Consider the following 55443-nt stretch of genomic DNA (forward strand, 5'->3'; position numbering starts at 1 on the left):
AGCACGACGAGCAGCAGCCACCGCCGCTCGGGCAGATCGCGCCGCGCGAGCCCGGCGAGACCCAGCGCGGCGGCGAGCCCGGAGCCGAGGACGGCGACGACGGAGGCGGCCACGGTCCAGCCGCCGGGCAGCCACGCCTCGCCGAAGTGCAGATACGCCACCCAGTTGCCCGCGCCGCGCAGCGTCTCGGTGGCGGCCATGGTGGCGGTGGTGGTGTCGGCCTGCTCGATGTACGGCAGGAAGTTCTCGCCGTACACCCCGAGCAGCAGCAGCGGTACGACCCACCACAGCGTGGCCAGCAGCACCCCCGGGATCCACCACCCCAGCAGCGCCCACCGCCGCCGCCCGGCGGGGCGGCTGAGCAGATACAGCGCGACCGGCAGCAGCGAAGCGAGCGTGGAGGCGGCGTTGACGCCGCCCATGCAGGGCACGAGCAGCGCGGAGCGGGCGGCGGCGATACGGGGGAGGCTCGCCGGGTTGGTGAGCGGCAGCACGACCCACGGCAGCAGCGCGCCGGGCAGCGCGGCCGCGGAGGTGGAGCCGACGACGATGGTGAACACCGGCCACAGCGCATATCCGGCCGCGCCCAGCAGCCGGGTTGCCGGACTACCGATGTGCAGCCGCTCCGCCAGCCGCAGCGCACCCCAGAACGCCACCGTGACGATGAGGGACATCCACAGCCGCTCGGCGAACCACACCGGGATGTGGAGGAGGTGGGTGAGGGCGTAGTACGGCAGCATCGGGAACGCGTAGCCGACGTACTGGTCCGCGATCCCGCCGAACCCCGCCCGGTCGTGCCACAGCGAGCCGAGGTCGGCGAGGAAGCCGAACGGGTCGAGGACGACCGGGAGTTTGGTGTCGAAGGACATCTTGCCGGGCGAGGGCGCGAGGAACGCCACCAGGACGGCGGCCCAGAACCCGAACAGCCAGCGCCGTCCGCGCGGTCGTTCACCGGGGGCGGGCGGCGGCGGGGCGGCCGGGGTGCGCACCTGGGGCGGGGACGGGACGACCTGGGTCATGGCGACCGCCTAAGGATCAGGAGGAGGTTCCACGTCGCGACCTCCCGCAGCCCCGGCACCCGTGTGACCGCCTCGGTGAGGAACGGCCAGTAGCGGGAACGCGCCGAGACCACGGTCACGTCCGCGCGGCTGCGGACGTGGCGCAGGACGGGGCCGATGTGGAGGGGGAAGAGGTTGTCGCCGAGCGTGTGCTTGGCGGCCCGGCCGGTGCGGCGCCGGTAGCGGGCGCGGGCCCGCTCGGCGCCCAGATAGTGCCAGGGCGCCCACTCGTGGCCGCCCCAGGGGGAGAGCCAGTTGGTGTACGAGACGTAGATCAGCCCGCCGGGGCGGGTGACCCGCGCCAGCTCGCTGAGGAAGGTGTACGGATCGGCCACGTGCTCCAGCACATTGGAGGAGAACGCGATGTCGGCCACGCCGTCCGCGAGCGGCAGCAGATATCCGTCGGCGAGGACGGCCCCGGCGGGTGGATGCCCCCGGGAGTGCAGCTCAGCGGTGTCCGGCTCGAAGAGATGGGCCTGGGCGCCGTGGCGGCGGAACTCCTCGAGTGAAAGTGGTCGCTGCCGCCGCCCACGTCGACCACCACCCGCCCGCGCAGCGGCCCGGCGTACCGTGCCACTTGCTGTGCGGCGTCCCGGGCGAGGAGCCGGTAGCAGTGTTCGGGGTCGGTCTGTTCGCGCAGGAAGGCGCGGAAGAGGGCGACGGAGCGACGGATCGAGGGGTCCCGCACGGCGCTCACCCCCAGGGTCTGAAGGACGACGACAGGGGGGTCAACGGAGCGGGCGGGACGGAGGGGAGGGGTGGTGGCGCCGACAGATACGCCTCGGCGGCGACGGCCCGGAAGCCCCGTACGGTCGCGCTCCACCGGAACCGCTCCGCACGCAGCCGCGCCGCCCGGCCCAGCGCCTCGCGCCGCTCCGTACCGAGCGCGAGCGCACACCAGGCGGCGGCGAACGAGCTCTCGCCACGCTCCAGTACGCCCGTCACCCCGTCGTCGACGGAGTCGCGCAGCCCGGGGATGTCGAAGCCGAGCGTGGGGGTCCCGCGGGTGGCCGCCTCCATCACCACCAGGCCCCATCCTTCGATCAGGGAGGGGTGCAGCAGCAGCCACGCCTGGCACAGCAGCCGGTGCTTCTCCTCCTCGGTGACATGGCCGGTGAAGGTGACACCGGGACCGGCCATCGCCTCCAGCCGGGCCCGTTCGGGGCCGTCGCCGACGATGACGAGCCGCCCGCCGGTGACCGGCCGCACCCGCTCCCACAGCCGTAGCAGCAGGTCGACGCGCTTGTACTCGACCAGCCGTCCCATCGCGAGGAACAGCGGCTCACGGGAGGCGGGCAGCAGAGGGCCCGGTTCCTCGACGCCGTTGTGCACCACCCGGATCCGGGTCCGGTCGACGCCGAGGGAACGCAGCGCGGCGGCGGTGGAGTCGGAGACGGCCATCATGAGGTTGCCGCGGTGGGTGCCGGCGAGCGCCCAGTGTTCGAGGCGCCTGCCGAGCCGGGCGGCCGGGCCCCGGAAACGCATCTTCCACAGATCTGTGTGGACGTGGTTGACCAGGCACAGGGTGGGGCCGCGATGCCAGAGCGGGGCCAGATAGGGCAGTCCGTTGCACACCTCGACCAGCAGATCGCAGGGGCCGACCCGGTGGGCCAGGGTGTGCGGGGTGCGCAGGAAGTGGCCCAGCTCGCCGAGGGTGCGCCCGTGGCCGCCCGCGGACACCACCTGGTAGCCGCGGGCGTCGGCGGGACCGCCGCACACCAGGGTGACCTGGTGGCCGTGGGCGGTCAGCCCCTCGGCGATCCGGTCCACCAGCAGCTCGGAGCCGCCGGCCGCCGGATTGCCGAGGTCGCGGCGTGCGAGGAAGACGATCCGGCGCGGGTCCGGCGTCGTGGCTTCGGGCACGGCGGTGGTGTTCGGGGCCGTGGGGAACGTTCGTACGTGCTGGGGCATGGCAAGGTGCTCCAACTCGTCTCAGGGTGCGGAGACTTCGTGGGAAGACTGCGGCTTCGTAGGAAGACTGCGAGGGGGGAGACGTGCCGAACCGGGGGTGTGCGATGGGGTGATGCTCGTGGGGTGGTCAGTTTTCGCTTCCTTGTTCGCCCCGGCTACTCACAGGCGTGACAAATTGACCGCCTCCGGCAGCTGACGCTTCATCACATCGCGCAGTATCACTCACGCGCGTCCGCCTCCCCCGCACCACCAGCACCGCTCCCGCCACCGTCAGCACCGCCCCGGCGATCCCCGCGGCCAGCGGTGCGGTCTCGCCGACCAGCTCCAGCCTGCGGTTGTCGTCCCTGGCCAGCTTCACCTGGCCGCGCTGGGTGGCCTCGGTGAACGCCAGCCCCTCACCGCGCAGCAGCGTCACCCGGTCCCGGTCGCCACCGGGGGCGCGCAGGGTGACCTTGGGCGATATCCCGGCGAAGAGGATCCGGCCGGTGCGGCGGTCGGCCACGAGCTCGATGCCGGTGTTGGCGTACCACTCCTCGGCCTGCACCTGGCCCTGCTTGCCCCGCCCGACCAGCCGCCCGGGCACCTGGCGGGTGCCGGTGCGGGTGGGCTTCACGGTGCCGGTGAAGCGGTAGCCCTCGTACCCCTGGATCTTGGAGGTGCCGGAGAAGCGGAGCGGGACGGTGTCCCCCAGCGTGCTGTCCCACCAGCGGTACGTCTGCTTCTTCACATCGAACGGGAACTTCAGGTAGGCGTCCCCCTGGAAGGGCCCCGGCGACTCGCCGCAGCAGTGCACCGGCTCGTTGGTGCGGCGGTCGGTGACCCAGCGCTCGGTCTTCCACTGGAAGGCCCGGCGCGGATCCCGCAGCCGCAGGGTGCGCGGGGTGTCGACCGTCGTCGACACGTCCCAGACGGCGCGCCCGGTGCGGTCGCTGTCGTGGACGTCGCCGAGCACCCGGCGGGTGATGGTCAGCCGCTGGTCCCGCACCTCCTTGACGTCGCCTGTGTCGAAGTAGCTGCCCGGGCCGGTGAACACCGTGGTCACGTCGGTGTCGATCGGTGTGCGTTTCGCCCGCGGTTCGACGTACCAGGCCAGCAGGGGCGCGAGGACGAGGAGGAAGACGCCGAGTCCGAGCGGGACCAGCGACAGCGGCCAGAAAGCGGATGAAGTGGGTGATACCGAGCGGCGCATGGCAGGCACTCCGTCTCGATGCGGCCGGATATTACCGGCGAGTCTTAGGCCCGGGACCGTAAGCGCAGGGTTGACGGAGTGTCAATCCTCCTTCCATGCTGGGGAGTTGCCGGGCCGGGCCGGTGCGCACGCCATACGGAAGGGGCTCACCGCGCCATGCCCAGACTGCTCGCCGCCGCCGTGACCTGCGTCCTCTCCGCCGCCCTCGCGGTCGGCGCGGCGCTCGGCATCGTCGCCCTGCTGGGCGTCACACCCGACCAGCCGAACGTCCCCCTCGTCACCTTCCCGACCTCCTCGGATCCTGGTCCCACCGCGACCCCGGCGGTGAAGCGATAAGGGCTCCGGAGATGGCCTCGCCGTTACGTTCGGCCTGGCGGGAGGTGCCCCGGTCGCGGGTGCGCCACTTCGCCCGGCTCGCCCTGGACGAGGTGCCGGTCCTCGCCGAGGACATCTTCCGCGAGATCCGCCGCGAGTACCCCAACCTGGTCATCGTCCCGGACGAAAGTGGCGAGCCGGTGGCGCTGGTGGGCATCCGGCGCGCCCTCGAACACTTCGTCCGTGACGTGTCCGACGGCTCCGGCGGACCCCGTGAACACCCCGAGGTCTTCCAGGAGTTCGGCCGCGGCCAGGTCCAGCACGGCCGCAGCCTCGACTCCCTCCAGGCCATGTACCGGCTGGGCGTACGGCTCGCCTGGCGCCGCCTCGCCGAGATCGGCCAGCAGGTCGAGATCCCCGCGCCCGCCATGTACGAACTCGCCGAGTCCGGCTTCGAGTACCTGGACGGACTGGTCGCCGAGTCCATGCGCGGCTACGCCGAGGCCGCCGCGCGCCAGGCGGGGGAGCGGCTGCGGCTCCAGCGCCGGCTGCTCGACCTCCTCCTCACCGAACGCCCCCGCAAGAGCCCCGCCGACGCCGACGCCCTCGCCGAACGGGCGGCCCGCATCGGCTGGCCGCTGCCCGAGCGGGTCGCCGTCGCCGTACTGCTGCGCCCCGCGCGCGAGGCGCTGGCCCCCGCCGTCGGCCGGGACGTCCTCCTCGACATGGAGTGCGAACAGCCCCGCATGGTGCTCCCCGACCCCGAGGAGGCGGGCCGCCCCGAGCTGCTGCGCCGCGCCACCGCCGGGTGGTCGGGCGCGGTCGGCCCGCCCGTACCGCTCGCCGAGGCCGCCAAGTCGCTGCGCTGGGCGGAGGCCGCGGTCCGGCTCATGGAGCGGCGGCTGCTGCCCGCCGGGGAGGTGCTGCACTGCACCGAGCACACCGAGGCGCTGGTGCTGCTGCCCCCGGAGGAGCTGATCGACGCCCTGGCCCGCCGCCGCCTCGCCCCGCTCGCCGGATGCGGCCCCGCTCAGGGGCGCCGCCTCGCCGAGACGCTGCTGGCGTGGCTGGAGACGCGGGGCGGGGCGCCGGAGATCGCGGACCGGCTGGGGGTGCATCCGCAGACCGTGCGCTATCGGCTCCGGCAGATCAGGGAGCTGTGGGGCGACGAGGTCGAGGACCCGGACCGCCGCTTCGAGCTGGAGCTGGTGCTGCGCGCGCAGCGGCTCCGCGGCGATCTGCTGCCGCCCGCGCCGTAGGGATTCTCGCGGCACCTCCGTATCGTCGATGACCTCAGGGTCTTTGCCCGGCCATTGCCGGGAGAAGTGGCCTGCGCGTAACCTGTGTTCGCGATACCGGCCACCGGCCGGAATCTCGAACACTTGTTATCTGGACCAGAAGGGGTGGGCGAACCACATGGGACGCCTCGTGCCCGCGGTGACCCGGGCTCTGGACATTCTCGAACTGTTCCTCGACGGCGACGGCACGCTCTCCGCCCCCGAGATCACCCGCCGCCTCGGACTGCCCCGGACCACCGTCCATGAGCTGGTGACCACTCTGGCCGCCCGCTCGTATCTGGTCCACGTACCCGACCAGCCCGGTCGCTACCGGCTCGGCGTGCGCCCGTACCAGCTCGGCAGCCGGTACGCGGAACAGCTCGACCTGGCCGCCGAGGGTCAGCAGGTGGCGCGGAGCGTCGCCGAGACCTGTGACGAGACCGTCCATGTAGCCATTCTGGAGGGCACGGACGTCATCTACATCGCCAAGGTCGACTCCACCCATGCCGTGCGCATGGTCTCCGCCGCGGGCCGCAGGCTGCCCGCCCACTGCACCTCGGTCGGCAAGATGCTGCTCGCCTCCCTCCCGGAGGACGAGCTGACCGCCCGGTTCCCCGCTGACCGGCCGCTCGTCGCCATGACGGACAACAGCATCACCTCCGCCGCCGAGCTGCACCGCCACCTGGCCGCCGTACGGGAGCGCGGCGTCGCCGTCGAGCGGCAGGAGTCCAACCCCGATGTGAGCTGCGTGGCCGCGCCGGTGCGGGATTCGGCGGGCAAGGTGGTGGCGGCGCTGTCCATCTCGGTGCCGACGATCCGCTGGAGCGAGGAGCGCCAGGCGGAGCTGGAGGAGCTGGCGGCCAAGGGCGCGGGCGAGCTGTCCGTCCGCCTGGGACACCGGAGGCGTGGAGTATGAGCCCGCGGGGATGGGACGTGGCGGTCCGGGCGACCGCCGAGCTGGGCGAGGGGCCCACCTGGGACGCGACGGCCGGGCGGCTGATCTGGGTGGACATCCTGTCCGCCCGCGTCCACACCTACGACCCGGCCACCGGCCGGAGCACCACCCTGGCCACCGAGCAGCACGTCGGCGCGGCGAAGCCGCGGGCGGGCGGCGGGCTGGTGGTCAACCTGCGCGACGGGGTGGGGCTGTACGACCCCGTAGAGGGCTTCCGCTGGCTGGTCCGCGACCCCGTCCCCGGCCGCCGCGGCAACGACGCGGCCGTCGCCCCGGACGGTTCGCTGTGGGCGGGCACCATGCGCTACGACGAGGCGGCGGGCGGCGGCACCCTGTCCCGCATCGGCTCCGACGGCTCCGCGGCGGAGATCCTTCCGGACGTGGCGGTCAGCAACGGCACCGGCTGGAGCCCGGACGGCCGCCTCATGTACTACGTCGACTCCCCGACCCGCCGCGTCGACGTCTTCGACGTGACGGAGGAGGGCGGCGTGGCCGGCCGCCGTCCCCTCGCCCATATCGAGGACGGCGCGGGCTTCCCGGACGGGCTGTGCGTGGACGCCGACGGATGCGTATGGGTCGCCCTCTGGGACGGCGCCGCGATCCGCCGCTATACGCCTGACGGCACACTCGATCGGGTGATCCGGCTGCCGTTCCCCCGGCCCACCGCGTGTGCCTTCGGCGGGGCTGGGTTGAGCGATCTGTACGTCTCCTCGGCCCGGGTCGGCCTGGGCGCCGCGGCCCCGCCGCTGGCGGGGTCGGTGCTGGTCATCCCGGATGCGGGGCGGGGGCTGGCGCAGCCGGCGTTCGCGGGCTGAGCGCGGGCGGGGGCGACGGCTCTCCCCACAGGATCCTCACCCTTCCCGCTCCCATGCTGTGTGCAGGTCACATAACCTGCCGGGCGAATGAACGACGCGCACACGTCTCGTAGAAGGCCGAAGCGCCGCGGCCGCCGCGCCCGCCGTGGGCGCGGCCGCCGGGTGCTGATCATGGCCGCGGTGCTGGGTCCCGTCCTGGCCGCGGTGTTCGTGGCGGAGCTGGCCACGGAGGGGTACTGGCGGGCGCCGGTGCCGAAGCCGTCTCCGGAGCGGACGGAGGGGTCGGAGCGTCCGGTGGCGGACCGTACGCACTCCGCCGAACCGGGCGCCACGAGGACGCCCACCCCGTCCAAGCGGCCTGGTGACCACGACCCCAGTCCGTCGGACCGGGACGAAGCACCCCCGTCCGAAGCCCCGGCCGAGCGGCCCCCACCCCAGGGAACAACCCGGGCCCCAGCCCCCACGACCCACGCACCCCCGCCATCCCAGGTGGCCCCAACCCCCACACCCACCACCCCGTCGCCGACATGCACCCGTTTCCTGTGGTGGTGCGCCTGACCGCGGCTGTCCAGCGAAACCGGCTAGCGGCGGACCCGATAGCGCAGGTGGAGCACCCGATCGCCCTGGATCACGACGTGCGGGTCCTCGAGCAGATGCTGGGCATCGACTGATCCGAAGTACCGCTTGCCCGAGCCGAAGACCACAGGCACGACGTCCATGGCCACCTCGTCCACCAGGCCGAGGGCCAACGCCTGCCCGCCGACGTCGCCCGCCGCCACAGCGACGGTGCGCCGGCCTGCGAGGTCCTTGGCCTTCGCGATCGCCTGTGCCACATCGTCGACGAAGTGGTACGGCGCCTCGGGGTGCCATCCGTCGGGCTCGGGCCGGTGCGACACCACGACGATATGTTCCCCCGCCGGCGGCGACCCCTCCCAGCCGTTGGTGATGTCGAAGACGTGACGCCCGACCACAAGCGACCCGATGTTCGCCAACATGGGTTTGACGTACTCCGCCGAAACCTGCGAGACCTTGGCGTATTCGCTGAGCTCGGTGTCGCCGTTGGAGTACCAGTCGAAGAGAGGGCCGACTTGATCGTCCGCATCGGCGATGAAGCCGTCGACGGAAACGACGTTCGAAGGCCGCCGTGGCGACCCACACGCCGTGGTCGGCGGCGACCCGGCGGGCGCGCTCGCCATGGACCTCGGCCTCGTGATCGGCGTGGACAACCCCGGCCACGTAGCCGTCCATGCCCAGCGCGGCCGTCGTCGCGGCGTGCTCGGGGCAGCCTGTGTCGCGGCAGACGGCGAGCCCCAGCGCCCATCCGTCCACGTCGATCACGGCGGGCTCGCCGGGCGTGAAGTGGGCGGCCTCGCTGCCGTGCAGGCAGACCTTCCCGTAGGCCACGCGCGGGCCGTCTCCGGCTACTGCCAGGATGCCGATGTGCGGACCCGGCACAGGTGCGCCGACCAGGGCGAGCGTCCCGGTCTCGGCGCACGCGGCGACGATCGGAGCCAGCCGTACGTCGTCCGGGGAGCCCTGTCGAATCGCACGATCACCCTGAACAGCGGGCCGCGCAGCTTGCGGCGAGATGGGTTCAGCGCGGTTTCAGTGCCCTGGAGCCGAGGACTCCGGCTGCGGCGTGACGCCCAGCATGCGTTGCAGCAGGTCCCGCAGCACCGTCCGCTCATCCGCCGACAACCCGGCCAACGGCTCCCGCGCGAAGTCCAGCGAGCCCCGCAGCCGCTCGGCGGTCTCGCGGCCCGTCTCCGTCGCGGCGGCGAGCTTGACGCGCCGGTCGGCGGGGTCGAGGCGGCGCTCGGCGAGCCCGCGGGACTCCAGCCGGTCCACGATCCCGGTGACGTTCGACGGCTCGCACTTGAGCTGCTGCGCTATGCGCCGCATCGGCGTCGGCCCCCGGGAGAGCAGGCCCAGGACGCGGGCCTGGGCGCCGGTGAGGGCGTGCTTGGCGGCGGCTTCCTCGTACTCCTCGTGATAGCGGGCCACGATGGTGCCGATGAGCTCGACGACCTCGAGGGTCAGCGGGTCGGTGCGGGACGTCATGCCCCTCAGGTTACCCATTTACTTGACAGCATGAAATATCGAGTCCCATGATTGTTTCAGATAGTGAAGTAAGTATGAGGAGGCTCCCCCCCATGTCCGCGATCCCCGCCACCGGCCGTGAATGGCACCTCGTCGCCCGCCCCCAGGGCTGGCCGAAGCCGGAGGACTTCGCGCTGCGCGAGGTCCCGGTGGCCGAGCCGGGCCCGGGCCAGGTGCTGGTCCGCAACCTGTACATGTCGGTGGACCCGTACATGCGCGGGCGGATGAACGACGTGAAGTCGTACGTACCGCCGTTCCAGCTGGACCAGCCGATGGAGGGCGGCGCGGTCGGCACGGTGATCGCCTCGAACGCGGAGGGCATCGCGGTCGGCGCGCACGTCCTGCACTTCGGCGGCTGGCGCGAGTACGCGGTGGTGGACGGCAAGCGCGCGGTGACGGTGGACCCGGAGGTCGCCCCGCTCACCACGTACCTCGGCGTGCTCGGGATGACGGGCCTCACCGCCTACGCGGGGCTGCTGGAGGTCGCGTCGTTCAAGGAGGGCGACGCGGTGTTCGTGTCCGGTGCGGCGGGCGCGGTCGGCAGTGAGGTCGGCCAGATCGCCAAGCTCAAGGGCGCCTCGCGGGTCATCGGCAGCGCGGGCTCGGACGAGAAGGTGCGGCTGCTGATCGAGGAGTACGGCTTCGACGCGGCGTTCAACTACAAGAACGGCCCGGTCGCCGAGCAGCTGAAGGAGGCCGCCCCCGACGGCATCGACGTCTACTTCGACAACGTCGGCGGCGAGCACCTCGAGGCGGCCCTCAGCAGCCTCAAGGTGCACGGCCGCATCGCCACCTGCGGGATGATCTCGATCTACAACGAGACCGAGCCGCCCGCCGCCCCGCGCAACATGGCGCTGTTCATCGGCAAGCGGCTGCGCATGCAGGGCATGTTGGTCAACGACCACAACCACCTCCAGCCGCAGTTCTTCGAGGAGGTCGGCGCCTGGGTGCGGGACGGCAAGCTGCGCTACCGCGAGACCGTCGTCAAGGGCGTGGACAACGCGGTGGAGGCCTTCCTCGGCATGCTCCGCGGCGAGAACATCGGCAAGATGATCGTCTCCCTCGACAGCTGAGACGACTGACGCTCACGGAGTCCGCTCGGGGTCGGTGAACGCGGCGACCAGGCCATGGGGCGCGTCGTCGCCGAAGAGGTACTCATGCAGTTGGGTGCCGTCGGCGGCGGCTTCGGCGCCGCGGGGGAACATGGCCTGCTCGTACGAGGCCAGGGCGGTTTCGACGTCGTCCGGGTGGGCGGCGAGGGCCGCGCCGAGTTCGGCGCCGTCGTACATGGCCAGGTTGGCGCCCTCGCCGTTCGGGGCCGCGAGGTGGGCGGCGTCGCCGAGCAGGGTCACCCCCGGCACCCGGGCCCACCGGTGCCCGATCGGCAGGGCGTAGAGGGGGCGCGGGACCGGCCCGGCGTCGCTGTCGGTGATCAGCGCGGTCAGCTCCGGCGCCCAGCCGTCGAACTCCCCGGCGATCCGCGCGGCGGCCGCGGCGGCGTCGGTGAAATCGACGGCGTCGAACCACTCCTGCGGCGCGGTGAGCGCCACGTAGGTGTGCAGGGTGTCGCCCTTCTCCCGGTGGGCCTGGATCCCCTTGCCCGGCGCGAGCGCGAGCATCGACCCGCCACCGACCGCTTTCGCGGCGGCCGGGTGGCGGGTGTCGCTGTCGAACAGGTAGGTCTCGACGAACGATCTGCCGGTGTACGCGGGTGTGGCGGTCGAGAGCAGCGGGCGGACCCGTGACCACGCGCCGTCCGCGCCGACCAGCAGGTTCGTGACGACGGTGGTGCCGTCGGCGAAGGCCACCTCGTGGCGGCCCTCACCGAGGGCACGGGTACGGCTGACCTTGTGGCCCCACCGGACGGTGCCGGCCGGGAGCGAGTCGAGCAGGATCTGCCGCAGCTCGCCGCGCTGCACCTCGGGGCGGCCCCCGGTGCCGTCGTCGGGTCCGTCGAACAGGACGGCCCCGTCCCGGTCGAGGATCCGCATCGCCTGACGGCCGTCCAGGATGAGGCTGCGGAACTCGTCCATCAAGTCCGCTGCTCGCAGGGCCAGTTGGCCGTTGTAGTCGTGGATGTCGAGCATCCCGCCCTGCGCGCGCTCCGTCGGTGAGGCCTCCGCCTCGTAGACCGTGGCCGGGATGCCGTGGACGTGCAGGACGCGGGCGAGGGTCAGGCCGCCGAGCCCGGCGCCGATGATCGTGACGTGAGGGGTCATGGTGATTCCTTGCGTATCGCACGGGTGCCGGGCGGGCGCCCGGCGGGGTCACCGGAAACCTCCCAAGCCCCGCCGACAGGCCGCCGACACCGGTCACCGGCCGCCGATATCTGCCCGACACACCCCTACGGCAGGACCACCGTCGTCAGCGCGCGCGGCGGAAGTTCCACATCCAGCGCACCGCCCCGCACCACCGCCCGGCCGACCCGGCTCAGCGAGTGGGTCTCGTCGGTGCGGTACACGTCGCCGACACCCTTTCCGCCGCCGACGCGGAAGTCCGTACGGACCGCCTTCCGGCCCGTGTTCAGGATCTCCAGCACCCGGCCCCCGTCCCGGTTCCGGAAGGCCGTCACCTTCACGCCGTCCGCCGCGGCCGCCCCGGCAGACGCCGCCACCCGCACCGCACCCGGGCGTACGAAACGGCTGTACGCGGCGAGCGCCCACAGCCGCTTCGAGACGTGGTAGTCAGCGCCGTCGAGCTGGATCAGCCCCCGCGTCGCGCCCACCGAGGCGCCGAACCAGTACACATACGCGCTCGCCCGCGCGTCCGCGAGCGTCGTGTGGATCGCCTCGGCGACGGCGAGACCGTCGTAGCCAGTGCCGTCGTCCCACGCCTCGTTCCACGTCGTGCCGTTGGGGCTCCACTCCGACATCCAGGTGCGCCGGTCCGTCGGCAGCGGCTGGTCCGAGGGCGTGACGTACGGATGGCCGGTGTGCGTGTCCACGTACCGTGACGCCGCCGGGTCCGCCTCGATGGCCGCGCTGTACTCGGCCTGCTGCTTCCATCCGGCGGCGTCGCAGCACACCAGGTCGATCCCGGCGCGCCGGACCGCCGGGCCGATGGCCTTCACGGTGTCGGCCGCCTCCTTCGGCGTGAACTGCATGGAGGCGTAGGACGTGGCGAGATCCGGCTCGTTGGTGAAGCCCAGGTCGGTGATCCGGATGCCCTCCTGGCGGTAGAACTTCGCGTATTGCACGAGGTAGTCGGCGTAGGCGCGCCGCCACTCCGGCTTCAGGGTGCCGCCGTTCGCGTCCGTCCCGTTGGTCTTCATGTAGCCGGGGGCGCTCCAGGCGTCGGCGTAGAAGCGCTGCACGCCGTACCGTTTCGCCTCCTTGGCCAGCCACACCTGGCCGCCGTCCTTGCCGTCCCACTCATAACGCGGCGGGGCGTCCGGGCCGCCCGGGTCGGTGGGCTGGATGGACTTCATGTGGTCGTAGACCTCGTCCGAGGACGAGCCGATGCCGAGCCGCAGGATGCTGAGCCCCGCGCCGGTGCGCCGGTTCAGCAGCAGATCCAGCACCTCCCGCCGGTGTTCGGGGGTGAGCCCGCCCGCGCCGCGCATCAGATCGGCGCGCTGGAAGGCTTCCGAGAAACCGAAGCCATCGATCGGCTGGAGAGGTCTTCCGAAATCCGCGCCGGGGGTGGAAGGTTGCTCAGCGGCGGCGGACGGCATGGCCAGAGGGATCAGGGCGGCGGCGACTGCGCCGACGAGAGCGGTACGGACCGTCTTGATCACGAAAACTTCCCTTCCCAGGCTCCGAAAACTTCCGGAACGTTTCCGTAACGTCGGCCGCACGCTAGAGGCGGCCCCCAGCCCGGTCAAGAGAGCACACACCACACGGCACATGAGAGGAGAAACGCCGCATGACAACGCATCACCGCACCAGATGGCTCGCCCTGCCCGCCGCACTCCTGCTCGCCCTGCTCCCGGCCAGCGCCTCCGCCTACCCGAACCCGGGCCGGGTGACGGGCGACATCACCGTCCACGACCCGACGATGCTCCGCGCCGCCGACGGCACGTATCTGCTCTACTCCACCCACGGCGGTCTGGAGGCCCGTACCTCCACCGACCGGATCGCGTTCAGCCGCTCCGGGAACGCCTTCAACTCCCCGCCGTCCTGGTGGAAGACGTACTCCTCCGGCAACGACCCCTGGGCGCCGGACATCTCGTACCGCGGCGGCAAGTACCTGATGTACTACGCGGTCTCGTCCTTCGGCTCCAGCACCTCCGCCATCGGCTTCGCCACCTCGTCCAGCGGCAAGGCGGGCACCTGGACCGACTACGGCATCGTCCACTCCACCACCGGCAGCAGCAACTACAACGCCATCGACCCCAACCTCTTCGTGGACGACGACGGGAAGTGGTGGCTGTCCTTCGGCTCGTGGTGGTCGGGGCTGAAGATGATCCGCCTCGACCCCGCCACCGGCAAGAGTTACGCGGGCGACAAGACCGTCTACGGCATCGCCTCCCGGCCCACCGGCACCAAGGCGGTCGAGGGGCCGTCGGTCGTGAAGCGCAACGGGTACTACTACCTGTTCGCGTCCTACGACACCTGCTGCGCGGGCACCAGCTCCACGTACAAGATCAAGGTCGGCCGCGCCACCAGCCCCACCGGGCCGTACTACGACAAGAACGGGGTGGCCATGATGAACAACGGCGGCTCCCCGGTCCTGGAGTCCCACGGCCGCTACATCGGCCCCGGCGGTCAGTCGATCATGAGCGACACCGACGGTGACCTGCTCGTCTACCACTACTACGACGGCCAGGCGGGCGGCACCGCCAAGCTCGGCGTCAACCTGCTGAGCTGGAGCGGCGGCTGGCCGACCGCGTACTGACGCACGCGGGCGGGAGGCGTGGCGGGGGCGTTGACGCGCGGGCGGCCAGCTCTTACCGTCACGTTCGGATATGCGACCCCTATCCGACATATCGAACGGAACAGCAGAGAGGCGCCGCCATGCCGTCGACCGCCCCCGCCCGGTTCACCCTCGACCCCGCCTTCGCCGTCGGCGATGTCGACCCCCGCCTCTTCGGCTCGTTCGTCGAACACCTCGGCCGCTGCGTCTACACCGGGATCTACGAGCCCGGCCACCCCGCCGCCGACGAGGCCGGACTGCGCACCGACGTCCTCGATCTCATCCGTGAACTCGGGGTCACCGCCCTCCGCTATCCCGGCGGCAACTTCGTCTCCGGCTACAAGTGGGAGGACGGCACCGGGCCCGCCGAGGAGCGCCCCCGCCGCCTCGACCTCGCCTGGCGCTCGACCGAGACCAACCGCTTCGGGCTCTCCGAGTACATCGACTTCGTCCGCAAGGTCGGCGGCGAGCCCATGATGGCGCTCAATCTCGGCACGCGCGGTGTCGCCGAGGCCCTGGAGCTCCAGGAATACGCCAACCACCCCTCCGGCACCGCGCTGTCCGACCGCCGCGTCGGCCACGGCGACAAGGAGCCGTACGGCATCCGGCTGTGGTGCCTGGGCAACGAGATGGACGGCCCCTGGCAGACCGGCCACAAGACCGCGGAGGAGTACGGGCGGCTCGCCGCCGAGACCGCCCGCGCCATGCGGCAGATCGACCCGGACGTCGAACTCGTCGCCTGCGGCAGCTCCAACCAGGGCATGGCGACCTTCGCCGCCTGGGAGGCCACGGTCCTCCAGCACTCCTACGAGCTGGTCGACTACATCTCCCTGCACGCCTACTACGAGGAGCGCGACGGCGACCGCGACTCCTTCCTCGCCTCCGCCGTCGACATGGAGTCCTTCATCGAGAACGTGATCGCGACCTGCGACCACGTCGGCGCCCGGCTGAAGTCGAAGAAGAAGATCAACCTCTCCTTCGACGAGTGGAACGTCTGGTACCAGGCCCGCTTCCACGCCGCCGAGCCGCCCAACTGGGACGAGGCGCCGCGGCTGCTGGAGGACAACTACTCCGTCACCGACGCCGTCGTCTTCGGCTCGCTCCTCATCGCGCTGCTGCGCCACGCCGACCGCGTGACGGTCGCCTGTCTCGCCCAGCTCGTCAACGTCATCGCCCCGATCATGACCGAACCGGGCGGCCCGGCCTGGCGCCAGACCACCTTCTTCCCGTTCGCCCAGGCGTCGGCGTACGGCCGCGGCCGGGTGCTCCAGGTCGCCGTCGACAGCCCCGCGCACGAGACGGCGACGTACGGTGAGGTGCCGCTGCTGCACGCCACGGCCGTACGGAACGAGGAGACCGGCGCGGTCACCGTCTTCGCCGTCAACCGCGATCAGCACCGGCCGCTCCCGCTGGAGGTGGCGCTGCACGGCCTCGCGCTCGGCCAGGTCGTCGAGCACAGCGTGCTCGCCGACGCCGACCCGGAGGCCCGCAACACCCTGGCCGACCCCGAGCGCGTCACCCCGCACCCGGGCGAGGGCACGGCGCTCGCGGACGGGGTGCTGACCGCCACGCTGGAGCCGATGTCCTGGAACGTGATCCGTTTGGGGTGAGCGACAAAGAATTTGTATAGTGCATCTATATGAGTACGGTGCGCGAGATACAGGGATGGACATCAGCGGTGGGCCGCAGCTTCCGGGCGGCCCTCAGCATGGAACGCGTTCTCTCGGAGCCCGGCGCGATCGTACGGGCGGTCCTGGCGGTCATCGCCGCGGCGGTGCTCGGCGGGCTGACCGGCGATCCGCTGGCCTGGGTCATGATGTCCGTGGGCGCCTTCATCTGCGGCATCGGCACCCTGCTGGCGCCGGTCCGGCACCGGGCGGTGAACGCGTTCTGGATGGGCGCGGGCTTCTCGCTCGCCGCCCTCGCCGGGGTCTGGCTGCACCAGACCGGCTGGTACTTCCTGATCGCCCTCGCGGTCCTCGCGTACCTGGCCGGACTGTGGCGGGCGCTGGGCGTGGCGCCCGGCATCCGCGCCTGCCTCGTCGTCATCGGCTGCATGATCACCGCCGATCTCGCCGCCACGGTCGAGGTGGGTCTGGTGATGGTGCGATGGATGGCCGCGGGCGCCGCGCTGACCCTCGTCGCGCAGCTGCTGCCTCCGTACGGGCGGCGCCACCCCGCGCAGCGCAAGGCGCTCGCCGCGCTGTACGCCTCGCTGGCGGCGTACGCGCGTACCGAGGTCAAGGGGACCGTCGGCCACCCCGCCCCGGCGCCCTTCACCGCCGCCCGCAGGGCGCTCGATCTGCTGCCGCGCTTCGCCCGCCCCGCCGCGGCACCGCTCTACGGACTGCTCGTCGAAGCCGAACGCATCCGGCGCGCCCTGCTGCTCGCGGCCGACACCCCGAAGGCGCCCCACGAGGAGATCGCCGCAGCGCTCGACTCCGTGGCGCGCGCCCTGCGCGCCTCCCGCCGGGAGCCCCTCGCCCCGCACATCGCGCGGACGCTGGAGACCTGGCGCGGCCCGGTGGCCGACGAACTGCTGCCGTCACTGAACGAGGCCGGGCGGCTCGTCGCCCTCTGGGCCGACCGGGAGCAGCGGATTGCCGGGACGGCTGCGGGGGCTCCGGTGGCTGCGGGTTCGGGGAGTCAGGGGAGCCCTGAAAGCCCGAGCGCCCCGAGCGCCCCGGGCGGGCCGGGCGCCCTGAGCGGGCCGAGCGGCCAAAACGCCCCGGGCGATCCGCGCGGCCCGGAGTACCCGAGCGCCCCGAGCGAGCAGGGGGAGCCGGGCGCCCCGAACGGCCCGGGTGCCCTGGGGACTCCTGGGGCCGCGAAGGGCCAGGACCCCGTCCTGGACCTGTTCCCCGCCGAGCACCCCATCCGCGCCGGGCTTCGGCGGTTGTGGGGCGCGGCGCGCCCCGGCGACCCGCTGTCCCCGCACGCCCTCCGCGTCGCCGTCGGCACCACGGCGGCCGAGGCCGCGGGCCGCGCCCTCGGCGACTTCTGGGGCCATGGCCTGCCCGGGCACGGCTTCTGGGCGGCGCTCACCACCATGCTGGTGCTGTTCCCCGACTACGGACACACCTTCGCCCGCGGCTGGGCCCGCCCCCTCGGCTCGATCCTCGGCGGCCTCGCCGCCTGGGCCGCCCTGCTGCCCGCCTGGTGGACGCCGGACCGGCTGGTCGTCGCCGCGGTGCTGCTCACCGCGTGCGTCTTCCTCACCCTGCGCGTCGGCCAGTTGGTGCTGAACTTCTTCATCACCGCCTGGCTCGTCGTCCTCATCGCCCGCCTGGGCAAGGCCCCCGACCTCATCGCCTGGGGCCGTCCCGCGGACACCCTCCTCGGCGCGATGATCGGGCTCCTCGTCTTCCTCGTCCTGCCCACCTACCACCACGACCGGCTGTCCTCCCTGGTCGCCGCGTGGACGGACGTCCAGCGACGGCTGCTGAACGTCCTGGTCGGCGGGCTGACCGAACCCGGCGTGGTGCGGTACGAGGACATCGACGCCCTGCGCTCCCGCAGCCGCCACACCCGTGAACGCCTGGAGGCGGCGGTCGCCGCGCTCCGTCACGAACCGCGCGGCCACCGCGCCCGCTGGAACGCCACCGAGATCGAGGCCGTCCAGCGCTCGATCGCGGACCTCAGCCGGTGCGCGTCACAGCTGTACGCCGCGCAGCCACGCCGTGACGCCGACGCCGTGCCGGAGGCCGCCGAGATCGCGGCCCTCTTCGACACCCGGCTGACCGCCCTCGCCGACGCCCTCGACAGCGGCGCCCCGATCCCGGCCGCCACCGTACGGGCGTCCTTCGACGAGTCGGCCCGCCGCGGCGGCCTCACCGACCTCAGCGATCACCGCTCCCCGGACGGCATCGCCCACGCCCGGGCCCGCGCCCTGACCCTCTGCCTGCGCACGGCCCTGGCCGTCGACACCTTCGCCACCGGGCTGTCCCTCAGGAGCCCTTCACCGGGTTGACGAACGTCCCAGGGCGGGTGGCCCCCGACTGGTCGAGGATGCGGCCGCCGTACGTCCACTTCAGCTCGAAGGACGACTTCTGGTTCGGCGGGGTGACCACCACCGTCTTGGGCACGAGCTTGCGGGCGCCGGTGTCGGTCGTGGGCAGCAGCTGGAACGTGAAGTGGGTGTGACCGCCCGGCTTCAGCGTGGCCGGGGACGACTGCTCCGCCGACCGCCGCAGGTCCCAGGTCTTGCCGAAGATGTCCGGGGCACCGCCCACGACATCGGCGTACCACCCGGCGCTGAGCTGATCCGTGGCGCAGGCACCGTCACCACCGCCGGAGCCCGCGTCCGGCGGAGAGCGGTACGGCGTGACATGGGTCCCCAGCTGTCGTAGGCGTCGACCCCTCCCCGGGGCCTGACCCCCACCCTGTCCGCCACCGCTGATGGTCCACTGCCGACCGGCTAACGCCTCCCTAACAGCCCGCGGCCCGCACACGGCACGGAGCCATGTGCGGGCCTGCGTACGGTCAGACGACCAGCCACAGGGCGCCGGTCAGCAGGAAGCCGATCGTGCCCATCGCCGTCGTAAGGACGGTCCAGGTGCGGAGGGCGTCGCCGACCTCCAGGCCGACCAGTTTGGTGAACATCCAGTAGCCCGCGTCGTTGATGTGCGACAGCGCGAGCCCGCCCGCGCCCATCGCCAGGCAGATCAGGGCCAGTTGCTGCGGGGAGAGGTCCGTGCGCAGGAGCAGCGGGTTGATGAGACCGGCCGTTGTCACCAGGGCGACCGTCGTGGAGCCCTGCACCGCGCGCAGCAGCGCCGTCATCGCGAAGGCCAGTGCCAGCAGGGGGAGTCCGGTGCGGTCCAGGACGTCGGCCACGGCGTCGCCGATGCCGGTCTTCACCAGCACCTTGCCGAAGACACCGCCCGCGCCCGCCACCAGGATCACCATCGCCACGCCCGGCAGCGCCGAACCCATCACCTCGGAGACCCGCGCGCCCGACCAGCCGCGGCGTATGCCCAGGAAATAGGCGCTGAGCGCGGCGGCGACGAGCAGGGCGACCATGAGGGCGCCGAGGACCGTCAGAACGGCGCGCGGGGTGGAGCCCTCGGCGAGGGTGTTGGTGGCGACGGTGCCGAGGAGGATGAGGGCGATCGGGGTGACGATGAGGGTGAGGATCATGCCGAACGAGGGCGGATTCTCGACGCTCGTCGTCTCGTCGGCGGTGTCGCCGAAGACCTGCTCGCGGACGTCGGCCGTCATCGCGTACGTACGCCGCGTCATGCGCTTGGCCAGCAGATAGCCGATCGCGATCACGACCGCCGTCACCGGTATGCCGAACAGCAGCACCCAGCCCTGGTCCGCCCCGATCGTCGTCGCGGCGGCCACCGCGCCCGGATGGGGCGGCAGGAAGGCGTGCACCGTGAGCATCGCCGCGCCCATCGGCAGGGCGTAGACGAGCAGCGGCTTACGGGACGCCCGGGCCACCCCCGTACACGATCGGCATCAGGATGATCAGCCCGACCTCGAAGAAGACCGGGATGCCGAGCAGAAAACCGGCGGCCGTGAGCGCGAGCGGGGTGCGCTTCTCGCCGAAGCGCTCCATCAGCGAATGGGCCAGGGAGGCGGCGCCGCCGGAGAGTTCGATGATCCGGCCGATCATCGCGCCGAGGGCGATGATGGTGGCGATGTGGCCGAGCGTCGAGCCCATGCCCTCTTCGATGGTGGTGACGAGGTCCGCGGCCGGGACGCCCGCGGTGAGCGCCACCGCGATGCTCACGACGAGCAGCGCCACGAAGGGCTGGACCTTCATCTTGATGATCATCACCAGGAGCAGGGCGACTCCGGCGGCGGCGACGAGCAGCAGTGCGTTGTGGCTCATTGTCCGGCTCCCTCGGGGGCGTTCGGGGCGTTCGGGGAGAGGACCGTGACGATGGAGGAGTCGTCGCGTGCGGCGAGCCCGGCGCGTTCGCCCAGCAGATACAGCTGCTCGGCGGCCGAGGCCAGCGGCACCGGGACGTGTGCGTCCTTCGCGATCCCGGTCACGATGCCCATGTCCTTCACGAAGATGTCCAGCCGCGACCGCACCTCGACCGCGTCCGCCGCCTCCTCGTAGACCTGCGCCATACGCGGCCCCCGGTCGGCGAACATGAACGATCCCGCCGCGCCCTGGCTCAGGCTGTCGATCACCGTCCGCGGATCCAGGTCGAGCCCGCGCGCGAGGGCCACGGCCTCGGCGGCCGCCGCGATGTGCACGCCCGCGAGGAGCTGGTTGATCGCCTTGAGCGCCTGGCCGTCGCCGGGCTTGTCGCCGATGACGGTGAGCGTGGACGCGAGCCGCTCCAGCACGGGGCGCGCGGTGGCGAGGGCGTCGGGCTCGGCGCCGACGACGATCAGCAGCTCGCCGTTCCCGGCCCGCGTCGGCCCGCCGCTGACGGGCGCGTCCACGAGCCGTACGCCACGCTCGGCAAGCGCGGCGGCCGTCGCCCGGGCAGCGACCGGCCCCACGGTGCTGGTCAGGACGACCACGGCCCCGGCCCGCAGCGCGTCCGCCGCGCCGGTCTCGCCGAACAGCGCGCTGTCGACCTGGGCCTGATCCCGTACGGCGAGCAGAACGACATCCGCGCCTCGCGCGGCCTCGGCCGGGGTGACCGCCTCGTCGGCGCCCGAGTCGACGGCAGCGGCCCGCCGCTCGGCGGCGATGTCGAACACGGTCACGGGGAAGTCCCCGGCCGCGAGGCGCTGGGCCATGGGAAGCCCCATGGCCCCGAGGCCGATGACGGCGGTGCGGGGGGAGTTGTCGGTTTCGGAGGTGGCAGAAGGCATACGTGTTCCTGGGGAGGAGGGGAGTGGGTTTTGTGGGCGCCCGGTCCGCGAACCGGTCGACGGCGATGACTCGCCCGCGGGACCGGCCCGGGTGGGCCGTCATCCGGACCGGCGGACCGGCGGGGTTTCGGGGCGCAGCCCCGTGGGGTGCCAGGGGCGGAGCCCCTTCACGCGGCGGAGCCGCAAATCGACTGGGGCCGGGAAGGGGCGGGGTGGGGGATCAGCCCTCGGCCGCCGACGCCAGTCGCTCGGCGATCCGGCGGGCCGTGGCCGCCACCGCGGCCCGGCCCGCCGCCCCACGTCGCGACGACGTCCGCGCCGCCCGTGGCGTCCGGGAGCGTTGACGCGACAGCGGCCAGGTACGCCCGGCGCAGCTCCGCGTTCACGTTGACCTTGGCGACGCCGCGCCGTACCGCGCCCAGCAGTTGCGGCTCCGGGAGGCCGCTCGCGCCGTGGAGGACGAGGGGGACGGGGACCGCGGCGCGGATGCGTTCCAGGCGGGGCAGGTCCAGCCGTACCGGCTCGGTCGTGAAGCCGTGGACATTGCCGACGGCCACGGCCAGGGCGTCGATGCCGGTCGCGGCCACGAACTCGGCCGCCTGCGCCGGGTCGGTCATCGAGCTGCCGGGCGCCGTCGCGCCCGTGGACACGTCCTCGTCACCGGCCAGCGCGCCGAGTTCGGCCTCGACCCAGACACCGGCCGCGTGGGCGCGCCGCACGGCCTGCCGGGTCAGCACGATGTTCTCCGCGAACGGCAGATGCGAGCCGTCGACCATCACCGACGTATAGCCCGCGTCGACGCACGCGGCGATCTCGTCCAGGTCGCGGCTGTGGTCCAGGTGGACGCCGATGGGCGCGGGCGACCGCCGGGCCGCGTCCAGGGCGAGCCCCATCAGCGCCTCGCGCCCCGCGTGCTTGAAGGCGCTCGACCCGGCCTGGAGCAGCACCGGCGTGTCCGAGGCCTCCGCCGCCGCCACGATGCCCTGCACCGTTTCGAGGTTGTACGCGACGAAGCCGGGTATCGCGCGGCCCTCGCGGGCGGCGTCGGTCAGCGCGTCGGTTCCGGTGAGCAGCATCATCGGCTCCTGAACAAGTCGATGGCGTCCGCGAGGGCGTTGTCGTCCCCGACGTTCCCGGGGAACACGACGTACGGGATGCCGACGCTCGGGCCGGACTCGGGTTCCCACAGCGAGACGATGCCGGGCAGCAGGGTGCCGCGCGCCCAGGCCCGGCGGATCTCCATCCCCTCGGTCGCGACGTCGCTGGAGGTGATGCCGCCCTTGGCGATGACGTACGCGGGGCGCCGGGCCGCCGTGACGGCCCGTACGGTGGCGACCAGCGCGGCGGACACGCTGCGCGCGATCGCCAGGGAGTCGTCCGCGTCGGCGCCGGTGACAAGGGCGCGGCTGGTGCGTACGACGACCTCACTCGTGGCGAGGGCCTGCGCGCACGCCGCCGCCACGTCGGCGATGTGGGTGGCGCGCCGCCCCTCGTCGAGCAGGGCGTGCACATCGAGTTCGAACTCGGCGATCCCGCCGCGCTCGCGCAGCCGGTCCAGCTGCCGGGTGGTCTGGCCGACATGGGACCCGACGGCGATGAGCCCATGGGCCGCCGCCCCGTCACCGAGGTGCCGCAGCTCGGCCGGGGTGAGCGGGGCGCGGGCGCCCTGGCCCGCCCGGGCCCGTACGAACGAGGGGCCACACCGGTAGACCAGCCGAGCGCCCTCGGACTCCGCGGTCGCCCCCGCCAGGGCCAGGACGCGCAGATCGTCGTCGCAGAGCGCGTCCGCCACCGCCATCCGGCCGTCGCGCAGCGAGGCCAGCAGCCGGGCGACATGGCCCGGGCCGCGCAGCCGCAGGTCCTCCAGGGTGATCCGTACGACGTCTCCGGCGGACACGCGCCCGCCCGTCTTCTCCTCGATCCACTCGGGCAGCCGGGAGTTGGCGTACCCGAACGTGGCGTCGCGCGCGAACTCGCTCCGGCCGACCGGAAGCATCCCGTCGGCCGTCCGCATCCAGTGCACGGAGTCGGCGGTGAACCGGCCCGCCTCGATGTACGCGGGGACGAGGACGACGCCGTCCACGGGCGTCTCCTCGGCCAGGACGTCCGTCTCCAGCGGGAAGTGCCCGCGCAGCGTGGAGTCGCTGCGGCTGGCCAGGACGTAGCCCACGCCCTCGGCCGCGGACGCCTCCGCGAGTGCTCGTACGACCTCGCGGTTGCGGGCGGCGGCGGTGTCCGGGGCGAGGCTGCGGGTGTTGGTGAGGACGAAGAAGGCCGTGCTGTCCTGGCGCAGCGCCCACCGCAGGTCGTCGACCGTCCAGGCAGTGAGGACGGGCACTCCGGCGACGGTCTGGGTGCCGGTGGGGTCGTCGTCCAGGACGACCAGACGGCGGCCGTCGGCGATGGCGGCGGCCACCTCGCCGGGGGCGACCTCGCGGGGCGGTGGCAGCTCGTGCGCCTCGGGGAAGTGCGCGGTGTCGGTGTCGGGCATGTGCGGCTCTACTTTCCTGACGCGTTCGTGCTGTTCCGGCTGTTCCTGGCCGTTTTCGGGCAGGCCGGGGCGCACCGCCGGTGCGGCGATGTGCATGAGAGGAGGGGGAGGGGGCTAGCGGCGTGGCTCGATGACGTGGGTCTGAAGATCGTCCGCCGTCTGCGTCATGTGGTCGTCCATCGCGCGCCGGGCCTGCTCCGGATCCCCGCCGCGCAGCGCCGCCAGGACGCTCTCGTGATGGGCGATGGCGTTCGTACGGATCTGCGGCACGGCGGAGGTCTGACGGCGGCCCTCGATCAGCAGCCGTCCGAACGGCTCGAAGAGCAGCGGGACGAAGGCGTTGCCGGAGGCGCGCATCACCACCTCGTGGAACGCGATGTCGGCGGTCACGAACTGCTCGGTGTCCCCGGCCCCGGCCGCCGCCCGCATCTCGTCCAGCAGCTCGGCGAGTTCGGCCAGATCGTCGTCGGTGCGCCGGACCGCGGCCAGCTGCGCGGCGCCGACCTCGATCATCTGCCGGGCCTCGATCAGCTTCTCGGAGATCGCCCCGCCCGCCGCCCCGCCCGTCCGGGGCCCGGCGGCGGCCGCGCGGATCATCGGCTCCAGGGCGGTCCACTGGTCCGGGGTGTTGACGTACGTACCGCGTCCGCGGTGGATGCGGACGACGTTCTGCGAGCGCAGGACCTTGACCGCCTCGCGCAGCGTGAGCCGGCTGGCGGCGTGCTGCTCGGCCAGTACGCCCTCCGGGGGGAGGGCTGTGCCGGGCGGATAGTGGCCGTCGATGATCGCGGTCAGCAGTCGCTCGGCGATGTCGTCGGACAGCGGCATTGCTCTCGACCTCCTTGCCAGAACCTCAGACATCAGACATCTGATGTCCAGGAGAACGTAGGTGGGGTTTCGGCCATCGTCAAGACCCCCCAGGAGACTTCCTGGCGAAAAAGCGAGCCCCGCCCGGGAAGAGGCCGGGCGGGGCGTGGTGTGGGTATCGAGCGGTACCGAGCGGTAGGGGACGGATGTGGGGGGCGGCGTGCGTGGGGACGTTTTCGTGCGGCGTTGTGGCGTTACCGGTCAGGCGTCCGCGTCGATGCCCAGGGTGAGGGTGCCGCGATATCCGGCCGACGGGGTGCTGCCCAGCGCCGTCACCGCCATCAGCCCGGCGGCGGTGCCGCCGTTGCCGTAGATCCCGTCGGAGGAGAGCGGGGTGCGGGGGACGGTGTTGGTGGAGTACGGGGTCAGCTTGGCGACCGCCCGGGTGATCGCCTCGTCGAAGAAGAGCTGACCGGTGTGGATCTCGTTGCCGCCGGTGAACGAGCCGTCGGCGGTGAGCGTGACGCCCGTGTGCACCTTGATGTGGATGTGGATGCAGCGGCCGCGGTACCAGCCGGGGTAGATGCCCTTCAGCTTGGCCACGCCGTCGGTGCCGGTGAGCACACCGCCGCGCAGGAACTTCCCGTTGTCCGGCTCCTGGTGGCCGTTGTTGCCGACGAAGCCGGAGTACTCGCCGAGCGCGTCGCAGTACCAGATCTCCACGAGCGCTTTGTTGAGCGGTGCGCAGGTGTCCCTGTCGACGACGGGGAGGACCAGCTCCAGCGGTACGCCCTGTTTGTCCTCGCTGACGTCGGCCCGTACGAGGGCGTGGTCGAGGTAGTACGGGCCCTCGGTGAGCTGCTTGGTGAGGGTGCAGATCGCGTTGGCGGCGGGGACCGCGTCCGTGGCGTCGGTGGCGGCAGCCTCGGGGCGGGTGGCGGCGGTTCCGGCGCCGATTCCGACGGCCGCGGCGGCGGCGCTTCCGGCAATCAGTACTCTGCGTCGCCCGATGGGGGCGGGGGATGCGTCTGTCATGGGCATGGAAAGTAGGGGTGATTGCTGTGGGGTACCTGTCAGTTCGGCAAAGTCTCCGCGCGTCAACTCTTCTTATCGCCAACTCCCTTATCAGTCAGCGGTGTTGACACCACGAACAAGCGCTTACTAGCTTCTTCTGTGATGGCTGTCGTCTGCTGGGGCGGTCCTGACCACACCGCGTCCGGGCAGCGAAATTCGCCACCGTCAGAGCCGCACCTTTGACGATCTCCACCGGCCCCGGTGACCGACGTGCTTGCCGTGCGCCTCCCGCAAGCGATTGCCCCTCCGGGTGGGGATCCTCCGACCGAGAGGGCTCCTTATGAACTCCGCAGGTGACCACTTCACGACGGACGCCACTACGGGTATGGGCCACAACCGGCGCCGGCTGACGGCCGTCGCCGCGGGCGTGGCCGCCACCCTCGCGCTCGGGGGCCTGGCCGCGGTCTCGGCGCAGGACGCGGACGCCGCCACGCCCGCCACGCCCGCCACGCGCGGAGCCGCCGCGGTGGCGGACACCCCCATCGGTTTCGGCGCGGGCACCACGGGCGGCGGCACCGCCACCGCCACCACCGTCACCACCCTCGCCGCCTTCCAGACCGCCGTCGCCGGTGACAGCGCCAAGGTCGTCAAGGTGTCCGGTCTGCTCTCCCTCACCGGCCAGGTGGACATCGGCTCCAACACCACCGTGCTGGGCGTCGGTTCGGGCTCCGGATTCACCGGCGGCGGTCTGCGGCTGAAGGAGGCCACGAACGTCATCATCCGCAACCTCGCCATCAGCAAGCCGAGGAAGCCGTCCGACGGGGTGACGGTCCAGGAGTCCACCAGGGTGTGGATCGACCACAACACGTTCTCCGCCGACCGGGACCACGACAAGGACTATTACGACGGCCTGCTGGACATCAACCACGGCTCCGACAACATCACCGTCTCCTGGAACAAGTTCGCCGACCACTTCAAGGGCAGCCTGGTCGGGCACAGCGACAAGAACGCCAGTGAGGACACCGGACATCTCAAGGTGACCTACCACCACAACTGGTTCAGCAACGTCTACTCCCGCATCCCCAGCCTCCGCTTCGGCACCGGCCACTTCTACGACAACTACGTCCAGGGCGCGGACACCGCCGTCCACTCCCGGATGGGCGCGCAGATGCTGGTGGAGAACAACGTGTTCCGCGACACCAAGATCGCCGTGACCACCAGCCGGAGCAGCGACGTGGACGGCTCCGCGGTGCTCCGCGGAAACGACCTGGGCGGCGGCGCCACCGAGATCTCCCAGACCGGCACCTTCACCAAGCCGCCTTACGCGTACACGGCTGAACCGGCGTCGTCGGTGGTCGCCTCGGTGACCGCCCAGGCGGGCACCGGCAAGCTCTGACCCTCGCAACTCCCCGAGAGGACACTTTTCGTGAGATTCATCGGACGCCGCACGGCCGTCGCGGCCGCGGCGGCCATCGCCATCGGTGCGGGCACGCTCGCCACCACGCCCGCCGCGGCGGACACCAAGGCCGCGGCCCCCGCCTCCGGCTCGTTCAACGCCCTCACCTACAACGTGGCCGGACTCCCCGAGGGCCTGTCGTCCGGCCACCCCGAGAAGAACACCCCGCTGATCTCGCCCCGCCTGGGCGCGTACGACATCGTCAACGTCCAGGAGGACTTCAACTACCACGCCGCGCTCTACGCCGGTGACGACCACCCGTACCGCACCCCCACCAGCGGCGGCGCGGCCTTCGGCGACGGCCTCAACACCCTCTCCGACCTGCCGTACGACGACTTCGAGCGGGTCAAGTGGACCAAGTGCAACGGCACCGACTGCCTCACCCCCAAGGGCTTCACCCTCGCCCGGGTGCGGCTCGCCGAAGGCGCGTACCTGGACCTCTACAACGTGCACACCAACGCGGGCACCACCGACGCCGACCTCGCCGCCCGCCGTGCCAACATCACCCAGCTCTCCGACTTCATCACCGCCAACTCGGCCGGAAACGCGGTGCTCGTCATGGGCGACACCAACACCCGCTACACCCGCGCCGCCGACAACATCCGCGACCTCGCCACCCGCAACGGCCTCACCGACGCATGGGTGAACCTCGTCCGCGGCGGCTCGGCCCCGCCCGCCGGGTCCGACGCGCTCGTGTGCGACCCGGATAACGTCACCAACACCTGCGAGGTCGTCGACAAGGTCCTCTACCGCTCTGGCCCGCTCCTCTCCCTCACCGCCGCCCGCTACAACAACGAGAACACCGACTTCCTCGACGCCGAGGGCAAGCCGCTGTCCGACCACTACCCGCACACCGTGGACTTCTCCTGGAAGGCGGCCGACACGCTCCGCGCCGGAGACCAGTTCGGCGGACCGCACGGCACCGCCTTCAACGACGCCGACGACCTCCCCGCCACCCCCGCGCCCCGCACCCTCACCCTGCGCGGCGGCTCCCGCCTGGACGCGGTGTCCCTGACCCTGTCCGGCGGTACGACCCTCGGCCACGGCGGCAGCGGCGGCACCCCGGCCTCCCTCACCCTCGGCTCCGGTGAACACCTCACCTCCGCCACCCTCAGCCGCGGCCAGAAGGACGGCCGCACCCGCCTCTTCTCCGCGGCCTTCACCACCGACAAGGGCCGCACCGTGGCGGCCGGAACCCCCACCTCCGACACCGCCACGTTCACCGCCCCCGACGGCTGGCAGATCGTGGGCTTCACCGGCCGCGCCGGTGAAGAGATCGACAAGCTGGGCGTCATCTACGCGCCACGCTAGCCAAGTAGGCTTCCGCCCATGCGTGATCTTGGAGTGGGCATCGGCTATCTGGTGAAGGGCCAACGCTGGGTGGCCCAGCACGGGAGGTGGTGGGGGATCGGGATGATCCCGGCCCTCATCACCCTCGTCGGATACGCGGCGGCCCTCGTCGTCCTCTTCTACTGGACTCTGTCACGTCATCGCCTGGGCCACCCCCCTTCGCCGACGACTGGTCCTCACCCTGGCTCGGCGCCTTCCGCGACGCGCTCGCGATCCTCTTCGGCACCGCCTGCCTCTTTCCTCGCGGTGATCACGTTCACCGCGGTCACGCTCCTGGTCGGCCAGCCCTTCTACGAATCCCTCTCCGAGGAGGTCGACCGCTCCGAAGGCGGCGAGGTCCCCGAATCGGGCCTGTCGACCTGGCAGGAGGTGTGGATCGGCATCCGCGAGGCCCTCGCCCTGCTCATCCGCGTCACCCTGTGGAGCGTGCTCTTCTTCGCGCTCGGCTTCATCCCGTTCATCGGCCAGACCGTGATCCCCGCCCTCGCCCTCTGCGTGACCGGCTTCTTCCTCGCCGAGGAGCTGACCTCGGTCGCCCTGCTGCGCCGCGGCGTCCTGCTCAAGGAGCGCCGCCGCATGCTCCGCGGCCGCCGCCTCCTCACGGTCGGCTTCGGCCTCCCCCTCGCCCTGCTCTTCCTGCTCCCCCTGGTCGCGGTCTTCCTCATGCCGGGCGCCGTAGCGGGCGCGACCCTCCTCGTCCGCGACCTCACGGGCGAGGCCGCCGCCCCGCCCCAGGGCGACACCGCGGCGGGAGCGCTGGGCAGCGCGTGACGGATCACCACCCGGCCCGCGACGCCTCCGTGGTGGTGGCCCGCGACACGAACGGGCTGGTGGCCCTGCTGAGCGCCCACTTCCCCCGCCACGGTGGCGACTACCTGTTCCTGCCCGGCGGGCGCCGGGAGGACGGAGAGACGGCGGAGGAGTGCGCGCGGCGAGAGCTGCGGGAGGAGGCGGGGATCACCGCCGGGGCCTGGCGGTCGCTGGGTGCGTACGCCATGACGCTCGGCTCACCGGCACGGGTGCACCTCTTCGAGGCCCGGCACCTGACCCTTGGCCCTCAGGAACTCACCCCCACCGAGCAGGACTTCACCCTCTCCTGGTGGTCGATGAGCGATGCGATCGACGCGGTCTCCCGGGGGCGCTTCCTCCTTCCGGCCGGCCCCTTGGCCCTGCTGCTCGCCGACAGGACGGGGCATTTTTCCCGGGCGCCATCGGATCGATAAGGGATGGGTGATCGATGCGGGCTGAATGTGAATCATCAGCTCCTTCACGGCCGGGGATGCGATCGGTGAGGATCGGAACGCAACATCCGTGAGGGCGGATATCGGACTGCTCTCCGTTGCCCACTTCCTCAAGGAAGTCCTTGACCCTCATAGTCCGAGACGATCGCCGCGGCGCTGGCCCAGCAGCTCGCCGACGGAGAGGTGCTTCCGCCGGTGCACAAGAGAGAAACCGTCGAGCAATTCATCCTGAAGGAGATCGCGGACGGCCGCTACGAGCCGGGTGACCTGGTGGCGACGGGCGCCGAACTCGCCCGCCGGCTGGGGGTATCCCTCAGCACGGCCGGTAACGCGCTACGACGCCTCAAGGAACATGGGGTGCTCCACGGTGCCCTCGGGAGCGCGGGAACGCGCGTCGCGGTTCCCGGGCAGAATCCACCACGGACAACAGCCGAGCGGGCCACTCACCTGGCCGCCGTGATCCGCCGGCAGATCGAGGACGGCACCTACCCCTCCGGAACGCTGCTGCCCTCCAACCGCGTGCTCGCCCGAGCACATCGGGTCCCCGGGCATGTGGTGGTCCAGGTCATCAAGATCCTGGTCGACGAGGAACTGGTGGAGACCCGAGCCTCCATAGGAAAACTCGTACGCGACCCCCGGGAAAGGCCGGGCTCACGACGACTGCTCAGCAAATCGGATCAATTGGTCAAGTCAATCCGCGACGACATCCTCAACGGTGCCCTCATCCCCGGCGAGCCGCTGCCGAGCAGCATAAAACTCGCCCACCGCTACGGCATGGGCCAGACAACCGTCGTCAAATCCGTGCCGAAACTCCTGGCCGAAGGGCTCATCGTCAAGGTGCCCTCAATGTCCGGGAGGTTCCTGATCCGGCAGACTCGCCGAAAAGGGCCGGGCGAGAGCTGACGGCCCGCGCGGGGATAGCTTTCTGTGTATGACCGCAGGCAGGGATGAGGGAGTTCGTCCACCCGGTGGGCCGGACGGGCGCTCCGAGCCGAGCGTCCACCAACTGCGGCTGTTCGTGGTGCTTGCGGAGGAGTTGCACTTCGGGCGTGCCGCCGCCCGGCTGTTCATGTCGCAGCCGGCCTTCAGCCAGCAGATCCGCGTGCTGGAACGGCGACTCGGCCTGCAACTGGTCGAGCGCACCAGCCGCGTCGTCGAGCTCACCCACGCCGGGCAGACCCTCCTTCCCCACGCTCACGCCGTCGCGGACGCCATGGCCACCCTGCGCCATGTCGCCGACACACGAACGCGCGGGATCTGCGGGCGGATCGTCGTCGGCACCCTCACCGCCGAGCCCGCGATGCCCCACACCCGCGCCATCCTGGACGAACTGCACACGCGCCACCCCGATGTCGCCATCGAGATGCGCAGCCTCAACTTCGTCAACCAGTACGAGGCGCTGGCCTGCGGCGAGGTGGACATAGCCTTCCTGCGCCCGCCCGCGCCGTCCGGTATCCAGACCCTGCTCCTGGCCGAGGAACCCCGCGTCGTCTGCCTTCCGGCCGACGACCCGCTGACCGCGCATGAGCGGCTCACCCTCGACGACCTCACCGATCGCGCCATGCCGCTCATGCCGCCGGAATCCCCTCAGGAGTGGCGGGACTTCTGGGCCGTCAATCCGCGGCCCAACGGGACACCGGTCCGATTCGGGCCCCTGGCCGTGGACATCGAGGGCGTACTGCACATGATCGCCCGCGGCCAGACCATCGGCATGCTCCCCGCCTCGGCCCGCGACTTCTATCCACGCCCTGGAATCCGCTACCGGGATGTGACGGACGCTCCGCCCTGCACGATGGCCCTCGCCTGGTTCGCCAAGAACCGCAATCGCCCGGACATCGCCCTGATACGGGACATCGCACGGACCGTTCTCCGCCAGAAGCCATCCGGCTGACGCCGGTCGGTTCGTACGCCCCGCCAGCGGGGTTGCGGCGGGGCGTACGGGATCGGGGGCCCGGTCGTGACCAGGGGCGTCAGGCGCGCGGCGGGTTGCACTCCCACCAGACCGTCCAGGGATAGGAGCCGTCCTGGCGCCAGTCCTCCAGATGCCATTCGGGATTGCCTTGGGCGAACTGGTGGTGGCATGCGAACTGGTCGTACAAGCCGCCGCGGTTGTTGGGGATGAGGGGCCCGTACTCCTGTAGCAATTCCACCCAGGCGACGCCCGTGCCGAAGTTGGGCCGTATCAGCTGGTTGTTCCGGAACCAATCGGCAGTCGCCACATAGAAGGACGGCCCGTCTCCGCGCACGTCCCAGTGTGCCGAGAGGATGGCACCCCCGCTCGCCTGCGCATCCGCCACCACGGGATGCGCGGCCGCGTCATGCCGTACGGTCTGCACCACGCTGTTCCCCTCGACGCGGTACGAGGCGGGCACAGCCTTCCCGTTGGCGTCCCTGGCCGCAGGGGCGTCGATCCCGCCCACCGGTTTTCCGCGTGCGTCCATTACCGCGACGCTGCCGTCCTTGCCTTGGCTGAGCCGGCCTCCCTTCGGCACCTCCACGGGGTAGGTGAACTCGCTGGGCGCCGCGGCGTCTTTCAGCACGGACTGCACCCGAGCGCTGCGCTTCATCGGCCGCACGGCCAGGTCGGTGTGCGGCAGCGCGTCGGGATAGGCGACAGTGCCGTCCTTCGCCGGCTGCGCGGGACGTTGGGCCGCCCCCTTCGGCAGACTCAGACTCAACGGTGCGCGGTCGCCTGCGCCTGTCCGGGCCAGCGTCAGGCTGTCACGGCTGGTGTCGGGCAGGTCGATGCGCAGGTGGTGGCCGCTTGCCGCCAGCCCCTGCCCGGCCTGGGCGCGGGCCCGGACGAAATCCTGCCCGGTGTCCGGGAAAGCCTTGTCGATCCGCTCGGCGATGCGCAGCGCCTTTGCCTCTGCGCCATCGGGCCGGCCGGTCGTCGCATCGGCCGCCTGCGCTGGCGGCGCCAGGCCCGAGCCGAGTAGCACCGCCGCTCCCACGGCCGAGCCCAGAAGTCGTTTCAGCATTGTCACTTGCCTGCCTCCTGTCGACGGAAAGCGCGCGCGAATGTCCTGGACATGACATTCGAACCCCGGATACCTCCCGGCCCAATGAACGTGTCACGAGGCGCTTGTGCAGCTCAAGGACGTGCTGATTCGTCTTTCGTGCAGACTCATAGCGGTTTCGTTATCAAGCGCGGCCACGGTGCCGAGCACACCCGACGGCGGCGGCCCGGCCTGATCGGGCCGGGCCGCCGTCTGAGGGGATGTCGTGCTACTTCGTCGCCGGGCCGGACAGTTCCGTGCCGAAGGCGGCATCGGTCGTCGGGGCGCCGAGGTCGCCCGGGCCGATGAGGGCGGAGCCCTCAGCGGTGAGTCCGTCGGCGCCCGCGTACAGGAGGGCCGTCGCGCCCGCGCCCTCGGTGCGGTTGGGGATGCCGACGGCCAGGTCGGGCTTGCCGTCGCCGTTGTAGTCGGCCGGTGAGACGGCGTCGCCGAACTTGTCGTTGCCCGCCATCTCGCCGGGGACGCCCTCGGTGTCGAGGGAGAAGGTCTGCGCACCCGCGTCGGTCAGCCAGTCCCCGGTTCCCTTGAGGACGGTGATGGCACCGGCGTCGTTGTAGCCGCCGGGGGCCTCGGCACCGGTGTCGCCGACCACGAGGTCGTCGTGGCCGTCGCCGTTGATGTCGGTGAGCCGGGAGGCGATGCCGTTCTGCGGCGTGCCCTTCCAGATCACCGGGTTGGCGGTGTCGAGCCCCGCGGCGCTGCCCGGGTACGTGCGCAGGCGCGCGTCGTCCGGACCGTCCTCGAAGCCGGTGTCCGTGACGACGTCGTCCTTGCCGTCGCCGTTGATGTCACCCACCACGGCCCGGTACGAGGCGAACGGCAGCGGGACGTCCTCGCCCAGCGGGGTGCTCTTCAGCCCGCCGGACGAGCCCGGCAGCACGCCGAGCGTGCCCTCGTCGGCGGGGTCGTCCTGGTAGGCGACGGTGACCAGGTCGGCGAAGCCGTCCCCGTTGATGTCGCCGGAGGACAGGTGCTCGATGCCCGCTCCGCCACCGGGCGGGGTGACGGCCGTCATCTTCGGGGTGGCCGTCTTGCGCAGGTTCGCCGCGCCGCCCACGAGCTGGACCTTGGTGCCGTCGGAGATGGCGATGTCGTCGCGGCCGTCGTGGTTGTAGTCGCCCACGGCCATCGTGTCGCCGAACAGCGCGTAGGCGGTGGCCTGCGGCGCGTGGAAGGCGATGGCGTCGCCGGAGAGGCCGCCCTTGGCACCGAAGACGACCGTGACGGAACCGGCCCGCTTGGTGGTGCCGATGGCCTCCTGGTTCGCGGCGACGATCAGGTCGGTGTAGCCGTCCCCGTCCACATCGCCGCGCACGACGGCCGAGCCGAAGTGGTCCCCGGCCTCGGGGGTGCCGGGGACTCCCGGGCTCGCCTGCGACAGCGTGCTGTGCCGGGCGGTGTCGACGCCGGACCGGGCGCCGTAGGTCACGCCCACGTAGCCCGACTTGGACTTCCCGGAGACGGTGCCGTCGGGCGCACCCACCCCGAGGTCGGCGTAGCCGTCGTGGTCGATGTCGCCCGGTGTGGTCTTTTCCGCCGCGGCAGGCTGTTCCCGGTCCGGCCCGGCGCCGTCCGCTACGGCGGCATTGGCCCCGGCGGCCACGGCGGCGGTCATGGCGGCGCCGACTGCTACGCCCACCACACCTCTGGTCCTCTTGCGCACAAAACCTCCATTGGGTACCGCATGCGTGTCAAGGAGGTAGAGGGAACTGAAAGTTGAATGGTTGCAGAACCCACGAAAAACACGAGGGGCTCACCGCCCGCTGACATCTCCCGCCGCGACCACCGTGAGCACCGAGCGCACCTGGGCGGTGATGGCCTCGCGGTTGCGGACGAAGTCCGGGTCGATGACCTGGCCCGTCCCCGGGTCGGTGTTGTTCGGGCCGAATTGCAGCACGGGGGTGTGGAGATGGCCGCCCGGGACCTTCAGCCCGACCGCGTCGCGCAGCAGCGTGGCACGGTAGGCGATCTCGTTGGAGAGGTAGTCGCCGCCACCGCCCGCGCGGGCCGTCGACCCGGGGGTCGGGCCGTCGGGGCGGACCACCGGGGCGGTGGCACCCGCCGGGATCTCGGTGACGGTGGTGTTGTCGTACACGGGGAACGGCCCGGTGTTCGCCGCGACGACGCTCGCGTACGGGAGCGTGGTCGTCGTCCACTGCGGCTGCGGACGCGGGGTGGGCACACCGACCGGGATCGGGACGGTCTCGGTGCGCGAGACATTGGCGTTGTCGGGGTAACCGCCGCGCCAGGCGCCGTTGGTGCGCTCGACGTCGAAGCGGCCCACCCGGCCCTGGCTCACCGTCATGAAGGCGTCCACCCGGCGCGGCCCGTGGCGGAACACCGGCAGCAGGGTGCGCTCGACCGTGCCGTCCGCGAAGTCCGCCCAGCGGACGGGGAAGACGGCGGTCTCGACGCGCGCCGGGCCGTCGGGCGTACGCAGCGTCGTCCCGTCCAGCGCGAGCGCCGCCGCGCCCGATGGGTTGGAGCGGCGGACGTCGGCGTCCAGCTGGAACGGGTCGAATCCGGTGACCACGATGCGCTTGATGTGCTTGCCCGCGGGGAGGTCGAGCGAGTCCTGCCCCCGGGAGCCGCGTTCCAGGGCGGTCAGCAGCTCGGCCCGGCGGGCTTCGCTCAGCGGGAAGTCCGGCCGCCACTCGCCGAGGGCCCGGGTCATCCCGAGCCGGGCCCAGTACAGCGGCCGGTCGTCGTCCCGGCTCAGATCACCACCGGCGGGCCCCCGACCCCGCACCCGGTCCACCGCCCGTTCCCACAACCGCCCGCCGTCCCGCCGTACGACGCGCTCGGCCTGCGCGGCGGACCGTACGTCCGCCAGATCCCGCGCGAAGCCCGGCGCCACGTCGTCGAAGCCACTGCGGCGCAGGATCTCCTGAGGGACGGCCTGGTCGAGGCGCCGCTCCTCCACGGTGGGTGTGGCTTCCTGGGCCGCCGCCGGGGTGGTCTGGGTCAGGGGAAGGGCGGCCAGGGCGAGGGTCAGGAGGGTGCGTATCGGTCTCATACGAGGGCCTCTCGGAGGGAAGGGCGGAAATGACGAACCTCCCGCTCCGCGCGGACGCGGGGCGGGAGGGAGCGGGAGAGCCGGGGCTCAGCGCGTCGAGAAGGAGTGCACCGTCGTGGAGCGGTAGGTGTCGCCCGGGCGGAGGACCGTCGAGGGGAACGACGGCTGGTTGGGGGAGTCCGGGAAGTGCTGGGTCTCCAGGCAGAAGCCGTCGCCTTGGCGGTAGACCTGGCCGGACGTGCCGGCGAAGGTGCCGGTCAGGAAGTTACCCGTGTAGAACTGGACGCCGGGCTCGGTCGTCGCGATCTTCATGACCCGGCCCGACTCCGGCTCGGTCACCGTCACGATGTGCTCGGGGCGGCGGGTGAGGCCCTTGTCGAGGGCGAAGTTGTGGTCGATTCCCTGGCCGTACAGCACTTGCTGGTGGGCCTCCCGGATGTCCCGGCCGATCTCCTTGGCGCGGCGGAAGTCGAACGGGGTCCCGGCGACCTTGGCCAGCTCGCCGGTCGGGATGAGGGTCTTGTCGACCGGGGTGTAGCGGGAGGCCGCGATCTGGAGGCGGTGGTCGTAGATGGACCCCGAGCCCTCCCCGGCCAGGTTGTAGTAGGTGTGGTTGGTGAGGTTGACGACGGTGGCCTTGTCGGTGGTGGCCTCGTAGTCGATGCGGAAGTCGCCCGCCGCGGTGAGGGTGTAGTCGACGCGCACGGTGAGCGCGCCCGGGTAGCCCATCTCGCCGTCGGGGCTGACCCGGCGGAGGGTGAGGCCGACGTCGGGGCCCTTGCGGAAGGGCTCGACGGTCCAGACCCGCTTGTCGAAGCCCTTGTCGCCGCCGTGGAGGCTGTTCGGGCCGTCGTTGACGGGCAGTTGGTACGCCTTCCCGTCGAGGGTGAACGTGCCGCGGGCGATGCGGTTGCCGTAGCGGCCGATGAGGGCGCCGAAGTACGGGCTGCTGGCGACGTACGCGTCCAGGTCGGCGAAGCCCAGCGACACATTGGCCCGGTGGCCGTGGCGGTCGGGGATCTCCAGGGTCTGGACGACACCGCCGTACGACAGCACGCTCAGCCTGGTGCGGCCGTTCTCGATCGTCCAGCGGTCGACCTTCGTGCCGTCGGCCAGCGTGCCGAAGTGTTCCTTCACCGCGTGTTCCGTCACCGCGCGTTCCTTTCCGGACGCACCGCCGGTGCTCGCGTACGCGGGGCCCGCGGCCGCCGCTCCGGCGGCCGCCGCCGCGGCCGTGATCACCGTGCGTCTGCTCGTGGTCATGTGCGGCTCCATAGAAGTCGGAATGTCAGGGGGAGTGGGGGAGGCGGGCTACGAGCCGACCCGGCGCTTGTTCCAGACGTCGAAGCCGACCGCCGCCAGCAGGACCAGTCCCTTGATCACCTGCTGGTAGTCGGTGCCGATACCCACCAGCGACATGCCGTTGTTGAGCACGCCGAGCACCAGACCACCGATGATGGCGCCCAGCACGGTGCCGACACCGCCGCTGGCCGAGGCGCCGCCGATGAACGCCGCGGCGATGGCCTCGAGTTCGAAGTTGAGGCCCGCGCTGGGGGTGGCGGAGCCGAGCCGGGCGGCGAAGACCAGGCCGGCGAGGGCGGACAGCAGGCCCATGTTGACGAAGACCAGGAAGGTGACGCGCTTGTCGCGGACACCCGAGAGCTTGGCCGCCGGCTGGTTGCCGCCGAGCGCGTACACGTGGCGCCCGATGACGGTGTTGCGCATCACGAAGCTGAAGATCACGAACAGCACGGCCAGGACCAGCAGCCCGTACGGTGCCCCGTGCCAGCTGGACAGCGTCATGGTGAACGCCATCACGGCGGCCACGATCGCGGCGCACTTGACGAAGAACAGCCCGAGCGGCACCACCTCCAGCTCGTAGGACGCGCGCTGCTGCCGGCCGCGCCACTCCTGCCAGACGACGGCCGCGCACACGATGAGGCCGAGCACCATCGTGGGGTTGTGGTACTGCGTGTACGGGCCCATCTCCGGGATGAAGCCGGTGCTCAGCTTCTCGAAGCCGTCGGGGAACGGCGACAGCGACTGCCCGTCGAGCAGGATCTGGGTGCCGCCGCGGAAGGCCAGCATGCCGGCGAGGGTGACGATGAAGGACGGGATCCCGATGTACGCGATCCAGAAGCCCTGCCACGCCCCGGCCAGCGCGCCGATCAGCAGGCAGAGGACCACCGCGAGGCCCCAGGGCATATCGTTCTTGATCATCATCGCGCCGGCGGCCGCGCCGATGAAGGCGACGAGCGATCCGACCGACAGATCGATATGGCCGGCGATGATCACCATCATCATGCCGATGGCGAGGATGAGGATGTAGCCGTTCTGCTGCACCAGGCTGGTGACGTTGCCCGGACGCAGCAGGATGTTGTCCGACCAGATCTGGAAGATGACGATGATCAGGGCGAGCGCGACCAGCATCCCGTACTGCCGCATATTGGTGCGCATGCCCTGGAGCAGCAGCGTCCCGATGCTCTTGGAGCCCCCGTCCGGCGGTGGGGCCGGGGACTCGGTCTTCTGGGTGGCCGTGCTCATCCTTCGTCTCCTCTGTCCTTGGTCATGTGACGCATCAGCACTTCCTGGGTCGCCTCGGCCCGGGGAACCTCCCCGGTCAGCCGACCGGCCGCCATCGTGTAGATCCGGTCGCACATCCCCAGCAGCTCGCCCAGCTCGGAGGAGATGAAGACGACGGCCTTGCCCTGTGCCGCCAGGTCGTTGATGACCGTGTAGATCTCGTACTTGGCCCCGACGTCGATCCCACGGGTGGGCTCGTCGAGGATGAGCACCTCGGGGCCGGCGAAGATCCACTTGCTCAGGACGACCTTCTGCTGGTTGCCGCCGCTGAGCCGGCCGACCCGCTCGAAGACCGTGGGCGCCTTGATGTTCATCGTCTTGCGGAACCGCTCGGCGACCCGCGACTCCTCGTGCTCGTTGACCACGCCGCGGCGCGCCACCTTCGCCAGCGAGGAGAGCGAGACGTTGCGGCTGATGGTGTCCTCGAGGTTCAGCCCGAAGGTCTTGCGGTCCTCGGTGACGTACGCGATGCCGTGGTCGATGGCCTCCGGCACGGTACGGGTACGGACCTCCCGCCCGTCGCGGAGGACCCGGCCGCCCGCGTACCGTCCGTACGTCCGGCCGAAGACGCTCATCGCCAGCTCGGTGCGGCCCGCGCCCATCAGCCCCGCGATGCCCACGATCTCGCCGCGCCGGACGTTCAGCGACACTCCGTCCACGACCTTGCGCTGCTGGTCGATGGGGTGGTGCACGGTCCAGTCCTCGATGGCCATGGCCACCTCGGCGGCGTCCTCGCCCTCGTACGGGGTGCGCTCGGGGAACCGGCTGTCGAGGTCGCGGCCGACCATGCCGCGGATGATGCGGTCCTCGGAGACCTCCGGCTTGGACTCCGGGGTCTCCCGCACCGTCAGCGTCTCGATGGACTGGCCGTCGCGCAGGATGGTGACGGAGTCGGCCACCTTGCGGATCTCGTTCAGCTTGTGCGAAATGATGATCGAGGAGATGCCCTGCGCCTTGAACTCCAGGAGAAGATCGAGGAGTTTGCCGCTGTCCTCGTCGTTGAGCGCCGCGGTCGGCTCGTCCAGGATGAGCAGCTTCACCTCCTTGGAGAGCGCCTTGGCGATCTCCACGAGCTGCTGCTTGCCCACGCCGATATCGGCGATCCGGGTCTGCGGCGCGTCGCTCAGACCTACCCGCTTCAGCAATGTGTCGGCGTGCTTGAGGGTCTCGTGCCAGCTGATCAGGCCACGCTTGGCGTGTTCATTGCCGAGGAAGATGTTCTCGGCGATGGACAGGTACGGGATCAGCGCCAGTTCCTGGTGGATGATGACGATGCCGCGCTGCTCGCTCGCGCGGATGTCCTTGAACGAGCAGGACTTGCCCTCGAAGAGGATCTCGCCGTCGTAACTGCCGTGCGGATGGACGCCGCTGACCACCTTCATCAGGGTGGACTTGCCCGCGCCGTTCTCCCCGCACAGGGCGTGGATCTCGCCCTCGCGCACACGGAGATTGACGTCGGAGAGCGCCTTCACACCGGGGAAGGTCTTGGTGATGGAGCGCAATTCGAGAATGGTGCTCATAGCTCGGATCCGCCCTACTTCAGCTGTGACGCGGTGTAGTAGCCCTCGTCCACCAGCACCTGGGTGTTGGACTTGTCGATGCTGACCGGCTTGAGCAGATAGGTCGGCACGACCTTCTCGCCGTTGTCGTACGACTTGGTGTCGTTCACCGGGGGCTCACCGCCGGTCAGCTCCGCCTTGGCTATCTGCACGGTGGCCTTCGCCAGCTTGCGGAGGTCCTTGTAGATGGTCTGCGTCTGCTGGCCCCGGGCGATGGACTTCACGGAGGCGAGCTCCGCGTCCTGCCCGGTCACCACCGGGAACGGCTTGTCCTTCGTTCCGTAGCTGGCGCTCTTGAGCGCCGAGAGGATGCCGATGGACATGCCGTCGTACGGCGAGAGCACGGCGTCGACATCGTTGCCGCTGTACGCCGCGTTGAGCAGGTCCTCCATGCGGTCCTGGGCCGCGCTTCCGCTCCACTTCTCGGTGTAGAGCTGGTTCAGCTTGGTCTGCTTGGAGCGGACGACCAGCTCGCCCTTGTCCATGTACGGCTTGAGCACGCTCATCGCGCCGTTGTAGAAGTACCGGGTGTTGTTGTCGTCCGATGACCCGGCGAACAGCTCGATGTTGAAGGGGCCCTTCCGGCCCTTGGACAGCCCCAGCTTGTCGACGATGTACTGGCCCTGGAGCCTGCCGACCTTCTCGTTGTCGAAGGTCGCGTAGTAGTCGACGTCCTTCGTGCCCAGGAGCAGCCGGTCGTAGGAGATCACCGGGATGTTGGCCTGCTTGGCCTGCTTCAGGACGTCGTTGAGCGCCCCGCCGTTGATCGGCGCGATCACCAGCAGCCGGTGGCCCTTGGTGATCATGTTTTCGATCTGGGCCACCTGGGTGCGGACGTCGTCCTCGCCGAACTGCAGGTCCGTCTTGTAGCCCGCCTCCTTGAACTGCTTGGCCACGTTGCGGCCGTCGGTGATCCACCGCTCGGAGGACTTGGTCGGCATGGCGATGCCGATCGTCCCTCCCTTTTCCTTGCTCTTGTACCGACTGCCACCGACCGCCTCCTGGCCACAGGCCGTGGCGGTCAGCGAGAGCGCGAGGAGGCCGGCGCCTATCGCCGCGACTCGTGCGCCTCTTACCGTACGCATGGTGATGGGGTCCTTCCCTGGGGCGTCATTGCTCAGGACTTCTTGGGGGCCGCGCCGGTGGCTGCGTCGGATGTGTCCGACGTGTCCGACGCCTCCGTGACGGGGAAGCGCCGCAGCGGCCCCGGCAGCCGGGAGCCCAGCGGCGACAGCCCGCCGTCCGCGCCCAGCCGGGCGAGCAGATCGAGCACGAGCCGGCCGCGGCGCACCCGCTCGCGCGCGCTGTTCAGCGCCACGTCCCGCAGTTGCGCGCCGTAGGGGTAGATCCCCGGAGACTTGCTGAGCCCGAACTTCAGATAGATGGGGGCGCCGCGGCGGATCAACTCGGCCGCGTCGTAGAGCCGTACGTAACCGCCGAGGTCGTCCGGGGCCTCGATGTAGAAGTCCATCGGGGCGCGGGAGACCCGGCGGATCTCGGTGAGGTGTTCCAGCGTCAGGTCCGAGGGGATGTTGATCGAGTCGGCGCCCAGCCGCTCGTACACCGCGAACGAGGCCGGGGTTGACGGGGCCGACGAGCGCGGACAGCTTGAAGGTGGTGTCCGCGGGCAACTCGCCGCGCTCGCGCAGCTGGTGGAGCAGCCACAGCACGCCCTCGTCGGCGACCAGCAGGCACTTCACGCCGAGCGAGGCGGCCCGCAGCGCGTCCTCCACGCATCCGGCGACCGCGTCGTGGCCGCGGGCCCGCAGACCACCGCCGCCGGAGTCGGAACGGGTGGCGCCGCCGATGTCCCAGGTGCCGCGCGGCCCGGTGAACAGGCACAGCTCGGCGCCCAGCTCCGCGCAGGACTCCACCATCTCGGTGATCTCGGCGTCGGTGAGCATCCACACGCCGCTGCCCTGGCTGATCCGGTGGATCGGTACGTCGAGCCGCCCGGCCTCCTTGAACACGGTGGCCAGCGCCTCCGGGCCCTCGACGGACGGGACCTCGGTGCGCCAGGTGCCGCCGTCGGGGAAGGAGTGCGCGGAGGCGTCGGCGGGGTCGGGCGCGGGCACCGCGTGGCCGAGCTGGGCGAGGGCGGCGTCGGCGGGACGGCGGGGGCCGGAGGGAAGGGCTGAGGCGGCGGTCGTCACGGTGCTCCTTGTATCGCCGTAAGGACTAGGTGAAGCCCTCGTCTTTGAGGACCGTTCAGGTTTTCGGGGGCGCGGGGTGCTTCCCCGGGGGAGATGCAGACGGGGTCAGGCGGGCCGCAGCAGCACCTTGCCCACCTTCGGATCGCCGCTCCCCACCAGCTCGATGGCGGTGGCGAAGTCGATGAGCGGCAGTTCGTGGGTCACCAGCGGCAGCAGCGTCAGCAGCCCCGCGTCGAAGACCCGTACCGCGTGCGCCCACGCGTCCGGCGCGGCCCCGAACACGGTCTGCACCTCGAGCTGCCGGACGACCAGGTCGGTCGGGTCGAGCCCGTCCGCCGTGCCCGCCGCCGGGATCCCGGTGAGCACCAGCCGTCCGCCGCGCCGCAGCAGGGCCGCGGCGGTACGGGCGGCGGGGGCGGACCCGGCGGTCTCGATGACGATGTCGAAGCCGCCGTGAACGTCCTCCAGGCGGTCGTTCGTACGGAACGATGTGGCGCCGAAGGACAGCGACAGCCGCTCCCGGTCCGGCCGGGTCCCGACCACCAGCAGTTCGGCGGGGGAGACGGCGGCCAGGAACTGCACGGCGATCATGCCGAGCGTCCCGGTGCCCACCACGGCGACCCGCTGCCCGGGCTGCGCGTTCGCCTTGAGCGCGGCGGCGGCGATGCACGCGGCGGGCTCCAGCAGGGCGGCCGCGGTCAGATCGGCGTCGTCGGACAGCGGGTGCAGCAGCCGGGCGGGCAGGGCCAGGGTGGTGGCCATCGCCCCCGGCTGGGTGAAGCCGGTCTCCTCGTACCCCGCCGTGCACAGCGTGGTCTCCCCGGCGTGACAGCGGTCGCACACCTGGCAGTTGCGGAACCCCTCGCCGACGACCTTGCGGCCCACGAGCGCCTCGGGGACGCCCGCGCCGACCGCCTCGACCGTCCCGGACCACTCATGGCCGGGGGTGACGGGATACCGCACGTACCCCTCGGGCCGGTTGCCCTCGTACACCTCGCGGTCGCTGCCGCAGATCCCCGACGCGTGGACCCGCACCAGCGCGTCCCCGGGCCCGGGCGGGACCGGGGCGGTCTCGGTGAGGTGGAACGCGCCGGGGGCGTCGAGGACGAGCGCGGTCACTGCTGCCCGCCCTTCGGGTCCCGCTTCTCCCAGCCCTCGGCCCACAGGTCGAACCGGGCCTGCTGCTGCGGGAATTCGGCGGCCGCTTCGGTGTCCAGCTCCACGCCGAGGCCCGGCTCGTGGGACAGCTCGAAGTAGCCGTCCACGACCTGCGGCGCGCCCTTGACCACCTTCTTGATCTCCGCGTCGGCGAAGTCGTTGAAGTGCTCGAGGATCTTGAAGTTCGGGGTGCAGCCCGCGACCTGGAGCGACGCGGCGGTCAGCACCGAGCCGCCGACGTTGTGCGGCGCGATCAGCACGTAGTGGGTCTCGGCGGTCGCGGCGAGCTTACGGGTCTCGGAGATGCCGCCGAGGTGGCCGACGTCCGGCTGGATGATGTCGACGGCCTGTGACTCGAACAGCTCGCGGAACTCGATCCGGTCGTGGATGCGCTCGCCCGTCGCGATCGGCAGGTTCGTCTTCTCCGCGACCTTCGCCAGCGCCTTCAGGTTCTCCGGCGGCACCGGCTCCTCCAGCCACGACGGCCGGAACCGCTCCAGCTCGCCCGCGATCCGCACGGCGGTCGACGGGCTGAACCGCCCGTGCATCTCCACCAGCAGCTCCGCGTCCGGCCCGATCGCGTCCCGCACCGCCTCGACCAGCGAGATCGAGTGCAGCGTCTCGGCGTGGTCCAGCTCGAAGTGGCCGGTGCCGAACGGGTCGAGCTTCAGGGCCTGGTAGCCGCGCTCGACCACCGTGGTGGCCGCCTTGTGGAACGCCTCGGGGGTGCGCTCGACCGTGTACCAGCCGTTCGCGTACGCCTTGACCCTGTCGGTCACCTTGCCGCCGAGCAGCTGCCAGACCGGCACGCCGAGTGCCTTGCCCTTGATGTCCCAGCAGGCCATCTCGACACAGGCGATGCCGGACATCACGATCTCGCCCGCGCGGCCGTAGTCGCCGTACTTCATCCGGCGCACCAGGTCCTCCACCGCGAACGGGTCCGACCCGGCGATGTGGTTCTTCTCGGCCTCGTGGAGATAGCCGAGGAGCGCATCGGTGTGGCCGAGCATGCGGGTCTCGCCGACGCCGGTGATGCCCTCATCGGTGTGGACCTGCACGTAGGTGAGATTGCGCCAGGGGGTGCCGACGACATGCGTGCTGATTCCGGTGATGCGCAAGGCTATGACCCTTCGCGATGTTCGATATTTCGTCACACGTTCGAAATCTTGGCGTGACGGTAATCACCGGGTGTCAGGGGTGTCAATGGTCCTGCGTCGAATGGTTATCGAACAGCAGCCGGTGCCCCCCTCGCACCGGGCCATTCGGCGGACGCGGTCGTGTCGGTGCGGCGACCGCGACCCGCCGCCGGGCAGGCTGCGCCGCTGACGGCAAAGGTTTTACGTGAGAGGCGGTCAGATGAAGAGAGTACTGCGAACCATCCTCCTGAGTAGCTGCGTTGCCGCGGCTGTTGCCTTTGGTGGCATCCATCAGGACGGCGGCACCCACGCCACCCGGGCGCAGCAGGTCCCGAACCCCAACGACCTGGTCCGCGCCTTCATCCAGGGCGGATCGGCTCAGGACAACGACTGCGACACCCGGTTCGGGGGCCAGGTCACCGGGGGCACCAGCGGCAGCAGCGGGAGCAGCGGGAGCAGCGGCAGTAGCGGCAGCAGCGGGAGCAGCGGGAGCAGCGGCAGTAGCGGGAGCAGTGGGAGCAGCGGGAGCAGCGGCAGTAGTGGGAGCAGCGGGAGCAGCGGGAGTAGCGGCAGCAGCGGGAGTAGCGGCAGCAGTGGGAGCAGTGGGAGCAGCGGGAGCAGCGGGAGTAGCGGCAGCAGCGGGAGCAGCGGGGCGAGCAGCGGCGGCATGTCCCTCGCCGCATTCAGCGTCGCGCCCCACGCCGCGCCCGGCGGCATCGGGTCGAACTGCCGCAACATCCGCGGATAGCGGCACTGGTAACCGGTCGCGGTGAGCGGAGCATGATGGAACAGCCCACCAAGGCCCCTGCCGGGCGGCCCGGGGAACGCGGACACCGGGCGGCAGACGGCCGCCCGGGTGTGCGCGCCCCGGGCGCCCGTGCTGGAGGGGCCGGGCGAGCCCGGACCGACCTGGTCCCTCCCGTCGCTCGCCCTGCTGGCGGTGACCGCCGCCGTGCTGCTCGGCGCGGCGCTCTGGCACCTGGCCCTGGTGTTCCTGAGCATCGCGCCGCCCGGTCCGGTGCAGCGGACGTACGCACACGCCATCGAGGCGCACGTGAATCCCGAATTCGGCCAGGACTGGCAGCTGTTCGCGCCCCAGCCGCTCCAGGCGAACGTCCGGGTCGAGGCCCGGCTGCGGACCGCGGCGGGCTCCGGGACGCCCCGTACGGGACGCTGGACGAGCCTCACGGCCCAGGACATCGCGGCCGTCCGGCACAACTCGCTGCCGAGCCACGCGGATCAGAACCTGCTGCGCCGCGCCTGGGACTTCTACCGGGACACCCACAACCGGCGAGAGATGCCCACTGACGCGCGGGGCGCGCTCGCCGCCCAGTACGTCAAGCGGATCGCCCTGCTTCGCCTCGCGGATGACGCGCACGGCGCACGGATCACCGCACTCCAGGTGCGCAGCCGGGCCGTTCCCGTACCGCCCCCGCACTGGAGCGACCGCGCGCCCGTGCGGAACACCCCGCACCGCACCCTGCCCTGGTGGCCGGTGACGGACGACGACCGCAGGGGACTGTGACATGAACCGACCGGCCCCGCTGGACCGGCTGACCCGGCTGATCACCTTCGCCGCCCGCCCCCACGCCTCGTACCAGGCGGCCCTGTTCCGTATCGGCCTCGGCGGGATCGCGGCGGCCTTTCTGCTGCGGGAGTGGCCGCACCGGCGGCTGCTGTGGGGCGACCGCAGCCCTTGGTCGGCGGAGATGGCGGCCCGCGTCATCGAGGAGGACCACCGGTTCAGCGTGCTGCTGTGGTCCGGCGGCCACTGGTGGTTCGAGCTCGTCTACCACGGCGCGATCGTGGCGTCCGTCCTGCTGATGCTGGGCTGGCGCACCCGGGCGACCTCGGTGGTGTTCCTGGTGGCCGTGCTCTCCATCGAGAGCCGGAACATCTATCTGGGTGACGCCGGGGACAACGCGATGCGGGTGATGGCCCTGTATCTGGCGTTCACCCGCTGCGGGGCGGTCTGGTCGCTCGACGCGCGCCGCCGCGCCCGGGCCCGGCGGCAGGGCAAGCCGGTGGACGACCGGGCCGGGGTGGCGATGTGGCAGGCGCTCGGGGTGCTGCTCCTGTGGGTGTCCGACGGCTTCCCGCATACCGCGTGGGCCGCGGTCCTCTGGGCGTTCTGGGCGGCTTACGGGGTGTGGTACGCGGCGCACCGGTGGGCCTGGGGGCACCAGGCGCGTGACCTGCTCGACGCGGTCACGGCGATGCTGCACAACTGCGCGATGCTGGTGATCGCGGTCCAGGTCTGCCTGATCTACGGGACGGCGGGCTGGTACAAGATCCAGGGCGCCCTGTGGCAGGAGGGCAGCGGGCTGCACTACGCCCTGCACCTCGACTACTTCATGCCGTGGCCCGCCCTCGCCGGGCTGCTCGCCCACAGCATGCTCGTGGTCTTTGCGCTGAGCTACGGGACGGTCATCGTGCAGGCGGCCTTCCCCTTCCTGCTCGGCTACCGGCGGCTCAAGAACGTCCTGCTGGCGGCGATGATGCTGGAGCACCTGGCGATCGGCGTCGTCCTCGGCATCCCGTTCCTGTCCGCCATGATGATCGTCTCGGACGCGATCTTCCTGCCCACCTCCTTCCTCGTCCTGGTGGGGGCCCACTGCTCCCGGCTCGCCCGCCGCGTCCTGCGCCGGGCTCAGGTCAACCAATCGGTGCGGAAGCACCCGCCCAGCGGTATCGGACACGCCGCACGGGGGTGAGGTTCCCGCGGGCCGCATCACGCGCCCGATAGCTGTACAGGGACTTCGTCCCCCACAGGGAATCCGCCCCCGCTCACGGAGGTCCGTATCTCATGCGCAACCGTCGCCGCTTCCTCGGTGCCGTCACCGGCCTGCTCATCGCCGCTCCCCTCACCCCCGCCGCCCACGCGGCCCCGGCCCCCGCCCCCGCTCCCTCCCCCGGGTCCCCCGGCTCCGCCGCTCCGGCCGGGGTCCCGGGGATGCCGTCGATGGGGCGGCAGAGCCTGCCGCTGCCGTGGGGCAACAACGTCACCGTGAGCCGCGTCGGCTACGTGAGCAGCAACGGCACCGTCGCCCTGTCGGGCACGTACCGCTGTCTGCGGGACGGAGCGGCCATCCCGCGCGCCGACATCCTCGTCACGCTCACCCAGGGCCAGGTGCGGTTCGGGCTCGGGGGCGGACCGGCGCTCTGCGACGGCCTGACCCACTCCTGGTCGGTGCAGGAGGCCCCGAGTGTGAACTTCGTGCCGGGCCCGGCGCTCGTGGAGAGCAGCCTGCTGAGGTTCGATGCCGGCCAGCAGCTCGTTCCGCTTCCGCGGACCGCGGCCGTGGGGGAGCGCGCGATCACGCTGGAGGCGCGCGAGTTGTGAGACCCGCCCCCCGTCGCCGCGCTTGAGCCCTTCCCCCACGGGGGATATCCCTTCTTTCCACCGCCTTTGTTCAGGGGCGGGCAGGAGAGGGGGAACGGGGACGATGGCGACGGGGGACCCACAGGACCGCATCCCGGCGTATCCGGGTGTCGAGCGCTTCGTCGAGGCGTTCGACAAGCTGGTCATCCAACAGCGGCGCAGCCGCAGCAGGGTGCCGGTGGTGCTGTTGACGGAGGAGGGCGCCGGGCGGGCCGGCCGGAGGATCGTGGGAGGGCTGCGGTCGCGGCTGCGCGGCCGCAGTCAGGTGCTGGCGCCGCACGCGTACGTACCGGCGCTCCCGCCCGGCGCCGATACCGCCGCCGCTCGAGCTGTTCGAGCAGATCGCGCTCCAGCTCGCCGAGTCCATGCCGGTGGACACCGGGCAGCTGCGGCTGCCGGGCTACCGGCTGCTGCATTCGGTGGTCACGGCCCCGGCCATCGACGGGCCCATCGAGCACCGCCACCGCGATCTGCGCAACCACTGCTACGACGAGCACCGCCGCTGGTCGCGCACGGCCAACACGCTGTGGCGGATCGGCGGCCGGGACCACGCCAGCGGCGGTTCGGTCGTGGAGCTGTTGTGGAACTTCGTGGCCGGGCCGCTGTGCCAGACCCTGCCGCGCTGGCTGTTCGGCGTCCGGTCCAGCCGCCGGATGCTCGGCCGCGGCCGCCACCGCCGCTGGTACGCGGAGTGGGCGCGGCTCCAGCGCGGCACCCCGCCCACCGACTTCTTCCGCTCCGCGCTCGACCACGTCCCCGGCGGCGAGGGCAGCGACCCGGAGCGGCTGGACCGGGTGCTGATGCACGCGCTGCTCGCGGACCTGGACGGGGCGGTGCGCCGCCGCCGCTTCAACCCGTGGCGGATGCGCCGCACCACCCGGTTCGTGCTGCTCTTCGAGGAGGCCGGGGCGCTGGACTCGCGGGTGCAGCGATTCCTGCGCGAACTGCGCTCCGCCGTCGAGGACCTGCGCTGTACGTCGGTGATCGCGATCGCGGCCGGGGCGCGCTCGCTGGCGTCCCGCATCCCCGACATCGAGGCGGCCGACCTGGCCCACGCGGGCGCCGAGCTGGAGCTGGTCGAGCGGCAGGGCATGCGCGCGGGCCAGCCCACCGGGATCGTGGTGCCGGTGAGCGAGGGCCCGGAGGACGACGAGCGGGCGTCGTACTGGCTCGGCCGCCGTCCCACCCTGGTCGCGCCGTCCCGCCGCTGGGGCCCTCGTACCGAGATCGCGGGCGCGGCGGTCGTCGTGCTGGTCGCGCTGGGGCTGGTCGCCGGCGGCTTCTACCGGCCGCTGTGGGGCGGGGGCGACGACAGCTGCGCGGGCCAGACCTTCCTGGGCAAGGACGGCCAGTGCGTCGGGGTGACGACGGGCAAGCAGCGGTTCGCCCAGGGCACCAACGAGCGGCAGGTCAGCGAGGTGCTGGAGCAGATCGACCGGCAGAACGACGAGGTGGACGCCGCGATGCGCCGCCGCGAGGAGGCATCGCCGCGCTATCGCACCGTGGTCTACATCGGCCCGTTCAGCGGCGGTGCGGGCGCCGACGACCCGGTGCGCGGCGGCACGCTGCCCGAGCTGCGCGGGATCGTGCTCGCCCAGGCCCATGTCAACGCCCTGGCGCTGACGTCGGACGACCGGGTTCCGGTGCGGGTGCTGGTGGCCAACGCGGGCCATCTCTTCGAGGACGCCCCGGCCGTCGCCGACTCCATCGTCCAACTGGCCCGGCGCGACCCGTCGATCGTCGGCGCCGTCGGCCTCGGCCAGAGCCGCGGCTCCACGTACGCCGCGATCCGCAAGCTGGACGCGGCGGGCATCCCCATGATCGGCACCTCCGGCACGGCCGACTCCCTGCTCTCCCAGGGCCCGCACTACTACCAGCTCGCACCCGTCGACTCGCGCGCCGCCCAGGTCATGGCGGCCTTCGTCCGGGAGGCGGCGATGGTGACCGGGCCCGGACAGGCCCCGGTGAAGGCGCGCCGGGTGATGCTGATCGCCGATCCGAAGGATCCCTACAGCTCAGGACTCGCTCGTTCGTTCCGTACCGAATACCGGTCGGGCCCGGTCGAGACGCTGCTGCTGGGCACGGGCGGCGGCGCCACCGGACCGGCCGGGCGGTCGTACGACACGATGGAGGACTTCGCGGAGCGGGTGTGCCGGGTGGCGGGCGGGGACGAGCCGACGGGCGTCGTATGGACGGCCCGCGGCAGCCAGTTCGTCACCTTCCTGTCCGAGTACAGCAGGATGGCCGACGACTGCCCGACCGTCAGCGTGCTCGGCGGCGACGACGTCACCAACGCGCTGCTGCTGGGGCAGGACCCCTGGGCGATCTTCCAGGGGCTCGATCTGTACTACGTCTCGCACGGCGAGCCGTCGCGGGTCCGGGCGGAGAGCGCCCAGGCGTATCTGCGGGCGTACGACGCGCAGTACGGCCACGAACGCGGGGTGCTGGCCCAGGCGATGCGGCTCGACGGGCACTCCCCGCTCGCCTGGGACGCCCTGTGCTATCTGTCCCAGGCCATCGACGAGGCCTGGGTGGGCAGCGGCAAACGGGACGGGCGGCTGGACCGGGCGCTGGTGCAGGCCGTGCTCTACCAGGGCCTGGGCAGCGGCGGTTTCAACGGGGCGACCGGCCGGATCGACGCCCACGGGGTGGCCGGGGGCGGGCGGCTGACCGCCGACAAGCTGGTCGCCATCCTGCACGGCGCTCCCGAGGGCGCGCCGCGGCCCGCGCTGCTGTGCGGGGCGGTGACGGCGACCGACATCCGGAAGACGTGGGGGCCGGGGAAGCGGTACAGCTGCCCGGAGCCCGTCGACTGACGTTCCGCTATTCCGTTTCGCCTTCGTCTCCCGAGCCTTCGTCTCCCGAGCCTTCGTCTCTCGTGTCTTCGTCTCCCCGGCCCAGCAGGGAGACGAAGGTACGGAAGAGGGCGGGCATGTCCACCGCGTCCGGGTCGTGCAGCCACTGGAACTGGAGCCCGTCCAGCACCGCGACCAGCAGCGGCGCGGCGGCCTCGGGGGTGAGCCCGCCGGGCAGCCGGTCGCCGAACTCGCCGCGCAGGGTGTCCGTCATATCGGCGCGCACCCGTTCGTAGCGGCGGGCGAACCAGTCGCGCGCGGGATGGTCCTCGGTGACGCTCTCGCCCAGCAGCGCGGAGAAGGTCTGCACGATGCCGGGGCGCATCGCGTTGTACTCCACCAGGGAGGCGAGCAGTTCCAGCGGCCAGGCGCCGCCGCCGTCGCGCCGCGCGGCGCCGGTGTCCCACTGGTCGCGCTCGGCCAGCACGGCGATGAGCAGGGCGTCCTTGGTGGGGAAGTAGTGCAGCAGCCCCTGCTGGGTGAGCCCGGCGCGCTCGGCCACCGCGCTCAGGGTGGCGCCCCGGTAGCCGCGCTCGGCGATGACTTCGAGGGCGGAGCGCACGATGTCCGCGCGCCGCTCCTGGCCGCGCCGGGTCGGCGCATCGGCGTCCAGCTTCTCCATGGGAGTACCGTAAAGCAGTTTGATAACAAAACAATAACGGTACCTACCGGATTACAGGGCGGCGGGTCCACGATATGGGCGACCTGAGGAGGCCGACCGTGGCAGAAGCGATCAGTGCGGGCGTGAGCGGTGTCGTCGAGAAGGCGCTCGGGGCGCTCGACCTGGAGACCAAGGCCCGGCTGCTCGCCGGGCAGGACATGTGGTCCTTGCCCGCCGTCCCCGCCATCGGACTGCGCTCCCTGGTGATGTCGGACGGCCCGATCGGCGTCCGGGGCGTGCGCTGGACCGCCGACGACCCCTCCATCGCCCTGCCCAGCCCCACCGCCCTCGCCGCCACCTGGGACCCGGCACTGGCCCGCCGCGCGGGGCGGCTGCTGGCTCAGGAGGCGCGGCGCAAGGGGGTGCACGTACTGCTCGCCCCGACCGTGAACCTGCACCGATCGCCGCTGGGCGGCCGCCACTTCGAGGCGTACAGCGAGGATCCGTATCTCACCGGCGCGATCGGTACCGGCTATGTGCACGGCGTCCAGGACGGCGGAGTGGGCACCACCGTCAAGCACTTCGTCGCCAACGACGCGGAGACCGAGCGCTTCACCGTCGACAACCAGGTGGGCGCGCGGGCGCTGCGCGAGCTGTATCTCGCGCCCTTCGAAGCCATCGTCAAGGACGCCCGCCCGTGGGGCATCATGGCCGCCTACAACGGGGTCAACGGCGCCACGATGACCGAGCACCGCGCCCTCCAGCGGGGCGTGCTGCGCGGCGAGTGGGGGTTCGACGGTTTCATCGTCTCCGACTGGACGGCCGCCCGTGACACCGCCGGGGCGCTGGCGGGCGGGCTCGACGTCGCCATGCCCGGCCCGGGGACCGTCTACGGCGAGGCGCTGGCCGCCGCCGTGCGCGACGGCCTGGTCGCCGAGTCGGACGTCGACGACGCGGTGCGGCGGGTGCTGACGCTCGCCGCCCGGGTCGGCGCCCTGGACGGCGCGGAGCCCGCCGTCGCCCCCGCCGACCGGCCCGGACCGATCGACGGCGACGCGCTCGCCCGCGAGATCGCCCGGCGGTCCTTCGTGCTGCTGCGCAACGAGACGCAGGCGTTGCCGCTCACCCCCGGCGGGCCCTCCGGCCTACGGTCCCTGGCGCTCATCGGCGCCGCCGCGCGGGACGCCCGGGTGCTCGGCGGCGGCTCGGCGCTGGTCTTCCCCGACCATGTGGTCTCCCCGCTGGACGGGCTGCGCGCCGCGCTGCCCGCCGACGTGCCGCTGACCTACGCCGTGGGCGCCGACCCCACCGACGAACTCGCCCCCGCAGGGCCGGGCTTCGCGCTGCGCGCCGTCGTCCGGGCCGAGGACGGGCGGGTGCTGGGCGAGTCCCGGCTGCCCAGCGGTCAGGTCCAGTGGCTCGGCGACTTCCCCGAGGGGGTCGCGTACGAGGAGCTGCACTCCGTCGAGGTCACCGGCACCTTCACCCCGCGCGAGAGCGGGGCGCACTCCTTCGGCACCCGCGGCCTGGGCGGCTTCCGGCTGACCGTCGGCGGGGAGGTGCTCTTCGACGGGCACCAGACGATGGACGAGACCGACGACCCGTTCGAGGCGTTCTTCGGCTCGCCCGTGCCCCGCGGGCGGGCGGAGCTGACCGTGGGCGAACCGGTCGAGGTCAGCCTCATCAGCACGGTCGCCAAGACGGACGAGGCGAACTGGAAGGCCGTCTGCTTCAGCCTGGTGCACCGCGCCCCGGAGCGCGATCCGGAGGAGCTGATCCAGGAGGCCGTCGCCGCGGCCACCGCCGCCGACACCGCCGTGGTCGTGGTCGCGACCACGGAGAGCGTCGAGAGCGAGGGCTTCGACCGTACGAACCTCCGGCTGCCCGGCCGCCAGGACGAGCTGGTGCGCCGCGTCGCCGCCACCGGCACCCCGACCGTCGTGGTCGTCAACGCGGGCTCACCCGTGGAGATGCCGTGGCGTGAGGACGTCGCCGCGGTCCTCCTCAGCTGGTTCCCGGGCCAGGAGGCGGGCGCCGCCCTCGCGGACGTCCTCCTCGGCGCCGAGGAGCCGGGCGGCCGCCTCCCGACGACCTGGCCGGTCCGGCTGACGGACGCGCCGGTGAGCCAGGTGGCACCCAGCGAGGGTCAACTCTCCTACGACGAGGGCGTCTTCATCGGCTACCGGGCGTGGGAGCGGCAGCAGGGGGCCGCTCCGGCGTACTGGTTCGGGCACGGGCTCGGGTACACCGACTGGGCGTACGAGGCGGTGGACTTCACCCCCACGGGCGACCCGGCGGGCGACCCCGCGGGCGAGCTGGGCACGGTCACGGTCCGGGTGCGGAACGTGGGCTCCCGGCCCGGCCGCGAGGTGGTCCAGCTCTACCTGGCCCCGCAGGCCGACTCCGTACGCACCGCGGAGGACCGCCCCGCCCGGTGCCTGGCGGGCTTCGCGGCCGCGGAGGCGGGCCCGGGGGAGACGGCGGAGGTGGCGATCCCGGTGCGGCGCCGCGCGGCGGAGATCTGGGACGAGGCGGCGGACGCCTGGCGCCTGGTCCCCGGCACGTACACGGCGGAGGCGGGCCGCAGCGTGGCCGACCTCCGCCTCACGGCGCCCGTGGTCGTGTCCTGAGAGATCAGGGGCTGGTGATGCGGCGGTAGGCCATCGCGGCCAACCGCTGCTGACCCGCCTTGCTGGGGTGGAACCAGTCCCACTTGCTCAACTCGCGCTCCGTGAAGCGGTACTTGTGCACCGCGTCGTCGTAGCGGCACAGCGGGTCCTTCCCGCACACGTCCTTCAGCACCTTGTTGTAGTCGTCCACCTGGTCGTCCACCCGCTGCCGCCGCTCCGTCGAGGCCGCGTCCATCGCGTCGGAGTCCTTCAGCATCGATGGGCAGATGCCCAGCTTCCAGATCTGCCGCCCCAGCACGTTCTTCCGCCCCTGCGACCACAGCCGCTTCAGATCCGGGACGCTCGCGACGTACACCTGCGTCTTGGGCACCTCGCGGCGCAGCCGGGTGAGGGCCGAGGTGAAGACGGAGCGGAACTCGTCGGTGGGGGTCATGTCGGCGACCGAGTCCCGGCAGGCGTCATTGGAACCGATCATCACGGTCACCAGCTGCGGCTTGCGCGTCGCGGCCGCCTCCATCTGGCCGGGCAGATCGGCCATGACCGCGCCGGTCTTGGCGTAGTTCCAGCTGCGCGCGCCCGAGCGCAGCCGCTGGGCCAGGCTGTCCACATCGCTGCCGGTGGACCAGGAGACCCGGGGGCAGTCGGAGAGCACCGAGCAGGCGTCGAAGCCCCGGGTGATGGAGTCGCCGAGGGAGGCGATGGAGCTGGGCCGGGTGTTCCACGCGGGGCCCTCGGCATGCTTGCCACCCCGGCTCGGCCCGCTCCGGGAGGGGTCCTCGGAGCTGCCGAAGCAGCCCGCCGAACTCATGACGGCGGCCGTCGTGAGCAGGACGACACCGGTGCGCATCGACGCGGTGGTCCGCTGCTTCCGGCGTGGTGCGCTGGCCCGCATGGCTGTTCCCCCTCCGACTGTTGGGTGATATCTATCCGGGACCGACGGTACGTCACTCCTGTGGCCGGTCCGCGCGGTACGTTTTTCTTGTGGCAGTTGGGCGGCAGCCCAGCACCGGGAAGAGCATTGCGATACCGTCACATTACGTTGCGTCACATCCTGTCCCTTTTCTAGAGAATTCTGCCCGATAAATTTCACCGCAGGTAACCTCGGGACTGGTGCGAGGGTGATCATTAGGGCAGAATGTCGTGTGCTGTCCCGGGCGTGACCGGTACGGGCACGAGGCCGCTGGGGAAGGCGCACCTCGAACCGCACAGGAGGCCCCGGTGACGACACGTGGAGTTCTGTATGTGCACTCCGCTCCGCGCGCGCTGTGCCCGCACGTCGAATGGGCCATCGCGGGCGTACTCGGTGTGCGCGTCACCCTCGACTGGATCAAACAGCCCGCCGCCAACGGCGCATGGCGCGCCGAGTTCTCCTGGCAGGGCGAGGTCGGCACGGCCTCCAAGCTGGCCTCCGCGCTGCGCGGCTGGCATCTGCTGCGCTTCGAGGTGACCGCCGAGCCCTGCGCCACCGCCGAGGGCGAGCGCTACAGCTCCACCCCCGAACTGGGCATCTTCCACGCCGTCACCGGTATGCACGGCGACATCCTGATCCCCGAGGACCGGCTGCGCGCCGCGCTGGCCCGCTCCGCCCGGGGCGAGGGCGATCTCCAGGCGGAGATCGCCAAGTTGCTCGGCAAGCCGTGGGACGACGAACTGGAGCCGTTCCGCTACGCGGGTGAGGGCGCCCCGGTCCGCTGGCTGCACCAGGTCGTCTGACCGGCACGACACCCCGAGGGG

At 71.7% G+C, this 55443-nt stretch carries 47 protein-coding genes and 2 pseudogenes; 20 read left to right on the forward strand and 29 right to left on the reverse strand.

The annotated features are described in order from the left end of the window. The 4 genes and pseudogenes from SSOG_RS30920 to pgfA form a co-directional block, all read right to left on the reverse strand. On the reverse strand, positions 1–1019 hold a 1019-nt coding region (locus SSOG_RS30920; protein ID WP_039939107.1), incomplete at its 3' end, for an alpha-(1->3)-arabinofuranosyltransferase domain-containing protein. Next, positions 1016–1746 (reverse strand): annotated as a pseudogene (locus SSOG_RS30925) (class I SAM-dependent methyltransferase). The pseudogene SSOG_RS30925 and the gene SSOG_RS30920, both read right to left, overlap by 4 nt. Positions 1747–1751: 5 nt before the next feature. Continuing rightward, entirely contained in the window at positions 1752–2969 is a 1218-nt protein-coding gene (locus SSOG_RS30930; protein WP_009718199.1) for a glycosyltransferase family 4 protein, read from the reverse strand. A gap of 127 nt (positions 2970–3096) precedes the next feature. Beyond that, on the reverse strand, positions 3097–4158 hold the full coding sequence (gene pgfA, locus SSOG_RS30935; RefSeq protein WP_078510443.1) for a cell envelope lipid trafficking protein PgfA: 1062 nt from the start codon (positions 4156–4158) through the stop codon (positions 3097–3099). 156 nt (positions 4159–4314) lie between these two features. Between pgfA and SSOG_RS30940 the strand changes: the two genes are divergently transcribed. The 4 genes from SSOG_RS30940 (at position 4315) to SSOG_RS30955 (ending at position 7520) form a co-directional block, all read left to right on the forward strand. Then, positions 4315–4494, forward strand: a complete 180-nt coding sequence (locus tag SSOG_RS30940; protein WP_009718201.1) for a hypothetical protein — start codon at positions 4315–4317, stop codon at positions 4492–4494. Between the two features lie 11 nt (positions 4495–4505). After that, positions 4506–5732 (forward strand): PucR-like N-terminal domain-containing protein, encoded by a 1227-nt coding sequence (locus SSOG_RS30945; RefSeq protein WP_009718202.1) that lies wholly within the window; start codon positions 4506–4508, stop codon positions 5730–5732. A 157-nt stretch (positions 5733–5889) separates the two neighbouring features. After that, complete coding sequence (locus SSOG_RS30950; RefSeq protein WP_009718203.1) at positions 5890–6666, forward strand: IclR family transcriptional regulator; 777 nt, start codon at positions 5890–5892, stop codon at positions 6664–6666. Next, positions 6663–7520, forward strand: coding sequence for an SMP-30/gluconolactonase/LRE family protein (locus SSOG_RS30955; RefSeq protein ID WP_009718204.1), 858 nt, complete (start codon positions 6663–6665; stop codon positions 7518–7520). The genes SSOG_RS30950 and SSOG_RS30955 overlap by 4 nt, the downstream gene beginning before the upstream one ends. 581 nt (positions 7521–8101) lie before the next feature. Here SSOG_RS30955 and SSOG_RS30960 read toward each other — a convergent pair. Continuing rightward, positions 8102–8716, reverse strand: coding sequence for a dihydrofolate reductase family protein (locus tag SSOG_RS30960; RefSeq protein WP_009718205.1), 615 nt, complete (start codon positions 8714–8716; stop codon positions 8102–8104). Positions 8717–9125: 409 nt separating this feature from the next. Then, the gene (locus tag SSOG_RS30965; RefSeq protein WP_039939110.1) at positions 9126–9581 is read right to left on the reverse strand and encodes a MarR family winged helix-turn-helix transcriptional regulator; all 456 of its coding nucleotides are present in this window, start codon (positions 9579–9581) and stop codon (positions 9126–9128) included. A 92-nt stretch (positions 9582–9673) separates the two neighbouring features. Between SSOG_RS30965 and SSOG_RS30970 the strand changes: the two genes are divergently transcribed. Then, the gene (locus tag SSOG_RS30970; RefSeq protein ID WP_039939111.1) at positions 9674–10693 is read left to right on the forward strand and encodes an NADP-dependent oxidoreductase; all 1020 of its coding nucleotides are present in this window, start codon (positions 9674–9676) and stop codon (positions 10691–10693) included. A gap of 12 nt (positions 10694–10705) precedes the next feature. On the opposite strand, the gene SSOG_RS30975 is transcribed toward SSOG_RS30970, so the two are convergent. Both SSOG_RS30975 and SSOG_RS30980 read right to left on the reverse strand, forming a co-directional pair. After that, positions 10706–11839 carry an FAD-dependent oxidoreductase gene (locus tag SSOG_RS30975; protein WP_009718209.1) on the reverse strand — a complete coding sequence of 378 codons (1134 nt, stop codon included), beginning with the start codon at positions 11837–11839 and terminating at the stop codon, positions 10706–10708. A gap of 125 nt (positions 11840–11964) precedes the next feature. Then, positions 11965–13356 (reverse strand): glycoside hydrolase family 30 protein, encoded by a 1392-nt coding sequence (locus tag SSOG_RS30980; RefSeq protein ID WP_009718210.1) that lies wholly within the window; start codon positions 13354–13356, stop codon positions 11965–11967. Positions 13357–13484: 128 nt separating this feature from the next. Here SSOG_RS30980 and SSOG_RS30985 point away from each other — a divergent pair, with 128 nt between their 5' ends. The 3 genes from SSOG_RS30985 to SSOG_RS30995 all read left to right on the forward strand — a co-directional run bounded on the left by SSOG_RS30985 (position 13485) and on the right by SSOG_RS30995 (position 18444). Continuing rightward, entirely contained in the window at positions 13485–14456 is a 972-nt protein-coding gene (locus SSOG_RS30985) for an arabinan endo-1,5-alpha-L-arabinosidase (protein ID WP_009718211.1), read from the forward strand. A 119-nt stretch (positions 14457–14575) separates the two neighbouring features. Next, positions 14576–16084 (forward strand): arabinosylfuranosidase ArfA, encoded by a 1509-nt coding sequence (arfA, locus tag SSOG_RS30990; protein WP_009718212.1) that lies wholly within the window; start codon positions 14576–14578, stop codon positions 16082–16084. Between the two features lie 29 nt (positions 16085–16113). Continuing rightward, entirely contained in the window at positions 16114–18444 is a 2331-nt protein-coding gene (locus tag SSOG_RS30995; RefSeq protein ID WP_009718213.1) for an FUSC family protein, read from the forward strand. On the opposite strand, the gene SSOG_RS54100 is transcribed toward SSOG_RS30995, so the two are convergent. The 8 genes from SSOG_RS54100 to SSOG_RS31030 all read right to left on the reverse strand — a co-directional run bounded on the left by SSOG_RS54100 (position 18422) and on the right by SSOG_RS31030 (position 25596). After that, positions 18422–18706, reverse strand: coding sequence for a DUF4232 domain-containing protein (locus SSOG_RS54100; protein ID WP_050800023.1), 285 nt, complete (start codon positions 18704–18706; stop codon positions 18422–18424). The two genes, SSOG_RS30995 and SSOG_RS54100, sit on opposite strands and share 23 nt — an antisense overlap. Before the next feature lie 250 nt (positions 18707–18956). Next, a complete protein-coding gene (locus SSOG_RS31005) occupies positions 18957–19919 on the reverse strand; it encodes a GntT/GntP/DsdX family permease (RefSeq protein WP_009718215.1) in 963 nt (320 codons plus the stop codon). Further along, positions 19900–20313: a GntT/GntP/DsdX family permease gene (locus SSOG_RS57595; protein WP_281048133.1), complete on the reverse strand. Its 414-nt coding sequence runs from the start codon at positions 20311–20313 to the stop codon at positions 19900–19902. Before SSOG_RS57595 ends, SSOG_RS31005 begins: the two co-directional genes overlap by 20 nt. Further along, positions 20310–21257: an NAD(P)-dependent oxidoreductase gene (locus SSOG_RS31010; RefSeq protein ID WP_009718216.1), complete on the reverse strand. Its 948-nt coding sequence runs from the start codon at positions 21255–21257 to the stop codon at positions 20310–20312. Before SSOG_RS31010 ends, SSOG_RS57595 begins: the two co-directional genes overlap by 4 nt. 167 nt (positions 21258–21424) lie before the next feature. After that, the gene (locus SSOG_RS31015) at positions 21425–22333 is read right to left on the reverse strand and encodes a class II fructose-bisphosphate aldolase (protein WP_245606414.1); all 909 of its coding nucleotides are present in this window, start codon (positions 22331–22333) and stop codon (positions 21425–21427) included. After that, the gene (locus tag SSOG_RS31020; RefSeq protein ID WP_009718217.1) at positions 22333–23844 is read right to left on the reverse strand and encodes a four-carbon acid sugar kinase family protein; all 1512 of its coding nucleotides are present in this window, start codon (positions 23842–23844) and stop codon (positions 22333–22335) included. The genes SSOG_RS31015 and SSOG_RS31020 overlap by 1 nt, the downstream gene beginning before the upstream one ends. An 18-nt stretch (positions 23845–23862) precedes the next feature. Then, entirely contained in the window at positions 23863–24576 is a 714-nt protein-coding gene (locus tag SSOG_RS31025; protein ID WP_050800024.1) for a FadR/GntR family transcriptional regulator, read from the reverse strand. Between the two features lie 240 nt (positions 24577–24816). Then, the gene (locus tag SSOG_RS31030) at positions 24817–25596 is read right to left on the reverse strand and encodes an intradiol ring-cleavage dioxygenase (protein ID WP_009718219.1); all 780 of its coding nucleotides are present in this window, start codon (positions 25594–25596) and stop codon (positions 24817–24819) included. A 313-nt stretch (positions 25597–25909) separates the two neighbouring features. Here SSOG_RS31030 and SSOG_RS31035 point away from each other — a divergent pair, with 313 nt between their 5' ends. The 6 genes from SSOG_RS31035 (at position 25910) to SSOG_RS31060 (ending at position 31507) form a co-directional block, all read left to right on the forward strand. Then, positions 25910–26965 carry a pectate lyase family protein gene (locus SSOG_RS31035; protein WP_245606415.1) on the forward strand — a complete coding sequence of 352 codons (1056 nt, stop codon included), beginning with the start codon at positions 25910–25912 and terminating at the stop codon, positions 26963–26965. Between the two features lie 39 nt (positions 26966–27004). Beyond that, complete coding sequence (locus tag SSOG_RS31040; protein ID WP_039942012.1) at positions 27005–28336, forward strand: jacalin-like lectin; 1332 nt, start codon at positions 27005–27007, stop codon at positions 28334–28336. An 18-nt stretch (positions 28337–28354) separates the two neighbouring features. Then, positions 28355–29146 carry an EI24 domain-containing protein gene (locus SSOG_RS31045; protein WP_009718222.1) on the forward strand — a complete coding sequence of 264 codons (792 nt, stop codon included), beginning with the start codon at positions 28355–28357 and terminating at the stop codon, positions 29144–29146. After that, the gene (locus SSOG_RS31050; RefSeq protein WP_009718223.1) at positions 29143–29598 is read left to right on the forward strand and encodes an NUDIX hydrolase; all 456 of its coding nucleotides are present in this window, start codon (positions 29143–29145) and stop codon (positions 29596–29598) included. The genes SSOG_RS31045 and SSOG_RS31050 overlap by 4 nt, the downstream gene beginning before the upstream one ends. Positions 29599–29799: 201 nt before the next feature. Further along, a complete protein-coding gene (locus tag SSOG_RS31055) occupies positions 29800–30519 on the forward strand; it encodes a GntR family transcriptional regulator (protein WP_009718224.1) in 720 nt (239 codons plus the stop codon). Positions 30520–30547: 28 nt separating this feature from the next. Beyond that, complete coding sequence (locus tag SSOG_RS31060) at positions 30548–31507, forward strand: LysR family transcriptional regulator (protein ID WP_050800025.1); 960 nt, start codon at positions 30548–30550, stop codon at positions 31505–31507. A gap of 79 nt (positions 31508–31586) precedes the next feature. Here the strand turns inward: SSOG_RS31060 and SSOG_RS47015 are convergent, their stop codons facing one another. The 11 genes and pseudogenes from SSOG_RS47015 to SSOG_RS55265 form a co-directional block, all read right to left on the reverse strand. Next, a complete protein-coding gene (locus SSOG_RS47015; protein WP_050800026.1) occupies positions 31587–32597 on the reverse strand; it encodes a DUF2599 domain-containing protein in 1011 nt (336 codons plus the stop codon). 247 nt (positions 32598–32844) lie between these two features. Continuing rightward, positions 32845–34275: an FG-GAP-like repeat-containing protein gene (locus SSOG_RS31070; RefSeq protein ID WP_245606416.1), complete on the reverse strand. Its 1431-nt coding sequence runs from the start codon at positions 34273–34275 to the stop codon at positions 32845–32847. A gap of 114 nt (positions 34276–34389) precedes the next feature. Beyond that, entirely contained in the window at positions 34390–35652 is a 1263-nt protein-coding gene (locus tag SSOG_RS31075) for a pyroglutamyl-peptidase I (protein WP_009718228.1), read from the reverse strand. A gap of 87 nt (positions 35653–35739) precedes the next feature. Further along, positions 35740–36915, reverse strand: a complete 1176-nt coding sequence (locus SSOG_RS31080; RefSeq protein WP_208867385.1) for an aldose epimerase family protein — start codon at positions 36913–36915, stop codon at positions 35740–35742. 48 nt (positions 36916–36963) lie between these two features. Continuing rightward, positions 36964–38196 (reverse strand): multiple monosaccharide ABC transporter permease, encoded by a 1233-nt coding sequence (gene mmsB, locus SSOG_RS31085; protein WP_009718230.1) that lies wholly within the window; start codon positions 38194–38196, stop codon positions 36964–36966. Continuing rightward, positions 38193–39755 (reverse strand): multiple monosaccharide ABC transporter ATP-binding protein, encoded by a 1563-nt coding sequence (mmsA, locus tag SSOG_RS31090; RefSeq protein WP_009718231.1) that lies wholly within the window; start codon positions 39753–39755, stop codon positions 38193–38195. Before mmsA ends, mmsB begins: the two co-directional genes overlap by 4 nt. Before the next feature lie 14 nt (positions 39756–39769). Next, positions 39770–40879 (reverse strand): multiple monosaccharide ABC transporter substrate-binding protein, encoded by a 1110-nt coding sequence (gene chvE, locus SSOG_RS31095; protein ID WP_009718232.1) that lies wholly within the window; start codon positions 40877–40879, stop codon positions 39770–39772. A 32-nt stretch (positions 40880–40911) separates the two neighbouring features. Continuing rightward, a pseudogene (locus tag SSOG_RS31100) lies at positions 40912–41947 on the reverse strand (hypothetical protein). A gap of 105 nt (positions 41948–42052) precedes the next feature. Next, on the reverse strand, positions 42053–43066 hold the full coding sequence (locus tag SSOG_RS31105) for a zinc-dependent alcohol dehydrogenase (RefSeq protein WP_009718234.1): 1014 nt from the start codon (positions 43064–43066) through the stop codon (positions 42053–42055). Continuing rightward, the gene (locus SSOG_RS31110; protein ID WP_009718235.1) at positions 43063–44223 is read right to left on the reverse strand and encodes a mandelate racemase/muconate lactonizing enzyme family protein; all 1161 of its coding nucleotides are present in this window, start codon (positions 44221–44223) and stop codon (positions 43063–43065) included. Before SSOG_RS31110 ends, SSOG_RS31105 begins: the two co-directional genes overlap by 4 nt. Before the next feature lie 396 nt (positions 44224–44619). Continuing rightward, a complete protein-coding gene (locus tag SSOG_RS55265) occupies positions 44620–44979 on the reverse strand; it encodes a hypothetical protein (protein WP_215490551.1) in 360 nt (119 codons plus the stop codon). A 118-nt stretch (positions 44980–45097) separates the two neighbouring features. On the opposite strand from SSOG_RS55265, the gene SSOG_RS31120 reads away from it, so the two are divergent. The 4 genes from SSOG_RS31120 (at position 45098) to SSOG_RS31135 (ending at position 50439) form a co-directional block, all read left to right on the forward strand. Then, complete coding sequence (locus tag SSOG_RS31120; RefSeq protein WP_009718237.1) at positions 45098–45766, forward strand: DUF5819 family protein; 669 nt, start codon at positions 45098–45100, stop codon at positions 45764–45766. 1 nt (position 45767) lies between these two features. Continuing rightward, a complete protein-coding gene (locus SSOG_RS31125; RefSeq protein ID WP_009718238.1) occupies positions 45768–46955 on the forward strand; it encodes an HTTM domain-containing protein in 1188 nt (395 codons plus the stop codon). A gap of 92 nt (positions 46956–47047) precedes the next feature. Further along, positions 47048–47584 carry a DUF6299 family protein gene (locus tag SSOG_RS52650; protein ID WP_009718239.1) on the forward strand — a complete coding sequence of 179 codons (537 nt, stop codon included), beginning with the start codon at positions 47048–47050 and terminating at the stop codon, positions 47582–47584. 404 nt (positions 47585–47988) lie between these two features. Then, positions 47989–50439, forward strand: coding sequence for a type 1 periplasmic-binding domain-containing protein (locus SSOG_RS31135; RefSeq protein ID WP_009718240.1), 2451 nt, complete (start codon positions 47989–47991; stop codon positions 50437–50439). Between the two features lie 7 nt (positions 50440–50446). On the opposite strand, the gene SSOG_RS31140 is transcribed toward SSOG_RS31135, so the two are convergent. Next, positions 50447–51100 carry a TetR/AcrR family transcriptional regulator gene (locus SSOG_RS31140; RefSeq protein WP_009718241.1) on the reverse strand — a complete coding sequence of 218 codons (654 nt, stop codon included), beginning with the start codon at positions 51098–51100 and terminating at the stop codon, positions 50447–50449. Between the two features lie 74 nt (positions 51101–51174). On the opposite strand from SSOG_RS31140, the gene SSOG_RS31145 reads away from it, so the two are divergent. After that, on the forward strand, positions 51175–53709 hold the full coding sequence (locus SSOG_RS31145) for a glycoside hydrolase family 3 protein (protein ID WP_050800027.1): 2535 nt from the start codon (positions 51175–51177) through the stop codon (positions 53707–53709). Between the two features lie 4 nt (positions 53710–53713). Here the strand turns inward: SSOG_RS31145 and SSOG_RS31150 are convergent, their stop codons facing one another. Next, positions 53714–54601: an SGNH/GDSL hydrolase family protein gene (locus SSOG_RS31150; protein ID WP_009718243.1), complete on the reverse strand. Its 888-nt coding sequence runs from the start codon at positions 54599–54601 to the stop codon at positions 53714–53716. A gap of 326 nt (positions 54602–54927) precedes the next feature. Here SSOG_RS31150 and SSOG_RS31155 point away from each other — a divergent pair, with 326 nt between their 5' ends. Then, the gene (locus tag SSOG_RS31155; protein WP_009718244.1) at positions 54928–55422 is read left to right on the forward strand and encodes a DUF3145 domain-containing protein; all 495 of its coding nucleotides are present in this window, start codon (positions 54928–54930) and stop codon (positions 55420–55422) included. Positions 55423–55443 lie beyond the last annotated feature (21 nt).

This window comes from Streptomyces himastatinicus ATCC 53653 (assembly GCF_000158915.1).
In the GTDB taxonomy this organism is placed as follows: domain Bacteria; phylum Actinomycetota; class Actinomycetes; order Streptomycetales; family Streptomycetaceae; genus Streptomyces; species Streptomyces himastatinicus.

Bases quoted from the DNA above. Each gene is read 5' to 3' on its own strand.
- SSOG_RS31060 (WP_050800025.1), top strand. From the start codon at position 30,548: ATGACCGCAGGCAGGGATGAGGGAGTTCGTCCACCCGGTGGGCCGGAC.
- SSOG_RS31035 (WP_245606415.1), top strand. From the start codon at position 25,910: ATGAACTCCGCAGGTGACCACTTCACGACGGACGCCACTACGGGTATG.
- SSOG_RS30940 (WP_009718201.1), top strand. From the start codon at position 4,315: ATGCCCAGACTGCTCGCCGCCGCCGTGACCTGCGTCCTCTCCGCCGCC.
- SSOG_RS31135 (WP_009718240.1), top strand. From the start codon at position 47,989: ATGCCGGTGGACACCGGGCAGCTGCGGCTGCCGGGCTACCGGCTGCTG.
- SSOG_RS57595 (WP_281048133.1), bottom strand. From the start codon at position 20,313: ATGAGCCACAACGCACTGCTGCTCGTCGCCGCCGCCGGAGTCGCCCTG.
- SSOG_RS30995 (WP_009718213.1), top strand. From the start codon at position 16,114: ATGAGTACGGTGCGCGAGATACAGGGATGGACATCAGCGGTGGGCCGC.
- SSOG_RS31030 (WP_009718219.1), bottom strand. From the start codon at position 25,596: ATGCCCATGACAGACGCATCCCCCGCCCCCATCGGGCGACGCAGAGTA.
- SSOG_RS30950 (WP_009718203.1), top strand. From the start codon at position 5,890: ATGGGACGCCTCGTGCCCGCGGTGACCCGGGCTCTGGACATTCTCGAA.
- SSOG_RS31075 (WP_009718228.1), bottom strand. From the start codon at position 35,652: ATGAGACCGATACGCACCCTCCTGACCCTCGCCCTGGCCGCCCTTCCC.
- chvE (WP_009718232.1), bottom strand. From the start codon at position 40,879: ATGCGTACGGTAAGAGGCGCACGAGTCGCGGCGATAGGCGCCGGCCTC.
- SSOG_RS31140 (WP_009718241.1), bottom strand. From the start codon at position 51,100: ATGGAGAAGCTGGACGCCGATGCGCCGACCCGGCGCGGCCAGGAGCGG.
- SSOG_RS30975 (WP_009718209.1), bottom strand. From the start codon at position 11,839: ATGACCCCTCACGTCACGATCATCGGCGCCGGGCTCGGCGGCCTGACC.
- SSOG_RS31010 (WP_009718216.1), bottom strand. From the start codon at position 21,257: ATGCCTTCTGCCACCTCCGAAACCGACAACTCCCCCCGCACCGCCGTC.
- arfA (WP_009718212.1), top strand. From the start codon at position 14,576: ATGCCGTCGACCGCCCCCGCCCGGTTCACCCTCGACCCCGCCTTCGCC.
- SSOG_RS31020 (WP_009718217.1), bottom strand. From the start codon at position 23,844: ATGCACATCGCCGCACCGGCGGTGCGCCCCGGCCTGCCCGAAAACGGC.
- SSOG_RS31080 (WP_208867385.1), bottom strand. From the start codon at position 36,915: ATGACCACGAGCAGACGCACGGTGATCACGGCCGCGGCGGCGGCCGCC.
- mmsA (WP_009718231.1), bottom strand. From the start codon at position 39,755: ATGAGCACCATTCTCGAATTGCGCTCCATCACCAAGACCTTCCCCGGT.
- SSOG_RS30960 (WP_009718205.1), bottom strand. From the start codon at position 8,716: ATGGCGAGCGCGCCCGCCGGGTCGCCGCCGACCACGGCGTGTGGGTCG.
- SSOG_RS47015 (WP_050800026.1), bottom strand. From the start codon at position 32,597: ATGCTGAAACGACTTCTGGGCTCGGCCGTGGGAGCGGCGGTGCTACTC.
- SSOG_RS30970 (WP_039939111.1), top strand. From the start codon at position 9,674: ATGTCCGCGATCCCCGCCACCGGCCGTGAATGGCACCTCGTCGCCCGC.
- SSOG_RS30955 (WP_009718204.1), top strand. From the start codon at position 6,663: ATGAGCCCGCGGGGATGGGACGTGGCGGTCCGGGCGACCGCCGAGCTG.
- SSOG_RS31125 (WP_009718238.1), top strand. From the start codon at position 45,768: ATGAACCGACCGGCCCCGCTGGACCGGCTGACCCGGCTGATCACCTTC.
- pgfA (WP_078510443.1), bottom strand. From the start codon at position 4,158: ATGCGCCGCTCGGTATCACCCACTTCATCCGCTTTCTGGCCGCTGTCG.
- SSOG_RS55265 (WP_215490551.1), bottom strand. From the start codon at position 44,979: ATGTTGCGGCAGTTCGACCCGATGCCGCCGGGCGCGGCGTGGGGCGCG.
- SSOG_RS30965 (WP_039939110.1), bottom strand. From the start codon at position 9,581: ATGACGTCCCGCACCGACCCGCTGACCCTCGAGGTCGTCGAGCTCATC.
- mmsB (WP_009718230.1), bottom strand. From the start codon at position 38,196: ATGAGCACGGCCACCCAGAAGACCGAGTCCCCGGCCCCACCGCCGGAC.
- SSOG_RS31045 (WP_009718222.1), top strand. From the start codon at position 28,355: ATGCGTGATCTTGGAGTGGGCATCGGCTATCTGGTGAAGGGCCAACGC.
- SSOG_RS30945 (WP_009718202.1), top strand. From the start codon at position 4,506: ATGGCCTCGCCGTTACGTTCGGCCTGGCGGGAGGTGCCCCGGTCGCGG.
- SSOG_RS31150 (WP_009718243.1), bottom strand. From the start codon at position 54,601: ATGCGGGCCAGCGCACCACGCCGGAAGCAGCGGACCACCGCGTCGATG.
- SSOG_RS52650 (WP_009718239.1), top strand. From the start codon at position 47,048: ATGCGCAACCGTCGCCGCTTCCTCGGTGCCGTCACCGGCCTGCTCATC.
- SSOG_RS31145 (WP_050800027.1), top strand. From the start codon at position 51,175: ATGGGCGACCTGAGGAGGCCGACCGTGGCAGAAGCGATCAGTGCGGGC.
- SSOG_RS30985 (WP_009718211.1), top strand. From the start codon at position 13,485: ATGACAACGCATCACCGCACCAGATGGCTCGCCCTGCCCGCCGCACTC.
- SSOG_RS30930 (WP_009718199.1), bottom strand. From the start codon at position 2,969: ATGCCCCAGCACGTACGAACGTTCCCCACGGCCCCGAACACCACCGCC.
- SSOG_RS31025 (WP_050800024.1), bottom strand. From the start codon at position 24,576: ATGCCGCTGTCCGACGACATCGCCGAGCGACTGCTGACCGCGATCATC.
- SSOG_RS31015 (WP_245606414.1), bottom strand. From the start codon at position 22,333: ATGCTGCTCACCGGAACCGACGCGCTGACCGACGCCGCCCGCGAGGGC.